The sequence below is a fragment of the Flavobacterium franklandianum genome, assembly GCF_007097365.1.
Classification (GTDB): domain Bacteria; phylum Bacteroidota; class Bacteroidia; order Flavobacteriales; family Flavobacteriaceae; genus Flavobacterium; species Flavobacterium franklandianum.
This window is the reverse complement of sequence record NZ_VJZR01000004.1, coordinates 173,015-230,685: the sequence shown is the minus strand read 5'-3', so window position 1 is coordinate 230,685 and position 57,671 is coordinate 173,015. Positions and strand designations below refer to the sequence as shown.

Here is a 57,671-nt window from a genome sequence, read left to right as displayed (position 1 = left end):
TTTTCCTAATTCTCTATTCAAATTAAGTTGCGCTTGGTCGTAACTTATATACGATGAAGCAATTTTTGCCTGCACTGTTTCTCCATCATTAAACTGAAGATATGCTCCGATTCCTTTTCCTTCTGCAGCTAATTTATTAGCCCATTTTTCTCCTTTTCTATTTTCCCAAGTTCCTTGAGCTTTAAAAGGTTTGTCAAATTGAATTACAAAATAATTCTTTAATTCTTTTACTTGATCAAATCCCTTTCCGTTTTGAACGAAACCCGTAATTCTATGATTTATAACATCAATAGTTACCCCACACATTCCTGTGTATCCGTCTAAAACAAGGAAAGAAGATTTATTTTCTGGGAAAGCAAAACGCATATGAACACCTCTTTCTGTTGGAGACATTTCTGTAGTAATATTGTTTTCGAATTGTACTTTGTAATAATGAGGTTTTGCAATTTCGTTAGCATGACTAAATTTTGCCGCTCTTTTATCTTCATTCAATTCTAGAGCACCTGTTACAGGCATCAACGAAAATACTGCATAATCATTTGACCAAGAACTACATTGATGTGCTTGTTGAAAACCTCTGATAGTTTCTTTAAAATATTGATATTTCCAACCATCACCATTATTTCCGGTTTGTGGAGACCATGTATTCATACCAAATGGCAATGCAGTTGTTGGGTATGTATTTCCTTTTGTAAGTTCGTGTTTCGAATTTGTTCCTTGCAATGTATTGACATACTGAACCAAATCTAAAGCAGTATCTGATGTTTGAGCATGACTTAAAAATTGTACTAAAAGAAAAAATATTAGATATTTATTATACTTCATGATTACTATTTTATTCTTATTTTATTTACCATTTCAGATTCACTTGAATCCCATTACTGTTGTTTTCAAATTTCAATAAATAGGTTTTACTTCCTTCATCCCAACTAGCTGTATACTCTTTCATAATTTGATTTGCATCGTTTTTTAATACTATTCCGCTAGGTTTTGATGGCAAAAGAATTCGCATCGCATTCATCGTATTTGAGGGGCTTTTGGTTAGAAAAGAGTAGCTATTTCTAGTTGTTTTCTCTTCATAAATTCTGGAAGCTGCACACAAAACTTGAGGTTGCTTTTTATTCTCAATTCTATTTAAATCAAAAAGATATGCTTGTTCCCCTGAATTGACTATTTTCCCATGTAAAACCGGTAATTCCGGATCAAAAAGATCAATGACAAGACCTTCTATATGCAAAGGTTCCTTACTGATACTCTCCTCTAAAACTGCGGCAATATCATAAGGACCGCGCTCTAGATAATAGTTGTTTTTGAGCTCTAATTTTCCTATAGTTTTTGTATTATGATACGCTTCGGCAACTATATCGAGAAAAGTTTTGTCATTATTTTTTTCTAAAACCAACTCTTTTGGATTTTCGCGAACGATAAAAACATTTCCTTTTCCGTAAGAATAACTCATTTTTGAAGCTTCTGCCTTAATGCTCATCAACTCAAAAAGATGTTCTGATGGAGCATTGTATTTATTACCGTCTTTATTCCACCATTCCGAAACTTTTTGAAACGGATCATCATCTTTTCCATAATAAATAAGCATTCCACCACCTTTTACCCATTTTGCCAAAACCTCGTGATTTTTAGCTGATAATGGTTTCATATTGGCATAAGACATAATTAGAACTTTTGTGTCTTTTAGACCTGACTTAAGCTCGAGATTCTCCATATGTACCGTCCCAACTGGAATTCCTCTTTTTAACAGCGGCAAAGCCATTCCATAAAAATTAGAAAGCGATGGATCTTGGTAACCTTCATGAATTGGGAAACGCTGAAACATAATAGAATTAGAAAGCAAAACATTGATTCCTTTAGTTCCGTTAATTTCATTTTTAGACACAGGCATATTATTCAATGAATTAATCATTACTTGCATTTGTGTTCCATAAGCTTTAGAAAGCGGTTGTTTTTCTTGCCCTTCTTCCATTTTAAATTTACCTAAATAAATACGTGGAGGCCAAGGCATAACTTCATAATTTGCCACAGTCGGATAGAGCAACTGAGCAGTAAAAGTCGCTTGGTAGTTTTTCTTATAATCTGCCCAAGTCTGGCTTCTGTCCTCGATAGGATCCGTTAAAAAAAACATTTCTCGACCCGTTGGAGCTGTCATTGAAACCATAGAACCATATTCTAAAAAGGCATTTTCGAAAGTCCTTTCTTTAAGTTCACCATTAAAATAAACTCTCTCTCTAGAAGTTCCCGTCCATACTTGCGCAATGTATCCATCCATGTGCGGAAGCTGTGCAAGACTGGCTTCTGGGCTTACTATTTCCCAAGAAGCATAATTTATTAACGAGTGTGTTGGCACATAACATTTTACTTTTTTGCCAATGCTCTTGCTATAAGTATACACATATTCAAATACCTCTTTCAAGGCATTGAAATATAAATTATACTTCAACTTAGACGACAAATAAGTTGCCTCTGGAGATTCGTCTTGCGCTTGCCAAGGAGCGTTATAAAATTTTTGCCATTCGTTTTTAAAAGCATCACTATAACCTGCACGTGCCCAAAATTCAGGCTCTTCAAGATAAATAGCCGTTACACCTGCATCGATAGCCTGTTTGGTTAGGCCTTTTATATAATTTACATATCCAGCTGTTGGTACGGTGTAAGGAACATCATGACCATGCCAGATAATTTCACCGTTTTTCATTTTTTGACCTTCGTCAAAATGTTCTTTGCCGTCGTATTGTCCTTTAAAATAATCTTTGTATTGCCCCCAAGCTATTCCAGTCATAAACTGAATGGTATAGCCTTTATCCTTCCAGCTTTTAGCTCTTTCCTTAAAGTTACCGCCAGCATCATTTATACCGTAAACAATGGCTGCATCTGCTCTTACATCATAAGCAGCATTCCAGGCATCTGATACCTGGAATACTGTTTTTGGATCCTTTTTTTGAGAAAAAATTTGAGATGGCAAAACAGAAAGACTCAAAAGGATTACTATTTTATTATAAATTTTCATGGTTTAGTTTTTATTTTTTCGTTGGATATGCAATTTGCATAGAATGAAAAAAGTATACTAAGAAAAATCTTTTTTATCCTTTTATAATTTTACTTTTATTTTTTAGATGTTTTCCATTTCAATAATTGCATATAATATCCTGCTACCACTGACCTAGCTTTAAAATTCATCATATTTCCTTCTAATGTTTCGTGCCAGTCGCTTACTGGAACTCTGCTATTGGTTTCGTTTGCATATTTCCACATTGGATCTACGATTGCGTCAAAATCTTTTTTATTATCTGCTAAAGTTGCTGTCCACAATACCCAGTCAGATTTTGTATAATTCTCACGACTATCTAATGGCAAACCGTATTTATTTTGTTTTGTTAAATAATAAGCAACTTCCGTTTTTCTAACACTTGAAGGGAAAACATTAAGATCTAATATAGTATCCCATACCAAGTTGTATTTCTGACTCCATGTTCCTGGTTTTCCGAAAGCCAAAGTATAATGATCATTGTCTTTTGCCAATTCCATCCATTTTAATGCCATTTCTTTAGCAGCATTTGTATAGTCAAGCTCCGTTTTTTTATCACCTAACATTCCAGCTAATTTTCCGTATGCTGCTAAAGCTTCAATCGCTTTAACCGAAAGATTAGCGTTTCTAGCTAAATGTCCAGCAAAATCGTCTGTAGACAATTGATTTTCTGGATCGAAACCACTCTTTCTTAAATAAGCAGCCCATTCTGTCAAAGTTGCCCAGTGTTTCTTAGCATAATCTGCATTTCCTTCTTGTTGTGCAATTGCAGCCACTACAATAATTGCATTTCCACCTTCTTCTACTGGCATATCTTCGCCATAAGTTTGTCCAGTTGCAATAGGATAAGTTCCTAAATCGTGTGCTGGGAAAGGTTTTTTCCATTTACCACTTTCGCTGTAGTAGAAAATTCCGTTTAACATTCCTTCCATTAATTTCGGATTGTAAATCAAGAATAAAGGCGCCGATGGATAGGTAAGATCAACCGTATTGATAGAACCATTACTATGGTTTTCTTTAGAAAGGAATAAAATATCACCGTTTGGAGCTTGAGTAATAGAATGAGCAGCAATAGCTTGTCTATAAGACAAAATACACAAATCTGCATATTTTTGTCCACCTGCTTTTATCGCATCTGCTTTTAATTGTGCATCAAAAGCATCGCACTTTTGCAATACTTTTTTGTAATCGCTGTTTGCTTGAGAAAGTTCTTTTTCGATAGTACTTCCATCTTTTTTCCACCAAGGTTTTAGGTTGGTGCCAAAATAATTTACAGCAAATAATTCGTCATAACCTAACATAAATAATTGATCAGCACCTTTGCTTCCAACAGTTCCTAAATCAACAATTGTATTTAATAATAAGCTAAGCCCTTTTTGATTCGCAACAGTCGAAGCAGCTTTTGTAGAATAAAATGGCTCTAAACCTTTGTTAGCAGTAGAAATATATTGCTGAACATTTTTTGAAGATGCTGTAGCAACATAAGCGTAGCCCCAGTCAATACGAACATCATCACCTTTCTTTTGAAGGATAGGCTGTTCTGTAGATCCCGCTTTTAGGATGGCCAAGTTATCTTGATTGTATTTCCATGCTTCAACTTGTTGTGCTGGAGAATCTACTGCAAGAGCACTTGAAACTCCTAAATAAAGTTGCACTTTATGCTCTTTATTATCTTTAGATTTTACTTTTACATTAACATAAGTTACCGGTCTGCTAAGTAATTTTAAATCATCTAAAATAAGTGGAGAAGTAAATGTTATTTTTAGTTCTGTTTTTCCACAATCAAAGGTATATTTTGTACTTGTTGCTTCAAGAGTTACATTTTTCTGAGCTGCTTTATGAATCTTTATGTTTTTCAAAGAAACATCTTCAGTAACTAAACCAGCATCAAGCCATTGTCCTCCACCAGTATTTTCGATATGAATTGCCAATACGTTATTTTTGCTTTTTAGCTTTTGAATAACTGCTTTTTCAATTTCGATAAACTTAAACTCATGTTTCCATCCGCTTACATCATAAATTTTTTCCCCGTTTAGGTACACATGTACATTATCATCATGACGCAATTTTAAGAATAACTTGCTAAAGTTTTTGTCCTCTAAATCGAACGTTCTTCTAAACCAAAGATTGTTTGATTTCCAGACCGTTTTAGCTTTAGATTCACTATCGGTAAAAGGGGCTTTTCCAGATTTCCAGGATGCATCATTAAAATCGGCGTTAAACCAGTTTCCAGAAGGAGCATCCTCAGTATATTTTACAGTGTAATTTTCTTCGTCAGTAGTAGCCAAAACTGTTTTGTAAAGAGTAGATTCTTCACCTAAAAAACGATAAATTTGACCGTCTACTTTTACTAATCCAGTTAATGAATGCTCTGCAGCTGTCCAGTGTTGGGTTGCGCTACCATTAAGCTCGTTTCCTGCAGACCAGATACTTTGATAAGGCGTGTGCGTTACTAAAGGATATGCTGGCGCTCTTAATTTTTGGGCATTGCCAGTATTTATTAAAGCTAGAGTCAAAGCTAGCAACGATACAATTTTTTTTATCATAATCATTTTAGTTGATGTTTTTTGATTAACATTTCGTTTACATGACAAATATACTAAAACGTTTTAGTAAAAAAAAATATAGTTTCATAAATACATTTTTTTTATGCTTTTTTTACATAAACGATTGTTTTTATGAGAAAAATTCACATATTTTAAAAAAAAATAAAAATGAACCAATTTTAAATGAAAAATTTCGTCAGTTCAATAAATTTTTATCAAACTGACGAAATTTCATCATGAAAACTGATTGCCCGAAAGTTCAGTAAATATTACTTAACCAATATTTTTCTGGTAGCAATTTTCTTTCCTTCACTAGTAATTGATACAATATATAATCCAGGGTTTAAACCATTGACATCAATATTACAATCATAACTCTTAGTATTTACACTTTTCACAGTCTTACCTAACATATCAGTAACTATGATATTATTAGTTTTTGAATTATCCATTCCATTGATTATAAAATGATCGTGAACAGGATTAGGATACAAACTAACAACAGTACTGTTATTATCCGGAATTGAAACATTAAGAGTCGCTTCCAAAAACGTAAGTTTAAATTTTTGAAAATTAGAATTCGCATCAAGATCTTTTTGCTTAATATCACCCCCATCAGCTGACATATATTTACCGCTATTTTTATTCATAAAACGATAATCCCCAGAACCAGTTGCAGTTTCAGACATAATCCATAATCCACAAGGTCTACCATTCGGAAACCACATATTTATTCTTGCATTATTATCTGTATTACAACCACCAACTTCAACAAGTAAACCACTCCAAAAAGAAACAATAGTGTATTCACCGGGAGTCACTCCAGTTGCCTGCAAATACCACTTATAGTCAGGTTCGTCATTATTGTTAGGATAAATACCTACACCTGCTCCACCATTAAGTAGGCCAGGTGAATTAGCGATTTCCACATATCTATTTTCACCACCAATTTCTGACACGGGTTGCATTCTATAAAGACCGTTTGTAACTACTGTACCAACTGGTATTGCTACCTCACCGCTTGGCGCATTCACTACCTTACCTATTGTTGCAGGAACACCTAAAACAAGCATCCCATTAGCATCAAAACTAATTTTTTGCGCTTTAGATGATCTCTGATCTCCACAATTTGAACCATTATCATGAGTTGAAGAATAAGAAATCCAATCTTCAGTACCGTCAGGTGACTTAAAAAAACCTATCTGAATTGGATTATAAGAATTCGCAGATGGATTATCTCCAAAAACCGCAGCAGACTCTTTAGTCCAAGAAGCAATATCCAAAGGATTGTCCACTACATTGTTCATATACATTAACCCAATTCTAGATTGGTCACTACCACAGCCAGCAACAGAATATGTTAAAAAGGCTTTGCCGCCATGCACCAACACATTTGTTGGAGCACCATCTCCAATATTTTCCAATTCGCGAGAAGTATATATTTGAGTTCTAGCCCCAGACAATGTCCAAGGATTTGCCATAGCTGAAACATAAATGTTATTTTCATTACTAACACCATCTCTACCTGCACAAAAGAAATAACGATTGCCGTTGATTTCTGCAATTGTAGGAGAGTTAGCCCTAAAATCCGCATTAGGATCAAAAAGTCGCCCTTTATAAGTCCATGCCCCTGTTACAGGATTTGCATCAGAACATTCAATCACATGAGTCGTTACATCATCGACATTCATATTATCAATCTTAGCAGTAAAATAAATATAAAATTTACCATCTAGTTTGTGCATTTCCGCTTCCCAGAAATTACGATTTGGTAAACCAACTCCTCCATCTCCAAAAACCCTTGAAAACTCAGTAGATTTCAATCCCTCTATAGTCGTAGCTCTTCTTAACCTAATCTCTTGATCAAATGTACCCGTAACATAATAATAACCATCAATATAACTAATTTGAGGATCTGCTATATCAGCAATTGGATTTGTAAAAGATTGAGCCATTCCATTATAGAAACAGCACATAATCATCAAGGCAAACAACCTTTTGACGAATAAAGAAGTAGTTTTTTTCATAATTCTATGTATTTAATGTTAATATTGGTTAAATGTTTAGTTTCGCAACGTTTTAATACACGTTGATTAATTTTAGTATGTTCTTTTCTTTAATTCCTTATGTTATAATTTAAATATTTTCTTTGTCCGTTAGTATCAATCGAAGTAGATATTTAATTAAATTTCACTACAGCAAAACAAATGTACTAAAACGTTTTAGTTTAAAAAAATAAATTTCACATATAATAATTTTTTTATATTTATTTCAAACAAATGATTGTTTTTATGCGGAAAATTTATCGAATTCTATTTAAAACACCAAAAACAAAAAATAATATCTAAAAAACATTCTTAAAAATAAATAATTATTCGTTCTACAATAGAAACAATAATCATTTCTAAAAAAAATCGTCTCCCACACCGTTTCTGAAATTTATAATCACATACCCTTCATTTGGTAAAAACAGATTAAACCTCCTTCTTGATTAGATGAAACTCATTTCAAATTTTGATTCAAAAACAAATACTCAAATAATGTTTTGACACAGATTGCTTCAAAAGCTCATATGTTTTCTTTGAACACCTTTAAAGTAGTTTTTAAAACAACAAAGGCTCCCATAAGGAGCTTTGTTGTTATTAATTCTCATTTTATTTTTTAATAAACTTAGCTACATATTTAGCATCACCAACTTGAATATTGATAATATAAACTCCAGAAGTTAAATTACGCACATCTAAATCATTACCTTGATTTTTAAGATTACCTAAAAGCCTGCCTTGCATATCATAAATTGTGATGTCGGCATGTGATAAATTGATTTTCGAAATAATGTGTAAGGTTTGATCAACTGGATTTTTAATAATAATTTCCTTGCTTAATTTTTGTTCATTAATACCCAATGATGCACTGACTATAAAATTTGTTGTAGCTACATCTGATTTAACACCGAGATTATCTGTTGCCACTACTTTAACATTATAAGTACCATTTTCTGTTTCCGTAAAACTGTAACTGTACGGAGCCGTTGTAACTGACGCCAGTAAGGTTGCTCCATTATAGAAATCAACTTTTGCAATTGAACCATCGGGATCACTTGCGGTACAATTTACATCTACCTTAGCACCTGTTAAGTATCTACTATTATTAGATGGAAAAGTAATATTTACAATTGGCATAGCACTGGCATATAATTGAGAAGCAGGAATAACTTCTCGAAATTGTGACGAATGAGACCACTCGAGTTTGCAATCTGCTCCTCCAACCTCTTCAAAATACTCCAACTTTATGTCATATCTCTTACCTGCTTCTAAGGTAATTTTACCCGAATATTCAACCCCCCAATCACCAATCCAAGCATCAATCACCAATTGATTATTAATCCATAATCTTCTACCATTATCACTATTGACAAAGAAAGTGTACTCTCCTGTATATTTCGGTTGAATTTGTCCGGTCCATCTTGCAGAGAATCGATCGGTGTTTACTGCAATATTAGGAGATCCATCTCCCCAATTAAAATTAATTGTTGCGTCTTTTCTACTGAACACAGGAGTTCCAAAATTCATTCCGTTGAAATAATTTCCATACAATCCTTCTCCGCTACCATTATCTCCAATAGTAGAATCAGAAAAAATATAAAAAGTAGCGTCGTCACGATCCAATTGATTCACAATTGCCTCTGAGTAAAGTAAAGAACCTCTATGTCTGATAAATCTACCCGGAAAATTAAAAGATTCGAAGGAAACACGTGAAGAATTTGACAGTCCCGATCTTAAATAGAACGTAGCATCTTCTTTGAAAACTTGACTACCATCATTAGATTGCAACATCATTTGAGCATTAGAATGACGAAGATATTTGTCTGGGGAATTTAATGATTGTAATGAAATTCCAACACCTGCAAGACCAGGCACTACTTTCCAATAAGCATCGTCTAAAGGCTCAATAATATTATCCATATGAGCTTTGCCCTCCTGATGACGGATAAAAATTCCTGCGACATTATAGGCTTCAAAAACAGCATAGCCTGAAGGAGGATGTAAATAGTACATATCATTGTTGTGAGTTGACTCAAGAGCAGTTTTAATTTTTTCAAAGTCTCCCTTAAAAATTTTTCTATCGTAAGTATAATGACCATTAATCTCGGCTTCAACATCTGTCCATTGAGTCAAAACCGCAGCACTCATTCCTTCATAGTCCCTAAGATTCTTAAGAATATTAGCATAATCAACTAAGACATCAGTAAATTCATTATCAGTTTCGACAACTCTGGCCCATGTAGTCCATGCATTATCATCCCACATATTTCCTGGTTTTCTCAACACTACACCTGCAAATTCCCCATTTGCGAGAGCTCTATTATCATCTGGTGAAGGACAACTTGGAGCAGAATAGTAATGATAATCTTTCATATGGCCTACCGTTGAAAATGCTGCGCCGCAGCACCCACTATTTTCATTGACCAACCTGCTAGGATCAAGATTTTCTATAATATTAGATATTCGTACAGAATCAAACATCCCCCATTGTTCATTAAATGGCACCCACATAATTACGGAAGGATAATTCCAGTGTGTTTGGATCATTCTTCTCATTTCAAGTTCATACTGGTCACGCTGAGCTGTAGTATTATTGTGTCCGCTTACTACATCCTGCCAAACAAGCAATCCTAATTTGTCTGCATTATAATACCATCTTGCTGGTTCAACTTTGATATGTTTTCGCACCATATTGTACCCCAAATTTTTCATCCCTTGTAAATCAAAAAGTATTGCCTCTTCGGATGGAGGAGTGTATATACCATCAGGCCAAAATCCTTGATCAAGAGGTCCCATCTGAAATACGGGTTGATTATTAAGAAGCATCTTTGTAATACCCTTAACCTTTCCTAACGAAATCTTCCTCATACCAAAGTAACTTTGAACGTTTTCTATGACATTCTCACCATTTTTCAATACAATATTCAAATCATATAAGAAAGGGGATTCAGGAGACCATAGCTTCTGATTCGGGATTGATATAGTAATTGGAGTGTTTACTGCACCCGAAACAGTATTAACTACTGTGTTTCCATCTTTAGCCAATGCTTCAAAAGTTATTCCGCTACCATTCCCTACTATTGTTACCGTAAGCTGCAATGTTCCATTATCAATATTTGGAACTAGTTTTATATCCTTGATATAAACATTTGGAACTGATTCCATCCAAACGGTCTGCCAGATTCCACCAGTAGGTGTATAAAAAATACCAGCAGGTGGAACATTAAATTGTTCATCCGTTTGTTTTCCCTGAGGCCCAGGGGATCCTTCTGAAGTGTTAGGATCCCATACTTTCACATTCAACTTATAGGTATTTCCAGCGGTAACTTTATCAGTGATATCTATGCTGAAAGGATCGTATCCTCCTTTATGAAGCAAAACACTTTGACCATTAATAAATATTTCTGCCTGAAAATCAACTGCTCCAAAATGAAGTATAGTTCGTTTTCCATTCCATTCCTTAGGTATACCTATATACTTCTCGTAAGTAAATCTGTGCCAATTTTGCTTAACGCCGGACAGAGCAGATTGGATAGGAAAAGGAACAAGAATTCCACTTTTTGAACCACTAAAATTAATATCATTCCCTTCCCATACATCCCAAAGTCCGTTAAGATTTTGCCAGTTTTCCTTCATCATTTGAGGTCTTGGATACTCCTGCAATACACCGGTAGGATCATTTATACCCTCACCCCAAGTTGTCCAGATTGGGTTAGAAGCTTTATTCCAAGATGCTAAGGTGGTGGCAACGATTACTTCATTTGAATAATTAGACGTATTGGCTCCACTAATAGCCATGACCTTGATATAATAAGTAGTCAAGGGAGTTAATTCTTTAAGATCATAAGAGGTTATCCCTGCAGCTACTTGTGCTACTTCAGAGTAAGTACCACTTGCACCTATCTTTAATTGAATACTAAAACCTGTTTCGTCTTGGCTATTATCTTTCCAACTCAAATTGATTTGTGAATTTGAAAATGTTTTAGCAATAAGATTTGAAGGCTCGACAACTGTGACATTAGAATTTGAGTTAGTAATCTCAAATGGACTGTTAACATAAGTATTAAAATTATCTACAGCTATATTTAAACTTGAAACCCTAGCCATTGCAGGAGTGATGCATAGTAAAAATAGGAATATAAGAAATCCTAAATTCCTTATATGTAATTTGGTAATTGTTATCATAATTTAAAAATTATATTTTTTAGGGTTAATTAATTTAAAATAGTTTGACAAAAATGGAATTTCTAAATTCCCGTCATGCTTTTAGCCATCAGTAAAACCGAAAACAGTGATACTTTGGATATTGTTTTTCTTTTTTGTTAGTTGTTTTCATAAAATCAATTTTTGATATTAAAACTTTGCAATTTTTATCTAAATAATGCACTCCATTTTAGAAAGGTATTATTGGTGATTATCCAAATCAATAGAAAAAAAATTTAAAAATTGTTTGTTTAAAATCAAATGTCTTCAAGGCTTATCTCTTAATTATTTCTTCACAAATTGTTTTACAATTTTATTATCATCGATGTCAAAAAAAATAAAATAAACCCCTGATTTTAAAGCCGAAACATCAATACTATTATCTAAGCATTTTTGTTTTAAAACCAAATTTCCTATTAGAGAAAAAATACTTATTTCTATTCCTTTCATGTCTGAGGTTAAAAAAAGGGTGTCCTTTACTGGGTTTGGGTATAAATTTATAGAAGATCCCATTTTGTTTTGTGTTTCTAACGATAACTGTGTTACTGGTATTAATTTCCATTGTCCAGATGTTTGCTTATTATCATCAAATTGTTGAACATTAGCACCGTTTACAATACTTGCTCCCAAAACCTCTAACAATCTACCACTATGTTTTGCAATAATTTTATAATATCCATCTCCTGTCGAAATCAAAAAAAACTGCTGATTTGTTGTAGCATTGTACGGATATTGCTCCAAATTGGCTCCATTAGCTTTGTTGTAATTATTAATATCTAGTGATTGACCACTGTGTTTTACAATGATTTTATACAAACCTTCATCTGTTAAATTGGTGAAAGTGAATTTTTGATTATCTCCCTCACTGGGTGTGTTTTGCGCAATATTGGCACCATTTGACAGGCTTGATCCTGAAACAGACATATTCATACTACTGTTGCGATTTTGCAGATAGTAGGTCTTGTTTCCTAAATCATTATCTAAATTTAACTTCACTTTTAATGAAGTCACTTGATCTTTTAAATTAACTATGGAATTAGTATCACTAGTAATTGTGGTAGATGTACCCGTGAAATTATCATCAGAATAAAGAATTACTTTATAACCAGGATTAACTTTTACGGAGGTAATATCATTGTCGACCATACCTCTAGCAACTAAATCGCTTAAACTATAATCTCCCACCACAAATCCAACTTTATACCCTCCAAAATCTGCCTCTTGAAATACGTTCACAAATCCATTATCAAAATCAATCTTTATGGAACTTATTCTGTCGTTCCAATCATTAAGCCAAGGGGTATTTGAAGTAAAAACTTTTGATGTGCCAGAAAAATTATCGTTTTCAAAAACAGTAATAGTGTACCCATCAGGGATTGTCAATGATGTAATATAGTTATCAAGGGTGCCTCGTGATAAAAGTTGCGCTGATGTATAGTTGCCTGCAGGAAGTTGAGAATAAAACCCACCATAATTAATATCTTGATAAAGATGCACTTTATTTAAACTGGCAATTGATTCGAACAAATGAACACCACTAGTTTGCGTGGATAAATCGATTGTGCCGTTTGGTCTCCGCTCCCAATCTGGACTAATTAAAAAACTAGATTTATCAACAGAATTATCCCATACATAATCACCCGTATGTTTAATTACTTTTAAATAACGTTCCTTTTGTGCTTGGGTAAGATTTCCTACCCTAACAAACTCTGCAAACCATTTTGCAAAAATCCCTTTAAATAAACCTCCATCTCCTTGTCCTTTTTCATTTAAATAAAAAACTCCTCCATCATAAAGTCTATAATTCATCATAAATTCTGACGCCTTGATACCATCATCAACATAAGATTGCTGACCTGTAACAATACTAAGTTCTAAACAAGCACCAATGTACATTCCAGAATTATAAGAAAATTGCCAGCTAGGGTCATAATTATCTGGAGCGTCCCAAATGCCACCTTGAGCATTGAGTACATTCGCTTTCATCCAAGCATGAATGTCTTTTGCCATTTGCAGGTTGACTGGGTCCCCTTCTAATTGATACAATTTGACAGCAATAATAATCGCTGGCGCATTCGCAATAGAATTGTTACAAGGAGATGTGCATCCTTTTTTCCAAGACATAGCATTATTTGCATAACCTGTTTTAATTTCTGACCATATTTGATGAACCGCATCAAGAAACTCAGAATCTTTAGTTGCATTGTAGCAATTAAAACTTGCCAAACAAAGCCATTCTAAGTCATCATAATAATCATTGTGATAGGTTTCATTACCATACAGATTGTATTTTCGGATTCCGCCTATAATATTTTTCATCCTGTCTTTATAAACAGAATTACGTGTTCTTTGATAGGCATCTGCTAATGTTTCAAGAGTATGCGCTGTTACCCAATATCCATATCCATAAGGATTATTATCAGAAGAACTGTTACCCTTAAAATAACTTCCATCTGCTGAGATGAAACTATTAAAAGTTCCATTTTGAATATATTCTGCACGTTGGTCTGTGGTTTGTGCAAATAAGTCACAAGTATATAACAAAAAGAAAACGAACCATTTTAAATTTATCTTTATATATATATATATCATAATTTACTTTACATTATTAAAATTAACAAATAATTGAATAAATGCTTTAAAGAAAGGACAATAATTGATTCTTTCTATTTAGAACATCTTTACTACATCTAGAAATTTTTAAATATTAGTATATAAGATTCTATTTGGAATTGTATTAAAATCAAATATCTTTAAGGTTTTTTTTTAATTACTTCTTCACAAATCGTTTTACAATTTTATTACCATCTTTATCAAAAATCACAAAATAAACTCCTGCTTTAAGATGCGAAACATCCATACTATTATCTATTAATTTATGTTTTGAAACTAAACTTCCTGTCGGAGAAAAAATACTAACATTGATTCCTGTCAAATCTGTAGAAAAGAAAAGTGTGTTTTCTACAGGATTTGGATATATATTTAAAGTGGACACTATTTCTTCTTGTGTTTTTACTGATAACGTTTCTCCAACACCTATTCTTGTAATATTAATCCAGTTGATATTCACACCTCCATTTTCAATTAACAAGCCAAAATTGTATGTTCCTGCACTTATATTCACAGTTTGTGATATCGTTTGCCAATTTTGACCACCACTTGTATTGGGAATATTAATTGAACCCAATTGGATACTACCTGCATTCAAATTTGTAGAAATTTTAGCTCCGTCTATATTACTAGCAACTCGGTATTCAATTAAATAAGAACCAGTAGTTGGGAAATTAATATTGTTATACGTCAACAAGTCCCCAGGATCAGTACTAGTAACATTTAATCCTCCTCCTAAATCGCTTGTAGCTTCTTTTAGAATGCCGTTCATGGTTGAATAATTTTCTGCTTGAATTAATTTAGAGACTGCTGGTATTAATTTCCATTGTCCGCAAGTTTGATTATTATTATCAAATTGCTGAATATTAGCTCCATTTACAGTGCTCGCCTCATCTACTTCTAACAGTCTTCCACTATGTTTAGCCAAAATTTTATAATAACCATCACCAGTAGGTACTAAAATGAATTGTTGGTTTGGAGTAGCATTGTATGGATATTGCTCTAAATTGGCACCATTAGCTTTATTGAAACTATTAATATCTAATGATAGCCCACTATGATTAACAATAATTTTGTATATACCATCTCCTAAATGTGTGAAAGTAAATTTCTGATTATTCCCTGTAGTAACAGTTCCTTGAGCAACATTGGCACCGTTAGAACTACTTGACCCAGTAACCTCCATATTCAAACCACTATTGCGATTTTTCAAATAGTAGGTAGTACCTCCTAAATTGGTGTCTCCATTGAAAAGGACACGGATAGAGCTAGTTTTTTTGTTCCATGTACTATTTAGGCATGAAGTGTCAGAGTTGATAATTATTGAATTTCCAGTAAAATTATCCTCTTGGTATAAAATAGCTTTGTAACCTTCGGCAATTTTTAAGGAAGAAATATCATCATCTTGAACTGACAATGATTTTAAGCGATCCAAATTATAATCACCAAGTTCAAGACCTCTAGAAAACCCCAAAAAATCACAATCTTTATATACTGTTACTATACCTGTATTTGATAAAGGAAAAGGGTCAATAGGAAGACCTTTTGATTCTCTTAATAATTGAAATAAATGATCTGGACGAACCACTTTATAATCTGCACTAAGCGAATTGGCAACGCTCTTAAAATTAGATGGTTTCATATCATTCCAAGGTTGAGCCTGAATAATAATAAACCTAGGTTCATTTCCATTCCATCCAGCTGCTGCTTGTGCAATAAAATCCTGTACATTATTTTCTTGAACGCAGTAATTACACGAAAGAGGAAACCCAGGAAGGGAGTTATTGTATATGCTTAAAGGTCCAGCAGTATTCTGAGCTGTTATTCCTAATAAAGACGGTGCGTGTTTAGCATAGGTTTCACCTACATTTTGGTTAATTCCTCCATTAATTCCATTCCAAACCGTAATGACCTGGAGACCAGCACGACGGTTGTAATTTTCAGTTTTATCGACAAATTCATTTAAACGATTTTGATCTGGCCAATAATTTGGATAGGCATACCCATAACCAGAAGGTCCAGAAATTAAATTGTCATTAACTGTGGCTGTTTCGTGATAATAATTTAATGCTCCAGGCATAGCGTCAACCATAGCTGGCGATACAGTCCAACCGATTGGGACAGAGCCACGATCAGGATTGTTCCAGAGTTTGCGCATCAAATGTTCAACATAAGATAAATTATCACCATCACTTATAATGAATGCTACATAAATTTTATTTTCCAATGCAGGTTTTGGAGGCACTGGTTTTAAATTTATCTTTCTTGGCATTCCACTATGCACAGGTAGATTAGTACAATAATCACTAGGTATAGTTGCAACTCCATATTTAGATGCCCTATCTACTCCTGGGCCTTCTTCAGGCCACCAACCCATATAATTCGAACCTGATGGCATCGATGCAAAAAACTTGTTCAGCAGTTCACTTTCACCAGGTACCAAAGGATCAAGCCATATTGTTGCAACTCCTAAAGACACAACATATTCACGCAATGAAGCTTCATGAAACGTTGGGCTTAATCCCACCAATAAACGGTGATCAAGATCTGGCCAATAGTTATCATAAAGCGATTGATACACTTCTAACTTATTATTAAACTGACCACGTAAATCCATCAATATAGGCAAATTATAGGGTGCAGAAGTTAGTTGAGATAATAAACTTGGAGAAACGATAAGTGCATTTCTACTTGAAGCTAACATTGATGCTAAATTTACAGTATGTAATTCGTCGGGGTCATAAACAATCAGTCCATCTATTTCACTACGATATTTAGAAATTAATGACCATATATCTGAATTCTCTCTCCATTTCAATCCCAATGACTGTAACCAAGTATAAGCACCTTCGGCAAAAGCATTACCGTCATAAGAAAAAATTCGGGGTTGTTTTTTATTTACGATTCCTTTTAGTGAAGCAAATAAGTAATTATAGCGAGAATAATCATAGTTTATCTGAGTTCCGACCCAGTCCACCTTTATACTGGAATTTCCAAGCCAATACACCCGTAATTCCAATGATTGATTAGCAACTGGCATTTTGTAATCAAGCCTAAAACTTGTATATTTTGCTGGTGAAGAAAATTGTTTGCGGGTAATTGTTCGCTTCGCCAATACTTCACCTGTTGTCGCATTTCTAACATCAATTATAGCAACTGCATCGTTATTGATGCTATTATTATTAATCATCATGCTAAATTCCGCAGTATTTAACCCCACAGGAACATTTTTTACATAAGGTCCTTTAACCATGTAATTATTTGGACTATCTATTGCTGATTGGCAAAGCCATCCATCACCACTCACATGACCTATATCATGACTAATTGACAAGCCTTCTGCTTCCCAACGGGTCATTGGCTCAAAGCTTGCCTGTTTTATAACAAACAGATCTTGAGTTTGAGCTGTGGCAGAAAATGTAGGAAGAAGTTGTCCTTGTGGCCAAGTTACTTGAGCTATGACTGGTGTGATGAATAACAAAAAATAGCAGATAAGTAATACTGACTTTTTTAAGTAAGAGTTATTGTTTATCATCATAAGGCAATACTTTATTAATTTTGAATATCATTTTACGGCTGTTTACTCCATCTTGTATTGTAATAATTCCTTTATAAATATGATATAATGTATGTTAATATATAAGGGAAGAGAGGGTGGAGATATCGCTGATTTCTTTCTTATTTAATAAAAGGTTAATTTATATTAAACTTACAAAAAACTCCTGATAGAAAAATAATCAGATAAATATTACACCAAAATAATTATAAAAATAGGACTGAGCCTAAGCGCATTGTGCGACATTGGCTCAGTCCTCATTACTACAACCATGAATTATACTTGCAAGAACATTTTTGACTTTTTTACTATTTTTCTCGTTCTCAGAGAATTATTAATCTGCTCCTTCAAGAGCTATTTTACGAATACGGTGATTCGAACTGTCTCCGATGTAAAAAGCACCTTCTTCCGCATCATAAGCAATTCCTGTTGGTTGGTCAAACCTAGCTTCTTGTCTAAGGTCACCGTCTATATAGCCCCATGGATCAGGATTAATACTTGAGCTTCCTCTTCCTGCAAATGTGGTAACACTACCTGCTGGGGTCAATTTTCGAATATCATGGTTATGCCGTTCTGTAAAATAAAAATCATATTCATCTTGTTTACCAGCATATTCAGCATTTTTCACAAATACACCTTGATAGGGAGTATTCAAACGAACACTAGAGCCAACTCCATCTTGATAACCAGGGGCTTTAAGCTGACCACATACTAGATACGGTTGATTAAATACTTTTTTATCCCAATTATAATCTACACGGAGGATGTAGTGCTGGTTAACAACAACAATATAGGCGTAATTTCCGGAGGGATGTATAAAAATTTTATATTCCCATTGTGGATCATGAACTACGAACAAGGTTTCATAATCTTTAATTCCAAGTCCTGGAGGAGTGAAAGCGTTATTTAAATCGAAACGGAAAAACTGCCCCTTCTCATAACTGTTAAAATACAGTTCTCCATTCACCGGATGAACCGCTGCACCATTACATTGCTTGTATGTAGTCAAGATTATTCTGTCTTGCCAATCTTGGTCTCGGGATAACGCATATGTTGCCCGATCATTTTCTCCGCCACGATCTTCCGCAATAATCATATGTTTACCATCATTGGTAAAATCAATACTTCGTGGTCGGTCAAAATCAGAGCGTTTTTTGGTTACTGTACTATCTGCAAAATTAATCAGATAAAGACCATTATTTTCATCAAATACCATCCATAAATGTTTTGGATTTTGTGGATCAAACTTCATAATTGAAGGTTTCCAAAATCCGCTCGCCATATCATTGAGGTTAGCAGAAAAGAATTTACCATCCTTCCAAGGTTCATCGCCCCGGGCATTTTTGTACCCGATCACGGTAGATACCGTCATCTTGCGCAGATAGTCAAATTTGGTACTCGAAAAACCAATAACCTCTTTATCCACTTCCCCTATTCGCACTTCAATGTCACCACCAATTGCTCCCACAGGTACCAAACAGTAAATCGACTCACCTTTTACACCAATTACGACTGCCTCTTTTCCACCGATAAATACTGAAACTATGCTAGGGTCTGTGCCAAAGTTCGTTCCATAAATAACAAGACGCTGCCCTGCACCACCCAATTTAGGAGAGAAATCAGAAACCACAACGGGTTTCGAAGAGTCAAAGGGCGAATATTTTATATCTGCACTATCATCACTTTGACAACTATAAAAGCCAATACTTGCAAAAGCCAACAGCAAACAAAGAGCATGCAATATCCTTTTATTGTATATTATGTTTAAATACATAGTTTTTTTATTTTAAAATTACAATATATATTTTGGGATTATTTCCCTTTTTTTTCAACCGTATAGTTACGTTACATTCTTACCATTCTATAGATTGGTCTTCATCTGGAATCTGGGTATTTAATCGACGCTCCAAAATCAACGACCCACCAACCTTATAATTAATATTTATATTGGGTACCATAGTATAATCTGAAAATTGATAATCAATATTATTAATCGTTATATACCTGTGTAAAAGGTAGGGGCGAATTTCATCCATTTGTTCATTGATTGTATAACTCGCATCTTTATTTAACTTAAAATGCATATCCGGATTATCAGCATAGAATCTGACTCCACCAGTATTGTCAAATTCTGCATAAACTTTATAGTTGCGTCGATCTTGACGTTCTTCATCTATATTTCCTGCATAGAAGAATATGGTATTTTCATCCACGACATACGATTTTATTTGTGCTTTTACAAGAGGTGTCTCCTTTTCATAACCTGCCATTACCGTCTTCAATGCAGTACCGCTATAAGTACCCGAGTAGTCGTTGAAAGGATTAATGCGCAAAAGTGCTTTTCGGTAATGTTTTCGAGGGTTAGCCACATAATCATAAGACGGGTCAGATTTAATAGTCAAGGGTAACACCCACTTCTCTACCAAATCGATATCCTTTAATGTAAAGTCGATACCCATTAATGAAGTATTCTCACCTGACTTGATCTTCACTTCAGAAGAAAAAGTAAAATATTTACTCTCTAGCTCCTTATAATAAAAATCTTCACGATTTTGAAAGCGCTGATAATTCAGTACATCCAATGTATCGGAGTCTACAGCAATATTTACTGTCATATTTTTAGCGTTTGTCGTAGACCCGCTAACAATTAAAGGCAGCTGGAATGTCGTTTTCTCATCTCCCTTATAGCGAATATAGATATCGCTAACTCCTCCACTTGTTATGGGAGCTTTTAATGACACATAATTTTCAAATTGTTCTTCGGTCCACTCATCATTACATGAGCCACAAATTAAAAGCAGCGTGAGCGAAAGAAAAAGTATAAATGGTTTTTTCATGATGATATATATTTTTATTAATCGTTATAATTCCATCCTGGATTTTGCGTAAGACGGTTATTCCGTTTTAGTTCTGTAAGGCCAATTGGCCAAAACCACATCTTATCCGAAAAGGTAGATTTGAGTGCCCAAACAGCTACAGGCTGGTGAAAAAGATCCCGTTCAGCACTACTCATAAGAATATTACAGCCATATACGGTCAAAGATTCTTCTATAGGTGCATCCATCCATCGGCGCAGGTCATAGTATCGCTGACCTTCTGCCAAAAGTTCAATGAAACGCTCTTGCTTCAATTTTTTTCTTAGCCCTGCCTTGTCATTGTAAACTTCGGCTGGATAGTCAGGTACACCTGCTCGGATACGTACAGGATGAATCCCCTTTTGCATCTCGGTGATCTCGCGAGAGATAGTGTATGATCCTCCGTTCCATGCTGGAATGTTGTACGAACCACTTAATTCATTCAATGCTTCAGCATACATAAGCAATATATCTGCATAGCGAATAGCTGGCTCAGGTTTAAATTTGATATTGCCAAAATTTCCACCCTCATAAGTATCATTTTCATTAATATATTTTTTTACCCCAATACCTGTTCGCAACCAATAAGCATTGGATGAATTAAATCCGTTTCCTCTAGGATCATTACGGTAATAAAACACCTGTTGGTTACGATTACGTTCTTGAGTCTCGTTTTTCAATGTCCACAAACTACCATTGAAAGCTACAGATGCATAAAACCGAGGTTCGCGGTTAGCGTACTGTAAAGAAACATTGGGTCTCAATGGTTTATACTTACCCGCTAAATAATCCGCCGTCTTAACGTAACCAGTTACACGTTCGGAGCCATCCCCACGGCCAATTTCCTTATCTTTACCAGGGATATCCTTACCATCATTCATTGCATAAGCATCGGCCAATTTTTGCGTTAATCCATGAGTATTCCAGCCCGTCGCGGATCGGGGCAACTGATGGGCAACCATTGCCATTATACTTTCTCCGTCTTGATTATTTCCTCTGGTGAAAATCAATTCCGGATTTCCTGAGGCTGTCAAGGTACCATCAAATACATAGGCATATGATTTGGCTGGATCAATATTTGCCCAACCTTCCGGCCATGATTTAGTAGAGAAATTATTATCTGATGGAGGAATAACTGTAGCATCCTGACCTGTTGCTACTATTGGGAATGTATATAAACGGTACACACCAAGTTCCATCACGTCTCTGGCAGCAGCAGCAGCTTTCGCCCATTTTTCCTCTTTGTAATCGGAAGAGAGCAACCGTTTTCCTTTATCATCAACTAATAGTGTTGCAAAACTTGAGTTATTTCCATTCGCCAAAGGACTGGCTGCATAAATCAATGCTTTAGCGCGGGCAGCCAAGGCAGCTCCAACAGTTGGTCTGGCTGAACCGTCCTGACCACGTACCATACCCATTTCCTTCATTTCTTGCGCAGCAAGTAACAATTCACTACTTATAAACTCAGCGCAATCTTCGTAGGTACTACGAGGAACGGCCAGGTCATCGTAACTTTCGGTATAATCTAATCCTTTATCGGGCAACAACGGGATAGGACCGTATTTACGCAATAGTATCCAGTATAGATAAGCTCTTGCAAATCGAGCTTGCCCTCTATAGTCATCAATTTCTTTTGCATTCAACTCTGTATTCATATAAATATTATGAATGAAGGTAGATGCATTACGAATGCCACGGTAACACTGAATCCAAGTTCCCTGTTTGTCATTTTCAGTGTATTGCCCCATTTTGAACAAATTATAGGAAAGTTCATTTTTTGATGGGTCGTAAACATTATCTCTATCTCCGTAATACATATCATCGGCAAAATTAGTTGGCGTTTGCCCCTTACTTGCAACATCAGCATTGACCCCTTTTAGTTCATCAAATACGTTGGCAAGCCATTTTTCTGAATATACTTTACCTTGAAATACCTTTTCTTCTGTGAGACGATCTTTGAAGTATTTGCTAGAATCAAGGTAGTCACTACAAGAAGTAATCAGACCTGTGACGCAAATAAGCAATAAAACAGTATATATTATTTTTTTATTCATCATTTTTCATTTTATAGATTAAGAGAAATTCCGAGTGTATAGGATTTGACAGGAGGATACGCTTCTCCATTAGGTGAGGCTAATTCTGGATCCCAAAGTTTGAACTTAGACCAAGTCACCAAATTACTTCCCACGAAATATAATCGAATATTTTCCATTCTCGCTTTACCAGCTATCCTTTTTGGCAAGCTATAGCCTAAATCTAACGTTTTAAAACGTATGTAACTACCATCCCTAAGCCAGAAATTTGATTCCCTAAAGTTGTTCGAGTTTGGGCCAAAGCTTAGGCGCGGATAGGAAGCGTCAGGATTTTCTGTAGAAGGATCTCCAGAAATATCGGCAGAAATCCAACGGTTATCTCCCATAACACCTTTCATAACTTGCCCCCACTCTCCTTCGCTAAATGCATGTACCGTTTTTCCATAAGTAGAAAAAGTGGATTTACCAGCTCCTTGAAAAAGCACACCAAGACTAAATCCTCGCCAAATGGCAGAAGCACCTATTCCGTAAATTAAGTTAGGGCGTCTGGTTGCTCCTATTGCTACGCGGTCACCGTCATTAACAATTCCATCACCATTTACATCTTTATATTTAAGATCTCCAGGTTGGTAATCTCCAAACATCTGCTTAGGACTGTTTCGAACATCATCATAATCTTTAAACAAACCTAAAGATACCAGTCCTCTTGACTGGTCTATGCGGTAGCCTTCTTGATTCTGATAGCCATAGACATTATTCTCTTCATCTCTTTCAACAATCTCGTTTTTACTATAGGTAATATTACCTCTTGCAGTCATGTTTACTTCTCCAACTTGCTTCGTGTAATTGAAACGTCCATCGAAACCACTTGTTTTTACGATTCCTACATTAGCTCTTGGCGTACTTTCCAATCCGACCATAGCAGGCAAAAAATCCCTTGCCATGTAAATCCCTGTACGTTTCTCGTTAAAGAAATCTAAATTTGCTGAAAAGCCTCTAGCTTCTATGTCAAAACCTAGGTTTTGTTTTGTTGCCACCTCCCAGGTTACATTGGTCGAGGCTACTTGTGAATAAATCATTCCTCCATAATACCTATCAGAGCCATAGTCAGCATATTGATAGCCTCCAGCAGGTATCTCTGAGATTGTATATAAATAAGGGAAACGTTCTCCACCGGCTAACTGATCGTTCCCTGCTTTACCATAAGAATATCTTATTTTAAGCACATTAATCCAATCTAAATGGTTTTTAATAAAACGCTCTTCAGCTATATTCCAAGCACCTGATATAGCAGGAAAAAATCCATATTGTTTCCCAGGAGCAAAGTTCTCTGAACCACTATAACCAAAATTGAAGTTAACAAAATAGCGGTTTTCCCAGTTATAAAGAATCCTTCCAGCCATGTTTTGATTTCTTCTGGCAATACCATTTTTGATATCAGTGCCAAGATTCACTGTCTGTACAAATTCATTACGCGTTAATCGTAAGGCTGCGCCAACAGTATGGCCGCCAAAACCACGGTCATAATTAAGCATCAAATCATAAAATTCGAGTCTATTACCGGATGAATAACTGGCCTGATTCAATTCAATTGGGTCAGAAATATGCGAAAAGACTAAATTCCCGTCTGCATCACGGCCTCGATCAGCTCGCCATTGTTCGGGCCATTTACGGCGTTGTATGTCGTTCGTATTTCCGATATCATAGCCAACTATTCCTCTCATATTAAGACCTTGCGTAATGAAGTTAAAATCCTGCTCAACAGTAAAGTTGGTTTGTACAGTATTTATCCAATTCTCATTATATCCCGTTTGGGTAGCCAAAACCCAAGGATTGGTCTGATTCCCTCCTCCAATTGCCGGCACATAACCATTTGAATAAAGAATAGGTGTACGAATGGGTGTGTAGCCAAATAGTGCGTTCCAAAAATCATTGTCACCAAGTCCTGGGCTGTTCCTTTTACTAAGGGAACCAGCAACACCTATTTTTGCAACTGTTGTTGTAGAGACATTAAAATCCGCATTGATGCGGTAGTTCCAGCGTTTGTAATTTGCATTGGTATTATAATCGTCTTTTAGCGATTTATCAACTGCGTACATACCGCCTTCGTCTATATAACTGCCCGAAACAAAATACCGGGAAGTTGGTCCACCACCACTCATATTTAAATTAGCACGATACGTCATGGCCCCATCTTTTAGTAGTTTGTCTTTCCAATTTACATTCGGATATAAATCGGGATCCAAACCTAAACGTAAAATTTCCAATTCTTCTGGCTTATAAATTGGTCCTTGGTTACGGGTAATACGCGATTCATTTAACAGATTAGCATAAGTTAAACCATCTTCAAAGTCAGGTGTAAAAGTTCTGGAATTGTAAATAAATTCATCTTTAAAATCTATTTTTATTTTGCCGTCACTTCCCCTTTTTGTGGTAATCAGTATCACGCCATTTGCTCCTCTGGAACCATACATAGCCGTTTCCGCACCATCTTTTAATACTGTAATTGTTTTAACATCTTCAATATTCACTTCATTTAAACTACGCTCGATATTATCTATCAAAACCAGAGGGCTGCTACCCCCACCGAAAGTAGATATCCCCCGAATCCAGAATTCAGAAATGTTCTTTCCTGGTTGGCCTGAATTTGCCATGCTCATGACTCCCGCTACATTTCCAGCTAAGGCATTTGACAAACTCGAGGTAGGATTGGATTTCAAATCATCTACATCCACAGTAGTAACCGCACCGGTTAGGGCCAATTTTTTCTGCTTTCCAAAGCCCACTATTACAACATCATCTAGTGTGGCAATATCCGCTTCTAATACAACGTCTATAGTAGTCTTATCTCCAACGGTGATATCAATCATTTTCATTCCAATATAAGAAAACCGTAAAACATTCCCTTTTTTTGCATCAATCAAATATTTTCCGTCAAAATCTGTTACTGTTGCTTTCTTCGTCCCAACTATTACTATACCTACTCCTGGCAATGGAAGTCCATCCACACCTCGAATAGAACCTGTAATTCCTGTTTGTAGGCCAGCGTTTATTGATCCTAAATTAATGAATTTTATATTCTCACCTAACCCCAATTTTGAATTGTTTGGAATTGCATTTGCTGGAGTACCGTATAATACTGGTATTAGTATAAATGCTAATAGTTTTATTTTTAAATTTCTTCTTAAAAAGTATAGAGATACCTCCCTAATCATTGTTTCTAATATTTCATTCATTATGATTTTTTAGCTTTAAATTATATAGATTTAGTTCATATTATTCACTAAAAATTGAAAATCTGTAACTGTTTTCTGTTTTTTAATAAATCATCTTAAAAAAAAATTTTCATTTCATCCCATATTAAGTTTTTTAGTTAGTAATTAATATTTTAGTGTTATTGTTTGTCCTAATGAAACTATTTAGATTAATTCAATAAAGATTTGACATAAGCCAAATACCTTATCTTCGCGAAGTTTCTTTCAGAAAGACTTTCTGTATATTTAACAAGAAGTAGCATTATAATGTAATATCCATTTTTATTTAAATAATAGCTACAGAAAACGATATATAGAATTCCACTGTATTTCATGGTAACTTATCTCCTATAAAAAAGGGTTTTAACTAATTACAGCAACTTTACTATACTTAATTTTTAATGACCTTAAAAAGATTATTGTGCTTCTTCACAAAAACAGTTTCTAAGAAAATTTTTTGTTTCATAATAATGGTTATTGTTAATGGTTCGTTAAAAGATATACAAATATACTAAAACGTTTTAGTAAAAAAAATTTAATTCCACATATCTCTGTTTTTTTTGTTTTTTTTATATAAATCATTATTTTGTTGTAAATAATTCACAAAATCGTTTTGTTAATACCAAAACATTAAACTATTAACATTATACAAAGCTTTCAGAAATTAAAAAAGAATACTGTTTTACAGAAAAAAAAGATAAAATGACTATAAAACTTTATTATAAACAGTTCAAAAAAATCTTAGTCCAAAATATTCAAAAAATTTACAATCTGATTTAAACCTAAAAAAGTGTGCAAAAAAACGTTTTAGAACACCTGATTTTGATTAAATGCCAGAATTGTTAATAATAAAATTTTGCAGTTTGGTTTTTAAATAATTGTTTGACCATAGATACTATTTTAAAAAAAAATGTAATTATTTGTTAGTGTTCAGTTATTCGAGTTTTCAATATAAAGAAATCGTCTTCTTCTGAAATCCATTCCTGATATCCTGCGTTGATTCTGTATTCAAATGAAGTTGCTTTATATGATTTTACCGATTTTAAAAGTTAAGGTTTAGTTTAAAATTCTTTGCTTTTTCGCATTATTTGTTATCCCTCCATTAGCTTTACCTGAACATTAAACTCTTTTAAATAAGCTCGATAATATGCTAGACTTACTTTTCCTGGTCATGTTAAAAGTTGATTTGTATGGAAAAGACACCTCTTCTGGTAGAGTCAAAAGCGGAATATGGCAAAGGTACCAATGCCCTTTATTGGCATGCGTAAAAACTAAAAAAAATTATCGTCAAAATAACCTGCACCAGAGCTATATTCTGTTATTGGGCTTAACTGTACAATTGCATTAAGAGCAGAAGAACCCTGAAAAACCAAACCTGCCCATATATGCATATTAGCTGGAGGGGTATATCCAATTATTTGGTGTCCAGAAAAGGTTGGATTCCAATAAAAGGATTTACTAAAGCTGTATATTTCCCATTGGCAAGGCTTTAGGCAAGTTATTGAGCTTCAGCAGTATAGCTAAAAAAAATGACGCTATAAGCCTTGTAAGAATAATATTCTTTTTAAATTTTATCATTTTATAAAAAATTAAAATCTATATTATTACTACAGCTCTAGTAATTTTGGATTTTTTTGATAAGTATCCCAAAGCAATTCTCCAAATAGAGTATTTGTCCATGCAAACCAAGATCTTGAGAAATTTTTAGGGTCATCTTTATGGAAAGACTCATGCATAAAACCAGTATCTGCATGCGATGCTTTAAGCATTCTAATACACTCTTTTATTTCGTTTTGATCCGAAGTTGTGTAGGCTCTCATAACGAGAGACATAGGCCAGATCATGTCCATCCCACAATGTGGCCCACCAATACCCTCGGCTGCTTTTCCTTTAAAGAAAAATGGATTATCCTCCGAAAAAATAAACTTCCGAGTATTTTGATAAATCGGGTCGTTTACATCGATAGCATCCAAATAAGGTAAACTAAGTAAACTCGGCACATTTGAATCATCCATAAGCAAGTGCCCTCCAAAACCATCCACTTCAAATGCAAAAATGTCACCATATTTAGGATGTTTAACCACGGCGTGTTCTTTAAGAGCTTTTGCAACTTCGTCCCCTAAAGCTCGCAGCTCATTTGCTGTCGTACTGTCTTTTTTTATTTTTTCAAGCATTTCTGCAGCCTGATTCATACTGGTTACAATAAAAAAGTTTGAAGGTACTAGGAATGAAAAAACGGTAGCATCATCACTTGGTCTAAAAGCAGAACAAACAAGACCTACAGGTTTAACTGGATAACCATATCCTTTTAACGGCCTTGTATCTGTAGCAAACTGTGTCGTTCTTTGAAACGTATATGGATTTTTACCATCTTTTTGCTGTTGATCTCTGAAAACCTTAAGTGTCGTTTTAATAACTTTCACCCAATTTTCGTCAAAAGGGGCAACATCTCCAGTATTTTTCCAGTAATTGTAGGCAAGTCTGATGGGATAACAAAGTGAATCTATTTCATATTTTCGCTCGTGAACTCCAGGTTTCATATCGGTATGATCCGTTGTCCACTCTCCTTTTTTGTTAGCGTCATTATAAAATGCATTCGCGTAAGGATCTTTCAGAATATATTCTGTTTGTCTATATATAACCCCTGCAATCAGGTTTTTCAATTTAAGATCTTTACTTGCAAAAGCCAGATACGGCCATACTTGTGCAGAACTGTCTCTTAACCACATAGCGTCAATATCACCCGTGATAACATACGTATCGGGTCTGCCATTTTTTTGAGAATAGGTTACGGTAGTATCAAGTGTGTTAGGAAAACAGTTATTAAACAACCACCCAAGTTCTTTATCTTTTATGTTTTTTTGAAATTCAGCGATTGTTTTTTCAATAAATTCACTTTCAAAATTCCTTTTATCTTTTGCCACCCTCACAATCGGAAAATCTCTGATTACCTTGGTGTTGGCAATTACTATCATAGGATCAATAAGCGCTAAACTACTAAATAGAACAGTGTTCTGGATAAATTTTCTTCTTTGCATTACTGTTATGTTTTAAATTGTTTGTTATCCAATTATTAATTAATGAATACAGAAATATTCTTTATAAATTCCTCTTTAGTTATTTGTTGCCGCTGATAGATTAAATTCAAGTGCTGTCGCATTCATTAATTCAGACTAGCTCAGTCATTTTTTTTTAATAGTTTTTTTCTATTAATTTTTTCTTTATAGTATATCGATTTTGATTACTATTCATTATATCAGAATTTGCTATTTTCAAGTTGAAAGGCTAGAATAAATCCTAATCGTTAAAGGTCAAATTATTAATAATTAAAAGCAAAAGTACTAAAACGTTTTAGTAAAATAAAAATTTTTTTATTAAATTCAAAATTTATATTAAATTAACAAATAAAGCATTATTTTAAAGCATTATTTTAAACATAACTCAATAAAACGATGTTAAAACACTCTAGAGTAGTAATAAAAATTTAATTAAAGCACGTTGGGAATTATATATAATAAAAAAATGCTACAGTTTTCGAATTGGAATAAAAAAAAATCTGATAATCAATTTAAAGATTGACAATCAGATTAGTAAAAATTAAAGATCGTAACTTTCTAAAATCACATCTTTTTACTTAATGAAGATTCACGAATAATTAGCTCAGTTTTCAGTATTATTTTATGGGGCTCTTCAATCATTCCATCCTCTTTCTTCAAAAGAGGTAATAACACTTCCATTAATGCAGTACTTATCTCTACTAAAGGCTGAGAAACAGATGTAATAGTAGGGCTGTAAATTTTGTACATATCATTATCATCAAAGGATACAATTCCAAGATTGTTTATCAAGGATGGGTTATTTTCCTTAAAGACTTCCAGTCCTATTTGTACCAAATAATTGGTCGCAAAAAATACAGCGTCTAAACTTGTTTCCTTATCAAAAAAATCCTTGATACGTTCTTTGCCTTTTCCTTTATAGACTTCATCATATGGAATTTCAAGTGTGATTGGTTTTAAGCCATTTTCATTTACGGCTTTTACATATCCAGAAAGACGACCTTGCATCTGAGTCTGTTCTTGCGCAATAGTAATAAAACCAATATTTTTAAATTGATTGTGGATCAAATGTAATGTTGCATCAAAAGTGGATTTTTCGTTATCTATGACGACACTACTACATTCTAATCCATCAAAAAACCTGTCTAATAACACAACAGGTATATTATCTTTCATTAAAGTCTCAATAGTGTCTTTTATACCTGGCGACGGCACAATAACAAACCCGTCAACTTGGCGAAAATTAAATAAACTAATGAGTTCATTAGATTTCGCATCATCATTTTCATTACTGCAAAAAATAACTTTATATCCTAAATCGTAGGCGATATCTTCAAAGATTCTAGCTATTTTTGAAAAAAAATTATTTGAAATATCTTCAACCATAAAAATCAAAATTTTTGATTTCCCAGTTCGAAGACTCTGTGCAATTTGATTAGGTCTGTAATTTATTAATTTTGCATAATCTAAAACCTTTTTTGTCGTTTCTTTCGAAATATGTTTTTCTTTTGCCTTGCCATTTAAAACAAAAGATACAGTAGTTACAGATATTTTTAATTCGTCTGCTATATTTCTAATAGAAACAGGTTTTTTATTCATTTGAGAACCATTTTTAATTTTAAATCATAAATTGTGGTTCAAATATAGTGAAATTAATATTGTAGTTTTTAATTTAGTGAATTACGCATGATTACAAAGATCCTTTTGCTTGGAGATAATGACATCATAGGAACAGTTCAAATAATATTAGCACTATTAAATTATAAAAAGGAAAACAAGTGCCAACATTACATATCGTTGAAAACATAAATATGATTTTAGATTATCTGACTTTTACACCTCAATAACATTTGATAAATCTATATTTCTATGCGTTCAAAAAAAAACATCTATTCCTCTCATAAAAGATATATTTTTTAGTAACTTTTCTCTTCAAAATAATCAGCTAACAATTTTAAATCTTCTAATAAAAGGTTCGTGTTTTATACCAAGGGTTCGTTCACCAAACAGATTAGATTCATGAAAACACATTTGGTTTGTTTTTATTTTAGTATAAATTATCAAGTCCTAATTTGCAAAATAACAAGTGACTTACCTCTAATAAATTACCAGTTTATTATGTTGTTTAGGCATTTGATCGCTCAAACACTTACTATATCCTTTTGATCTCCATAATTTTTTCCTCAAAAACCTCTTTATGATTTGACTTACTTTTTATTCTGGTTTTGTAAGAATATATTGTAGTAACAGAGAGTTCTAAAAAATCAGCAATTTGATTGGAATCTTGAATGCCTAATCTATGAAGCGCAAAAATTCGGAGTTCTGTATTCAAAATTTCTCCTTTTTTGATTATGGTTCTATTTTCTTCTGGAAAAAACATATTAAACTCGGATACAAAAGTGGGAAACAATTTTATGAAAATTTCGTCAAATTGACGAAAAAGTTTTTCTCTTTCTTCCCTTGGATTATATCTTTTTAGACTAGCAACAACTTCCTCTGTTTTCTTGGCTATTATTTTATGAAGCGTACTTTTTTGGATATGATCCATTTTATTAATAAGTTCAGATGTGGCTTTTATAAAATAAGTTATATACTCTTCTTTGATGATATTGGCCTCACCTAGGCATGTGTTCATTTCCTGCATTTGGCTGTAGGAGGTAGTCATTGCCTTTCTGGATCTATTTCTTTCTTTCAATTGTTTGAAAATAATTACAATAAAAAAAATAATTATAAGACTTAATACTGTAAGTAATAATACAATATTTTGCAACATATCATTTTTATCTTTTATTTTATTGAGTTGGGCTTTTTCGATAATAGGCAATATTGATGATATTTCAATTTTCCTATGTCTTGCATCATAAAAGGTAGCATCATCCATTGCTAAAATGATGTATTCATTGGCTTTGTCCAAATAGCCCAGTTTAAAGAGTTCATTTGCCAAATTACGCAATGCCACGGTTTCTTTGGTGGCATTTTTCACATCTGCTATCGCAGCAAGTATCAGATACTGAATTGCTTTTTCTGTATCTCCTCTTTCGGAATAAATATATCCCAGACTCGAAGTGGCAATTCCATAATATTCTGGAGGAAGTTTAAAATTATTTATCCAATAATTAAATGCAAATTCGGCTCCTTTCCAATCTTCTTGTTTCAATCGTTTTAGACTTTCGGTTGCCCAATATTTATTTGTGTTTTTTTTAATTAGACCTAATGCTTTTTCTAAATAAAGATTCCCTTTTTGAATATAATTAATATCATACCGATCATCTTTATTGTAGTCCGCTAAATCATAATAGGCTCGGGCATTAATCGAATAATAATCGAATTTGTTATCAATATCTAGTTTATCTGTATTAATAATCGCGAGAGTATCTATAGCTTCTTTGAATAAACCTGATGAAAGTAGGACAAAGCCTTCTTTGATGCGAACTTTTGATAACAATTGTGGGTCTTTTAAAATAATTGCTTTTTGTTTTGCTTTTTCTAAGTAATAATAAGCGGAGTCATATTTAAACGATTGGTATTCGTTAAACAACTGCAAATACGTTTTGCAAAGATTTATATTGTCTTGGCTTAAAGTAAATTTATTGACGTTTATTTTGAAGCTTTTTATTCTTGTATATTTCTGTTGAATGTAAAACTCTTTTTTTTCCAGAATTTTATCTAAATCCTTAAGGGTAGGATTTATTTCATTCGCGAAGAGAGCAATATTGGCAAGGAAAATAAAATAAATAAATATTCTACTCATGGGATGATTTTTTTGGGTTTGAACCTTTCTTTTCAACAAGAACAATTTGGTGGCATATAGCGATTAAAGATAAAGTTTTTAAAACACTATTCTTTATAATGCTATAACTTAAAAAACACAGTTAATTATTTGCTAAGGAACAACAACTTTTTTTATTATAAAATTAAATAATAATACTATTTATATGATATGAGAAAAAATAACGCCAAAAAAATTCAATATTATTATTATTTTGGGCTTTTTAACAGATTTAAATACTGTATTCTCTCTTGATTTTATATTTGCAAATACAAGTTTATCGTATTGATTATTAGATTTTTATACACATAATGACATTTATAAAACCTTGATTTTTTTCCTATCTTTTTTTTTACATTTCATTTTCTGTTAATTTCGTTTAATCCTTTTATGGGATATCTAAACTAATTAAAAAAACCAAATTTATGAAATGTAAAAGTATTTTTTTTTTAGCCATCATGAGTTTACTAGCCTTTGGCTGTAATGAAATTGATGATGGTAGCTATGCAGAACCAATCACACTTTATGAAAAAGTGAACGGAGATTGGAGTCTAATGAATTTGAAAATGGTTGATGAATTTGCAAAAACAAATAAAATCAAACCCGATGAGCAAAACTTGAGTACTCTATTTAATTATGCAGACTTTAAGATTAATTTTAGTGTTAATGAAAAAATGAATCCAACCAGTTACGAAGTTACCGGAAATGTTCCTCCATTATTTCCTCCAAAGGGCTTTTGGAAACTGAGTTCAGCTTTTCAACCAACGGATTCAAGCCCTTTGAAAATTTACTTGTATAATGATGAAGCCAAAACGAAATCAATTGGTGAATTTAGAGTAACATCGGTTCCAAACAGCAATGGAGAAATGGAGATCCAACTCGTTAGAATTTCTGGTGGAGCTGCATTTATCTCTTATGTATTCAAATTAAATACCATTAAATAACTAAATGATATGAAAAAAATTATATTTACCCTTTTAATGATATTTTTGCTGGCTCCAAATTTCATGCAGGCTCAACCTATAGAAGCTGGAGATATTAGTAGTATTAAATCCTACCCTGTTATTTATGCCTATAATGAACAGGTTACTTGGACTTTTGATCTTTCGGCTACCACATTTTCACCAGGAGAAGATCTTTACATCTGGATTTGGTCTCCATCCGAACCCGATGCAGGAAATTGGACGAACTCATCTGATTTTGCCAAATTAAAATATGAAGGAGACATGAGATGGAGTTTTACACTGACTCCTACCCTATATTTTTCGAAAACTCCTGCTGAAATAGCTGCTAGTGCAGGTTTTTGGTTCCGCCTTAAAGATAAAACAGGAACCAAACAATCTGGTGTAGGTAATGTTGCATACACCGATTTTTCTGCTTTCTATACCGCTAATCAAATGATCAAATCGTATCCAGAAAAACCACTTGTCGACCAGGGAGTAAGCATCCTATTCAATTCAAATTTAGTACCCGGATTTGTCGGTGTGCCAAGTGTGCATTTTCATAGTGGCATAAATAACTGGAATGTATTGCAAGAATATCAGGCTTGGCTTCCAGATATTTCAGCAAAAACGCAGTTGAAAGATTTAGGGAATGGTTTTTATAAAATGGATCTTATTCCATCACAATATTATGGAACACCTGCTGGATATGTAATGGAAAATATTGTTTTTCTAATGGTTGCAAAAGATTGGGCTGCAACATCGCCGGATCAAATTATCTATGCAGGTGAATTTGTTCCACCACCACCTCCAGAATTTTCCTATTTTCCTTTGCAAATCAGTCAAAAAGATTTCTTGGGTCTAATTAGAAAAAACAACGAACGCGGAATAAACAAACTTACGTATACAGTAACAGCTGGCACTAAAGTTATTACTGGAGTATTTTCAGGAAATACAGCGGAGATTAAAGGATTCATCAATCTTGTGTCTGAACTAAATGGAATTCCAAACTTAAAAGAAATCCATGTTGTAGTTAAAGACAATACCAATAGAACGATTTCGGATACTGTAATAACACTTAAAGTACTCGATTAATTATTCACTATAAACAAAAAATAAATTCTAATGAATAGTAAAAATAAAAAAACTGACCCGTTGCAAAATAGGTCTACCAAATTGGTCATTTTGATAACATTCATGCTTTTTCTTTCCATAGGAATGTATGCTCAAGAAAAAAAAGTGAAAGGTACCGTTTATGATAAAACTGGCGAAGCATTACCAGGTGTTTCAATACTTGAAATAGGCACTAAAAATTCTACTTTAACAGATTTCAGTGGAAAATTTGTTTTAGAAATGTCAAAAGAAGGTACAATTCAAATTTCTTATATGGGATACATAACACAAAGTATTCCTGTAAACGCTTCGACAGTACCATCTATTACCGTTTCTTTAAAGGATGATACATTCTTGTTGGAAGCAGTAGTAGTTTCTGTGGGTTATGGTACCGTAAAAAAATCAGATCTTACGGGGGCTATTACATCAATTTCTTCAAAAGATTTGGTAAAAGGGGTTATAACTTCTACCGAGCAAGCATTACAGGGAAAAGTTGCCGGTTTAGCAATTGTACAAGGTTCTGGTGATCCAAGTTCTGGCTCGACTATGCGCATTAGAGGAGGAACATCGTTAACAGCTAGCAATAATCCATTGGTGGTTGTTGATGGTGTTGCAGGAGTTGACATCAATGTGATACAACCTTCGGACATAAAATCGATTGATGTTTTAAAAGATGCTTCGGCAACTGCTATTTATGGTTCAAGAGGAGCTAATGGTGTAATCATAATTACAACAAAAGCAGGCACAAAAACAAGTACCGTTGTTTATAATGGTTTTACGGGCGTTGGTTTTACTACCAATCATGTTGATATGCTTTCGGCCAATCAATGGAGAGGATATGTACGTGATAATCAACTTACAAATGCCGTAGATTATGGAGCTACTACCAATTGGCAAAAAGAATTAGAGCAAACTGCTTATACTTCTTCACACACTTTGAGTCTATCTTCCAGTAATGAAATGAATGGAATAAGATCCTCTGTCTCTTATCTCGACAATGAAGGAGTTATAAAAGAATCTGGTTTGAAAAGACTAAGCGGTAATATTAGCGGCCATCAATATGCTTTAAATAAAGCCATCAAATTTGATACTGGTATATTCGCCACTTTCGATAAGTGGAATCCTATTGATTATAGAATTTTTCAACGTGCTTATAATTTAAATCCTACCATTCCGGTTTATAATCAAAATGGAGAATTTACTTCAATAGGAGGGACAATTTATGAAAATCCAGTTGAAATATTAACAAATAGAACTGCTAATAACAAAAGAACAAGGCTTTTAGGATATTTTAAAACTGAAGCTAACTTTCTTACTGATTTCAATGCAGTCCTTAATGTATCATCGGAATATAATGGAACGCAAACCAATACCTACAAACCTACGTATGCCGTTATGGAAGGCACAACTCAAGTTGGGTATGCACAAAAAACATACGGAGAATATATCACCTCACAAGCTGAAGCTTATTTAAACTATACTAAAGTTTTGGGCAAAAACAACATTGGCGTTATGGGTGGATATTCGTATTTGGAAAACACTTATGAAGGTTTTGGTGCGCAAAGACAAGGTTTTGTAACCGATTTATTTGGCTACAATAATTTGGGTGCAGGTTCTGATTATCAATTAGGAGATGTGTATTCGTACAAAGGAAAATCAAACTTGATTTCTCTTTTTGCCAGAGCAAATTATTCCTATGACAGCAGATACATGATTACAGGTACAATACGAAGAGATGGTTCCAGCCGTTTTGGCGAAAACAATAAATGGGGAGTTTTTCCATCTGCGGCAGTAGCTTGGAATATTACCAATGAACCATTTATGAAATCAACCGAAAAATGGTTGTCAAATTTAAAATTTAGAGTTAGTTATGGGGTTACAGGAAATCAAGATGGAATTGGTGAATACAAATCATTGTCACTTCTTGGTGTAGGAAATGATAGTTATTATGACCCAGTTACCGATAGCTGGAGTTTGGCCTATTCTCCAAAGCAAAATGCAAACCCTGATTTAAAATGGGAATCAACTGCACAAACCAATATTGGTGTCGATTTTAGTCTTTTCAAAAGACTAACAGGTTCTATCGATGTGTATTCTAAACTTACAAGTGATTTATTGTACACTTATGAAGTGCCACAGCCTCCTTATTTGGTTGGAACAATGCTCGCAAATGTTGGAGAATTGTCTAATAAAGGGTATGAAATTGCCTTGAATGCTAGTATTGTAGATACTAAGGATTTTACAATAGATGCCAATCTTACATTTTCTCAAAACAAACAAAAAATTGAAAAGTTATCGAATGCTAATTATGAAACTGATATAATCCTTTCTGGCTCATTACATGGACTTCCTGGTATGTCAGGTCAATATTCTCAAATCATAGCCGAAGGGTATCCAGTAGGTACGTTTTGGGGTTACGAATCCTCAGGTTTAGATGAAAATGGCGAATTTATCCTTGCCGATGAAAAATCAGCTTTAGGAGATATTCAACCTGATTTTAATCTTGGTCTTGGTGTGAACATGACCTATAAAAACTTTGATTTTCAAGCTTCTGGTTATGGAATGTTTGGACAAAAAGTATTAAATGCAACCAACATGATTCTTTACGATCCTTTGAGAATGCCATCAAATAATGTACCTGATGATTTCTTGAACAGCGGCATTGAATCTCCTCCTACTTATTCTAGTCATTGGATAGAAGATGCTTCTTTTTTCAGAGTTCAAAATCTTACCTTAGGGTACACAGTTCCCATGAAAAACAAAGACACTAGTTTAAGATTATTCGTAATTGGTCAAAACCTTTTTGTTTTTACAAAATACTCCGGAGTAGATCCAGAAATAGGTTTGAATGCATATGATGGGCAAGATCAAACGGGATTAGCGAGTCCTGGAATTGATAAATTTAATAATTATCCAAGACCAACTACGGTTTCGTTAGGGCTATTTTTTACATTAAAAAACTAAGTGATTACTAACCATAAAATAAAAAAAATGAAAGTCAAAATAACAGGAGGTTTACTCTTAATCATACTTTTAACTTTTTCATGTTCCGATCTAAGTGAGCAAGTCTATAATCAAGTCCCAGACGGAAATTTCGGTAATACCGAAAAAGAAATAAATGCCCTCGTTGGTGGTGCCTACTCTTCATTAAGAGGATTTAGCGATCCCATTTCAAATTCATTTCCAACCAGTGAATATGTATTCTTTTTGAACGAAATTACTTCCGATGAAGCTACCATTCCCACCAGAGGTTCAAACTGGTATGATGGAGGACAATATCAAGATGCACATAAACATGTCATAAAACCAAGAAATGGAATGGTATTATCTGCATGGCGTTATTGTTATACAGGAATTGCTAAAGTAAATTCCATTATTTATCAAATAGATAAATCAAACTTAAGTGAAGCATCAAAAAAACCAATCTATGCAGAGCTAAAATCAATAAGAGCCTACTATTACTATTTGCTTTTGGATATGTTTGGTAATGTGCCAATTGTTACTAGTTTTGATGACCTTAGTTTGCCTACTAATTCTACACGCAAACAAGTGTATGATTTTGTAGAAAAAGAATTAGTGGAGGCTTTACCTTACTTGTCAACAAACATTGTGTATTCAAAACTCACCAAAAATGTGGCCTATTCTTTACTGGCTAGATTATACTTGAATTCCGAAGCCTTTGTTGGTATAGCACGTTGGCAGGATTGTATCTATATGTGTCAAAAAATATCTGGTTATTCATTAACGCAAGATTATTTCGCCAATTTTGCTATAAAAAATCAAACTTCTAGTGAAATCATTTTTGCTATTCCTTATGATTCAAAAGCAGGGACATTAGGAAACTATATGTCATCTATGTCTGCTCATTATTTACACAAATTTACGCTTTCGGCTACTGGAGATTATCCTTGGAGTGCCAATGGTATGAGTGCCCAACCTGGCGTTTACTCTTCTTTCTCAGATACTGACAAAAGAAGAGGTACAATGTTGGTAGGTGATCAAATTAATTTGGCCACAGGTTCTGTAATCATAATGGATAGCGGTGAACCTCTTACTTACACTGAAAACATTACAAGTTTAGCAGATGCTAAAGAAAATGAGGGAATACGATTAAACAAATATGAAGCCAAAGCAGGTGACCAATGGGAACGTGATAACGACTTCGTTTTAATTCGTTATGCCGAAATTTTGATGATGCAGGCAGAATGTTATGTGCGTATGGGCTCACCTGATTTAGCAACACCATTTGTGCAACAAGTCACTTCACGTGCAGGAACAGCAATGCCAGCAACAATCAATCTTGATTTTATTGATAAAGAGTTACTTCGTGAATTTATTTTTGAAGGACGAAGAAGAACCGATAATATCCGATTTGGCACTTATTTCCTACCAAGGTGGGAAAAAGGAGCGGATGCCAGCCATAATACACGCCTTTTTCCAATACCAACTTCGGTATTAGTTACCAATAAAAACTTAGAGCAAAATCCTGGATACCCAGACAACTAAGTGATTCAGTGTCAGCCTTCCTTGTTGGTTAGTCTCGGAAGGCTGACATATTTTAACACTAAAAAACAAACAAATGAAAAAGTTTATGACAGTATTTATAGCTATGATCTACATGGTGCTCTTAACAAATTGTAGTAACGACGGAAAAAAACCAGATACTCTAGTAACTGAAAATTTGGCGCCTGTAGCAGTTGAAAAAACCAATAAAACCAAAATCTATATGCATTATATGACTTGGTTTGAAACCAATGAAAGTAGTCCTGATCACAAATGGGGATACCATTGGACTATGGCCAACAAAAATCCAAATACGATTAATGCAAATGGCCAAAGAGATATAGCCTCTCATTACTATCCTCTCATCGGACCTTATCATTCTGGTGACAAAGAGGTCATAGAAAATCATTTGTTATTGATGAAATATGCGGGAATTGATGGTCTTTTAATCGATTGGTACGGTACTTACAATGTAAATGACTATGCGATGATAAAGGAAAATACGGAACAACTCATTGCCATGCTGGACAAAGTAGGACTCGAATATGCAATTGTTTATGAAGATCGCTTTTTGGGCAATATTGTTCAGGCAGGATTAGCTCCAACAACTGTAAGTGCAGCAAAAACAGATTTTAGTTATTTGCAAAGCAACTATTTTAAAGATGCCAATTATATAAAAATAAACGACAAGCCACTTTTGTTGAATTTTGGACCAATTACGTTAACAACTCCTGCCGAATGGACAAGTGCATTGAGTAATCTTAGTCCAAAACCAACCTTTTTAACCCTGTGGAACGAGTCAGCGGATGCAGGTGTCAATGCTTCTGGAGAATATGCTTGGGTTTATAAAAACAGCACATATCTAACTGATTTTTACAAAAATAATCTTCCAAAACTCTCTGTTGCTATGGGAAGTGCTTATCCTGGATTCAATGATTATTATGCACAAGGCGGTGGCGGTACAAGTATTGGATGGACCATTGATCACAAAAATGGCGCTACTCTTGACGAAACGCTTGCATTGAGCAAAACAGCCAATGTTAATTATTTGCAACTCATTACTTGGAACGATTTTGGAGAAGGAACTATGTTTGAACCTACAAAAGAATTTGGATACAGCTATATTGAGAAAGTAAAAGCTTTTGCTGGAGTTCAAAAAACAGGCTCAGTATTTGCAGAGATTAGCAAGCTTTACAATCTAAGAAAAGAGAAGAAAGGCGATGCTGCAATTCAAAAAAAATTGGATACTGTTTTCGGTTATTTTGTTTCCATGCAACCTGAAAAAGCAGTACAACTATTAAAAGAAATATAATAATAAATCTTATTTTCTTATATGATTAGCTTTTAAAAGATATTAAATCAAGTCCCTCCTTTTATACACAATTCCAGATTGAAAAAGAACTAAATTGAGGCAATTTTCACCCACATGTTGTTACTGTAAAGCCACGAAGGCATCAAAGATTTAATTCATAAATTCTTGTTTAAATTAATTGTACGGTTTGTTTAAATTTTTAATACTTCGAAACTATTTGCCTTTGTGCGTCTTTGCTTTACTATTTTAATTCAAAAAACAAAAAAATAATTTTTAAATAATGAGAAACCATCTTCATGCAATATTTTTATTTATTTGCATTGTTCCCTTTTTGGCACAAGCGCAAGAAATAAATTCACCCAATAAAAATCTCGTCCTTAAATTTGAGCTTGCCGCAAATGGCGTGCCGTCTTACCAATTATACTATAAAGGAAAATACGTAATAAAGCCTAGCACTTTAGGATTGGAGATAAAAGACGCTCCTTCGTTTATGGATGGTTTTTCAATTACTAATTCTGAACAAAAATCGGTGGATGAGTTCTGGAATCCAGTTATGGGTGAAGAAAAAACCATTCGCAACAATTACAACGAGTTGGTAGTTACCTTGGCGCAGGCTAAAAACAAGAACCGTTACATCCGTATTCGCTTTCGTCTGTTCAACGACGGATTGGGTTTTCGATATGAATTCCCAAAACAGGATGATTTAAAATATTTTGTCATCAAAGAAGAACACACCGAATTCCAATTGGCAGGCAACCACAAAATATTTTGGATTCCGGGAGATTATGATACCAATGAATATGCCTACACCACTTCAAAAATCTCCGAGATTCCGTCTCGGATGAAAAAAGCAACAGTTGTCATCAATGCACAACAACCCATCAAAGAAATAGCAGTGCAAACCCCGTCAATGATGAAATCCAATGATGGATTGTACATCAACATTCACGAAGCGGCTTTGATTAATTATCCCGCAATGTCTTTACAAGTTGATGCTGCAACTTTAAAAATGACCAGTCATCTTACTCCAGATGCACTGGGTAACAAAGGCTATATGCAAACCGATACCCAAACACCTTGGAGAACTATTGTCGTGAGCGATAAAGCAACTGAAATTCTGGCTTCCAAATTAATTCTAAACCTCAACGAACCTTCAGCCTACAAAGATGTTTCTTGGATAAAACCTGTGAAATATATTGGGATTTGGTGGGAATATTTCGTGGCTGGTAAAAGCACTTGGGCTTACGGAAAAGAAAATAATGTAAAACTTTCTGATGATTTCACTAAGTTAACTCCAAATGGAAGACACGGGGCAACCACAGAGCATGCCAAAAAATATATTGATTTTGCTTCTGCAAATGGTTTTGACGCTATCCTTATTGAAGGTTGGAACGTTGGTTGGGAAGACTGGGTAGGCAACTGGAAAGAAGAAGTTTTTGATTTTGTTACTGCCTATCCTGATTTTGACGTCAAAGCTGTTCATGAATATGCTGCCGCAAAAAAAGTAAAAATCATCATGCACCACGAAACTTCGGGAGCAGCCACGAATTACGAACGCCGTTTGGATCGTGCTTTTGAGTTTATGAATGCCAATGGATATGATGCAGTAAAAACAGGTTACGTGGGACAGATTATTCCACGTGGTGAGCATCATGATGGGCAATGGATGGTCAACCATTACATACACGTAGCCGAACGCGCTGCCGATTATAAAATTATGGTTGATAGCCACGAAGCCGTTCGTCCGACTGGTTTAAATCGTACCTATCCTAACTGGATTGCTCAGGAATCTGCTAGAGGAAATGAGTTTGAAGCTATGGCTGGATTGAATCCTGATCATACGACAATTTTGCCATTTACTCGTTTGATGGGTGGACCAATGGATTTTACCCCAGGTATTTTCCAGACGGATCTTACCTATTACAAAACTGGTGGGAATCAACGAGTGAATACTACTTTGATAAAACAATTAGCATATTATGTAACGATGTACAGTCCGCTGCAAATGGCGGCAGACATTCCTGATAATTACAATCGTTTTCCAGATGCTTTTCAGTTCATTAAAGACGTGGCTGTAGACTGGGATAATAGTTACATCTTGGAAGCTGAACCTGGTGATTACATTACCATTGCACGTAAAGCCAAAGAAAAAGTTGCTTGGTTTGTGGGTGGAATTACCGATGAAAATGGAAGAACGGCAACTATCGCTTTTGATTTTTTGCCTACTGGCAAAAAATACATCGCCACAATTTATGCCGATGCTAAAGATGCCAGTTGGAACGTAAAACCACAGAACTATACTGTTTCTAAAGTTATCGTAACTTCAAAAAGTATATTAAAACAATATCTTGCTCCTGGAGGAGGTGTTGCAATTAGCATCAAAGAAGCAACCGATTCAAAAATGAAAGGTTTGAAGAAAATATAAATTAAACAGCATCGTTTTGTAAATTTGAGATACTTTCCCCCGCGGTTGGATTTATTATGCATGTTTTTATGAGTGCAGACCATCATTTACAACGTTGATTCTTGAAATCTACGTTTCCAATAAAGTAATATTCTGCACTCATAAAAATAAATTTAACGATAGAGTATGGATCTAAAAAGAACATTTTTGGATTAGTCCTAAAAGGAAAATTCGGATTAAGAAGAAAGAAAGAAAGAAAGAAAGAAAGAAAATTAAGCTCCAGTTTCAAGAAAGTAAAGTTCAGGCCTCCAGTTTTTATAAAAAAACTCCACATCGCAATTTCATAACAACTTCTGATTTTATATTCAGGCCAGTGGCAAAGGATATTTGGAGTAGTATTTTCTTTAAAAAAAACTTGACTTTCTTGAAACCTCCAATGATAAGATGACTTTCTTTTTTTCCTTTTTTGTCTTTTGAAAAAATTTTATTAATATGATGGTCAACTATGAGCAAAATTTTAAAACAATAAACTTATTTTTATCTATATCTACACAAAGAATCTGACTTTTTTTATTTTAAAAAAACTAGTTGTTTAGTTTTATATTTAATTAGTAGCTCATTTTAAACAATATAAGTGGACTATTTATCTTCAAAGAACTTATTAAAATTGACCATTTCTTCAAATCATAACTCAAAAACATCAATTCATAAAAAGAAAAAAAAACTATATTCTGATCAAATTATGAAGTGGATTTAAAAAATAAAATCCCTTAATTTTATTTAAATTTGAGAATTTAAAAAGACTTTTTATACCAGATTCCACATAGCCAATTCCTTAAAAACATTCACGAAATGGTTTGTAAATTGTCTCGTCATGGTCAAAAAAATAAAATACTTACTAATAGCAGTTTATTGTGTTTTATTACTGTTTGATTTGGTCTTTTATTTAAACAATATCACGTATTTTTCTTTGTTATCGTATCCAAATCAAAATAGCACTAAAAACTCCTGCAATAGGCAAACCACTGAAATCCTGTACGATATTCGTCAATACAATGTCAACCATAATTGAGAAATTTATCAAAGCGCTCAATGCTCTTGTCTTTGGGATGATGATTAATAAACCACCCAAAACTTCATAAGTTTCAATGTAAATTAACCATTTTAAATCTTATTCCAAATATTCATTTTTGCCTAAACTTATCTCCTAACTCCGATAAAAAACACTATTGTTTCACTAATATTTTTCATCCCCTAAACACTTTAAATCGTTTAGAGTTTTTGCTTTTATAACACTTCTATTAAAAGTATCTCTCCAACCCAAATCCGTGAATATTACAACTCCTTTTTAAAATTATATAATGCTTTCTGAAACGTACCAGACTACTTTTGAATAACTTATAGATTATTTTTTATGCCTCTTAATCGACGTTTAAAAAATAATTAAAACAAAAAGCCATGACTCTAAAAAAAATCTTGGGAACGCATTTAAAAACTATTCTTAAAGCGCAGTATTATTTTCAAATAACGATTCAATATACGGCTAGTCAAATAGTGGTGTATTTATAAATTGATGACCATACTTTTTATAAAAAAAATCATTTAATAGTATTCTTTCTGATTTGACAAGTTGACAAAATGGCATCAAGAACATAGGGGTTTTTCAACTTTCCGTCTATGGCCAACGAAAAGGTACACGAGCTTGATACCCATTAATCAGAAGAAGCTGTTTAAGTCAAATAAAACTCGGTCGATAATAAAAATTAGTGATTTTTAATATTCTTAAAAAACTTTAAATAAAATTATGGAGATACAAACTTTCAAAAATCACATTCGCTATTATACGCCGCATCATTTTGTATATTATCCTATCATACTGACTTTCATAGTCTTTAGTATTTATTTTGCATTCGCCACCGAAGACAAATTGATTTGGGCATTTATCAGTGCTCTTTTTATTGCAATGTTTTGTTTGGCTTATATGCTGCGCCAACATTATGCGTTGACTTTGCAAAACCGTATCGTTCGGTTAGAACTTAGGTACCGCTATTTTGCCCTAACTTGGAAAAGATTCGAGGTTATTGAAAAGCAATTAAAGGAAGACCAATTATTTGCCTTACGATTCGCTCCCGATGAAGAACTTAAGGAACTTATTGAAAAAACTATGCAGGAAAATCTTTCCGGAACCCAAATAAAAAAAGCAATTGTACATTGGAAAGGCGATTACGAAAGGGTTTGAAAAAATAATTGTCATTACCTCCTTAAATTTTGTTTCTTTGTCGCTGCATCTTTAAAACCCATAAATGTCAGATTATTTCCTTGACGTCGAATACAACAAACTCACTTATGGTGAAAAAGAAGTCAATTTAAAGGAATTTGAATGCTGTACTTTTAACGGTTGTGATTTCACGAAATGCAATTTTATTGGAGTCATTTTTATCGATTGTACCTTCAACGATTGTCTTTTTAGCGGAGCCAAAATCAATCACGTTGCCCTGAGAAGTGTGTTTTTTAACCGTTGCAAAATAGAGGATGTCAATTTTTCGATGTGCGACAAACTCATCTTTGAAGTTCATTTCAAGGAATGTGTCTTGGATTTTTCTAAATTTTATACCCTGAAAATAAAAGCAACTTCTTTTGTCGATTGCAGTATGGTTGCCGTCGATTTTATGAGCGCCGATTTAACCGAAGTAGTTTTCGACAACTGTGATTTATACCGCTCTGAATTTGGCAAAGCCAATGCGAATAAGGCTAATTTTAAAACCAGTTACAATTACTCCATTGACCCTACAAAAACTAAGATTAAGAAAGCCCTGTTTTCTCTAGCGGAAATCAAAGGTTTGCTTTTTAAACACGATATTGTTGTGACTTAAAAATAATTCCATTGGACACTTAATTATTTCTACTTAAGTAATTTATGTTTATTTTTAGATCCAATACTAAAATAATTTAGTACTTTTATTAGTCTAAAATTACTTTCCCAAATCTTTTCTGCATAAATAAAATTTTTCTTCCAAAAAATAACGTTTACATACTATATAAAATATGATATATATCATATTTGAAACAATTATTTATTTTGAAATTTGATACACTAATCTAATTTAAATCAAAGAGATATGGCAAATTTTGATATTAAACACATTAAAAATGTGGTTTTAGTGGGACATACCGGAAGCGGCAAGACGACTCTAATTGAGTCGATGTTATTTGAAGCTGGGACAATCAATCGAAGAGGTTCCATCCTAGAGAAAAATACAGTCGCCGATTATTCGGATATTGAACACGAAAAAGGTAAATCTTTTTTTTCTAAATTAGTAAATACAAAATGGAGAGGCTACAAAATAAATTTGCTGGACACGCCCGGTTACGATGATTTCGCTGGAGAAATTATTGGAGCAATGCGCGTTGCCGATTGTGGTTTAATGCTTTTGAACTCTTCGATGGGTGTTGAAGTAGGAACCGACATTATTTGGGAGTATGCCAATGATTATAAATTACCCATTTTGTTAGCCGTAAACCAATTAGACAATGAAAAATCAGACTTCGACAAAACCATTCAAGATGCCAAAGATCATTTTGGACAAAGTGTGGTTGTGGTTCAATATCCTTTAAACCAGGGTCTAGAATTTGACGCTATTGTCGATGTTTTGAATATGGTGCTGTACAAATATCCAAAAAATGGTGGAAAACCCGAAAAACTGCCCATTCCGGAAACTGAAATCGAAAAAGCGAATCGTTTGCATCAGGAATTAATAGAAACAATCGCAGGAAACGACGAAACCTTAATGGAATTATATTTCGAAAAAGGAGAGTTGAATGAAAATGAAATGAAATTAGGTTTGCATCACTCCTTGATAAAACACGAAATCTTCCCTGTCTTTTGTGTATCAGCCAAGAAAAATATGGGAAGTGGTCGCATCATGGGATTCATTGATAATGTGTGTCCATCGGCTTATGAAATGCCCAAACAAAAAACCATCGACGGAAAAGAAATTGAATGCAGCGAAAAAGGTCCAACTGCCATATTTATTTATAAAAACCTCTCAGAGCCTCATATTGGCGATTTAAGTTTCTTCAAGGTACTTTCGGGAAAAATCAAAGTGGGAGACGAATTAACCAACGAAAATACGGGTCAAATCGAACGCATCAATCAATTGTATGAAGTGGAAGGAAGCAAACGAACTGCTGTAAATGAATTGACCGCTGGAGATATTGGTGCGACTTTAAAATTGAAAGACACACACATCAATAACACGCTTCACGAAAAAGGAAAACACATTGAAATTACGCCAATTGTTTTTCCAAATTCTACTTATTCGATTGCTGTGGAAGGCACCAAAAAGGGCGAAGAAGAAAAATTATCCATGGCTTTGCACCAATTGGTCGAAGAAGATCCAACCATTAGAATTGAAGTTTCACCTGAATTGAATCAGACTATTATTCATTGTCATGGTGAGTTGCATTTAGCCATCATTAAATGGAAACTAGAAAAACAATATAAACTCTCTGTGGAATTCCGAAATCCGAAAATACCGTATCGCGAAACGATTCAAAAAAGTGCCGAAGTCACCTATCGTCACAAAAAACAATCGGGTGGTTCCGGACAATTTGCCGAAATAGCAATGAAAATCGAACCTTGGTACGAAGGAATGGATGAACCCAAAGGATATAATATTAGAGGAAAAGAAGAAATTGATTTACATTGGGGTGGAAAATTAATTTATTACAACTGCATTGTTGGTGGAGCAATTGATACCCGTTTTCATACATCAATTTTGAAAGGAATTATGGAGAAAATGAATAGTGGTCCATTAACTGGTTCTTATGTTAGAGATATAAGAGTTGTTGTTTTTGATGGAAAAATGCACTCTGTAGACAGTAACGATTCAGCTTTTAGAACAGCTGGAATGATGGCGTTCAAAGAAAACTTTGTAAAAGCCGACCCACAGTTATTAGAGCCTTATTATCGCGTTCAAATTCAAGCTCCAGAAGAACTTACTGGCGCCATTATGAGTAATATTCAAACTCATAGAGCCGCTGTTGAAAGTATGGATGGCGAAGGTCAATTTACTCTGATTACGGCTTATCTTCCATTTGCAGAAATACAGGAATTTGGTAGTGATTTGCGTTCCATCACTCAGGGAAGAGCTCGATTTACTATGAAATTTGATCATTATGAATCGGTTTCTTTTGATATGCAGAAAAAATTAGTTTCTGAATTTAAAAAAGAAGAAGAACTGGTATAAATGCATTTCAATAAATTTGTCTAAACTTTTGGGTTCAGTGTAAATTTGGGAAACTTTTTGTTTCTTGTGACCTTAAATATAGACTAAATCGAAAAATAAAAATCTTTTGTTGCTATTTTTGGGAATTGAGGTTAATAAAAATACCCCCAAATAGTGTCTAATTTTTTGGGGGCAGTTACACTATTGTTCAGGGCTTTTGTTCTCCTAGAAAATAATACTATTTCCAACCTCCTCCTAAGTCTCTATAGACGTGAACAGTGGCATTGAGTTGGGCTTTTTTGGTTTCTACCAATTCGAGTTTATTTTCCAAGGCATCTCGTTGAGTCATTAAGACTTCAAAATAATCTACACGCGCCGATTTAAATAAATCACCAGCCACATCAATTGAGCGATTCAATGCAGCTACTTGTTGCGATTTTAGCTCATAGCTTTTTTCCAGATTATTGATTCTGGAAAGTTGGCTCGAAACTTCTAGATATGCATTCAAGATGGTACGTTCGTAGTTGTACAAAGCTTGCAATTGTCTTGCATTGGCAGAACTGTACTCGGCTTTGATGGCATTTCTATTAATGACCGGCGCGACCAAATCTCCCGCCAAGGAATACAACAAAGATTCTGGCAACGTAAACAAATACGAAGGTTTGAACGCATTGAATCCTACCGCTGCAGAAATATCAAGTGACGGATAAAACTCGGCACGAGCAACTTTCACATCCAGTTTTGCCGCTTCGAGTTCCAATTCTGCTTGTTTGATGTCAGGACGATTCGCTAACATTTGCGAAGGAATCCCAGAATGAATTACCGCAGGAATCAAACTTACAAAATTGGTTTTATCTCTCGTAATTTCCTGTGGATATTGCCCCAGAAGGAAGTTGATTTTATTCTCCGTTTCTTTGATGTTTTGCAGAATATCAAACTCCATACTTTTTGAAGCCAAAACCTCGGCTTGAAACTTTTGTACTGCCAATTCAGTAGCTCTAGCGGCTTCTTTCTGAATTTTTACGATTTCCAAAGCGTTACTTTGCAAGGCTATATTCTGTTTTACGATATCCAATTGGCTATCCAAAGCCAGCAATTCGTAATAAGAATCAGCCACCTCGGCAATAAGATTCGTAATCACGAAATTCTTTCCTTCAACAGTCGATAAATAACGACTTACAGCCGCTTTCTTCGAATTGCGTAGTTTTTTCCAAATATCTACTTCCCAACTGGCAAAAGCCGCCAACTTGAAATCAGCCAACGGATCGGGCATTTCTTTGCCGGGCATTATCTCAGTAGAAGCATCTCCAGCACCTTGACTAGTGTAGCGCCCCACTTTTTCGATTCCTGCGCCAACTCCAACTCCAACGCTTGGTAAAAGTGCGCCTTTTCGAACACGAATATCGTTTTTGGCGATTTCTATTTCTTGCAAAGTAATCTGCAATTCTTGATTGTTTTTCAAGGCCGTATCAATCAAACTCACCAAATTTGGATCTTTGAAATAGGTTCTCCACAGTGTACTGGACATATTGGTCGTATCGGTACTCTTTTCAAATGATTCAGGAACAGATTTTGTTGCTGTCAAAGGTGTTAGAGCTGGAGTACAACTAGCTACCGCCAAGCAAATACTTAGCGTAACACTATATTTAAATAACTTTTTATTTAGCATGATGATCATCAAATTCTTCGGTTAATGGATTTTCTTTTTGATTTTTAACATAGGTAAATCTTTCGGCTATTTTACCGAAAATATAATACAATCCTGGTATCACAAAGACACCACAAATGGTTCCTATCAACATACCTCCAGCTGCAGCAGTTCCAATAGTTCGGTTACCAATTTTACCTGGTCCTGTAGCCATAGCAAGTGGCAATAAGCCTGCAATAAAAGCAAAAGAGGTCATCAAAATAGCACGAAATCTTGCTTTGGCGCCTTCTATTGCAGCTTCAAAAACTGATTTTCCTGCCGCATGCTTTTGTATGGCAAATTCTACAATCAACACGGCATTTTTTCCGAGTAAACCAATGAGCATTACCATAGCAACTTGAGCATAAATATTATTTTCTAATCCTGTCAGTTTTAACATAAGGAAAGCGCCAAAAATACCTGCTGGCAAAGAAAGGATTACCGAAAATGGTAAAATAAAACTTTCGTATTGAGCGGCCAAAACCAAGTACACAAATGCTAAACAAATTAAGAATACCCATATTGCCTGATTGCCTTGAGCAACCTCATCGGCAGAGATACCTGCCCAATCGATATCATATCCTCTAGGTAATTTTTCGACAGCAACATCTTGAATTACTTTAATGGCAGTTCCACTGCTATATCCCGGAGCAGCAGAACCACTAATTTCTGTAGAAGTGTACATATTATGCCTTGTAATTTCAGATAGACCATACACCTTTTCTAATTTCATAAAAGCTGAAAAAGGCACCATTTCATCCCGATTGTTTTTTACATAGAGTTTTAAAATATCATTGGGTTGTGAGCGATATTCTGGTGCAGCTTGAACGATTACTTTATAATTAATTCCGAATTTAATGAAACTAATCTCGTAGTTACTTCCAACAAGAGTAGACAAAGTATTCATCGCATTTTCGATAGATACTCCTTTTTGTTGTGCAAGATCATTGTCCACCTTCATCATGTACTGCGGAAAACTAGCACTATAGAAACTAAATACATTGGACAATTCAGGACGCTTGTTCAATTCTTTTACGAAATCAGTATTGATTGATTCCATTTTTTTGTAATCGCCCGAACCCGTTTTATCCAATAAGCGAAGTTCAAATCCTCCTGCTGCTCCATATCCAGGTACGGCTGGTGGTTGAAAAAATTCGATATTGGCTCCCGGAATGTCTTTCGACTTTTCTTCTAATGCTGTCATTATCTCCTGAACTGATTGTTTTCTGTCGCTCCAATCCTTAAGATTTATCAAACAAGTTCCTGCATTAGATCCTGTTCCTTCGGTCAAAATTTCATAACCCGCCAATGAAGAAACTGATTTTACTCCTTCTACACCTTCGGCAATTTTTTGTAATTTATCTGCAATATCATTAGTTCGTTCTAAAGATGAACCAGGAGGAGTTTGAATAATGGCATAAAACATTCCTTGATCCTCATTTGGAATAAATCCTGATGGAACGGTACTACTGATAAGCCAAGTTCCAGCACAAAAAACTAAAAGGACTATAAAAGTAACTGACTGTCTGTTCACTATTTTTCCTAATAGATTTTCATATTTAGTTTGTGTCAGGTTAAACCAATCGTTAAAACCATCTACGAATTTATTTATAGGTGTTTTCTTTTTAGGTTTTCCGTGATTGTTTTTCAACATCATCGCACAGAGCGCTGGTGTTAATGTCAATGCCACGACGCCTGAAAGAACAATTGAAGTTACCATTGTAATCGAAAATTGTCTATAAAACATTCCGACTGGACCAGACATAAATGTAACAGGAATAAATACTGCTACCATCAAAAAGGTAATGGCAATAATAGCTCCCGAAATTTCGTGCATTACTTTTTTAGTTGCTTTAAGAGCCGAAATAGGTTCTTCTTCCATTTTGGCATGAACAGCTTCAATAACTACAATCGCATTATCGACGACTATCCCAATGGCCAAAACCAAAGCAAATAAAGTAATTAAATTAAGTGAAATATCGAAGAATTGCATGAAAACAAAAGTTCCTATCAATGAGACTGGTACTGCTACAGCGGTAATGATTGTAGAACGCCAATCTCCTAAGAAGAGAAACACCACCAATCCTACTAAAAGAAACGCTTCAATTAATGTGTGAATTACCTTTTCGATAGAAGCATCCAAGAATTTCGAAACATCATACGAAATTTCATAATCCATTCCTTTTGGGAATTTCTTTTTAATGGTTTCTAATTTGGTCTTGATATCAGCAATAACTTGATTAGCATTACTGCCAAAAGATTGTTTTAGTACGATTGCAGCAGATGGTTTTCCATTCAAATTGGAATAAATATCATACATCGAGCTACCAAATTCCACTTTGGCAATATCTTTTAAACGCAAAAGTTCGCCATTGCTGTTGGATCGTACTACAATATTTTCATATTGCTCTTTGGTGGTAAAACGGCCAGAGTATTTCAATACATATTCAAACGCTTGTGAACGTTTACCTGAGGCTTCACCTGTTTTTCCCGGCGAGGCTTCTAAACTTTGACTTGATAAAGCTTCCATTAACTCATCGGCTGAAATTTTATAAGCCAACATACGATCTGGTTTCAACCAAATACGCATTGCATATTCTCGTGTTCCTAAAATATCCCCAGATCCAATACCATTTACCCTTTTTAATTCTGATAAAACATTGATATCGGCATAATTGTATAAGAACTTCATGTCGGTATTTTTATCCGTACTAAAAAGGTTCACATACATCAACATACTCGGTACTTCTCGGGTAATCTTTACCCCTTCTCTTACTACCAATGGTGGCAATTTATTGGTAACCGAAGCGACGCGATTTTGAACATTAATGGCAGCTTGATTGGGATCAGTACCTAAGTTAAACACAACTTGTATACTCGCTTCACCATCATTTCCTGCATCAGAGGTCATATATTTCATTCCTGGAACTCCATTCAAAGCTCTTTCTAATGGAATAACAACCGATTTGATCATCAATTCCCCGTTAGAACCAGGATAATCTGCAGTAATATTGACCATTGGTGGCGATATGGTCGGAAATTGGGTTATTGGCAAATTCATTACCGCTAACACCCCTAAAAAGACTATGATAAGCGATATTACTATCGACATAACAGGTCTTTGTATAAATTTATCAAACATTGATTTATTTTTTAATGATTAAACAAAATGGAGTTTCATATTCTAAATAGTAAACCGTTACTGAACACTGTAAACTAAATACTATTAGCTTACTATTACTCCGCTTTTAATCGTAAATTATTAATTACTTTTTGAGGCGCTACGAAATCATAATTAATTTTGTCGTTATCTTTTACCTTCTGAATGCCTTCAAATAGAATTTTATCGCTTGCAGTAATTCCACTTTTTATGACATACAAATCTGGAATTTCTCCTGAAACTGTAATCTCTCTAGAACTTACTTTATTGCTTTTATCCACAACAAAAACATACTTTTTATCTTGAATTTCATAGGTTGCTTTTTGAGGAATCACGATCGCGTTTCTCAAGGGAACAACCATTTGCACTTGTCCCGTTTCACCGTTTCGAAGCAATTTATCTGAATTGGCAAATCTTGCCCTAAAAGCGATATTTCCGGTTTCGTTATCAAATTCACTTTCGATAACTTCTACTTTTCCTTTGTATTTAAATAAGTCGCCATTGGCTAAAACCAGATTCACATTGTTGTCGGCACGATCTTTTAAATCCGTCTCATATTGAATATATTCTGGTTCAGAAACGTTGAAATAAGCAAACATTTGACTATTGTCTGAAAGGCTCGTCAATAATTCCCCTTCGTCTATAAGACTTCCTAATTTTTTAGGAATTCGGTCGATGATTCCATCAAAGGGCGCTCTAATTTCAGTGAATGACAAATGAAGTTTTGCTAGTGCTACTTCTGCTCGTGCTTGATCTAACCTGGCCTGAGCAACAACTTGCTCATTTTTGGAAACTATGTTTTTATCTGCTAACGTCTTAGCATTCTGAAATTCAACTTCAGCGGCTTTGGTTTCGGCTTGTGCTTTCAACAATTCAGCTTGATACAATCCAGGCATGATTCGAAATAACACTTGCCCTGCCTTTACAAATTGACCTTCATCAACATAAATATTTTGTAAATAGCCTTTTTCCTGAGCCCGAATTTCAACGTTTCTCACTGATTTGATTTGGGAAACATATTGCTTGGTAAACGAAGTATCAATGGATATAGGATTAGTAACCGTAAATTTTTCAACTTCTTTTTTTTCTTGTTTTTTTGATGTACAGCTTGTTATACACGTCAAGGCTATCAAGCCCGCGAACACGATTATTTTCTTCATGATATAAAAATGGTTTTAATAGATAATGCTTGGAATGAGGAATTCCTTTGAAAAAAAAACACAATCAGTTGCCAGCGTTAATTATGAACCTTAAATAAAGATAAAATGAAATAAATAGCCTCGATTAAAGATACAAAATCACATCTTTGGGAACTGATGTGCGGTAAATATCAAATTCTGAAATCTCCTATTACAAGATAAATAGGATTGGAATGAACACTAAAAGGTTCGGAAATTTTAAAATTATCGGAGCGATTTTTAAAAAAAAATGGGTCAGCGAAAGTCAAATACCAATTGTTTAAGAATCCGTTGGTATTTGCTAATAAATGATTAGAATTTCCTTCTTCTTGATTTTCATTGGTATGGAACTCCTCGTCAAAATCAATATCAATTACTACATTTATGGTACTATGTCGATTTGATTTTTTGTGTTTAATTTGTTCATGTTTTACACCATATTCAGAAAAAGTAGCTCTTGCAGCACTTTGATGCGTATTTGCAAATAAATGATTTCCTCCAAGTGCAAGAAGAAAAAGTAAGAATATGTAATAAATATTTGCTTTCATATTTTTTGCGAAGTTAATGACAAACTAACATCAACAAAGTAATTTTAACTTTTTTTTTATAAGTTAGATTTATATATTACCTAAAATTGAAATTTTATTAACGGCAGTTTGCACATTTTTATTTGATAAATAATGAATTTCCTAACAAACTTTTCAACCAGATTCCAACGACTAAAGCAATGATTAACAGGATTGAGAATAAATAGAAAATAGTAATTTCTGTGCTTAAACCCAGCAATAATGGTCCTGCAAAAGCTGCGGCAGACCAAGCCGTTAAGATGTAACCCAAAACTTGTCCGTAATTTTCAGTTCCATAAATACTTTTTACAAACGAAGGCATTGTAGCAAAACCAGCTCCGTAACCCGCAATAATCACATAAGTCAAGATTTGAAAAGATGTATTATTGGTCGAAAAACTAGGAATTAAAGTGAAGCAAATAGCATTTATTCCAATAAAAAGCATAAAAGTAGTCCAACACCCAATTTTATCCGAAATACTGGACCAAAACAAACGCCCAATCCCATTAAACAACCCGATGATGGCTACAAACATTGTCGCCTGTGCAGTACTCATTCCTACCACTTCTTGCCCTAAAACAGCCGCTTTGGAGATAATGGCAATTCCGCCACAAACGTTTAAGAACAACAATAACCAAAGTGCCATAAAACGTTTGTCTGTTAGGATTTCTTTTGGAGTTAAATCGATATGAGTGTGGTGTGGTGTGCTCGTACTTTCAGGATTTGCCAAATATAATGCGCTCAACAACATGCAAATTCCGTAGCCAATTCCAAGTGTGGCAAAAGCGCCTGATAATCCCATAGAAGCAATTAAAGGCCCAATTAAAAAAGAAGCCAATAAGGAACCTAAAGCAAAAGACATAATGATAATTCCGGAAGCCAATCCCGGTTTGTCAGGAAACCATTTTACGACGGTATAAACTGGAACAACATATCCAAATCCTAAACCAATTCCTTGTAAAACACCAAATGTTAGGTAAAACAAGTAGATATTACCCATATTTACAGCCAAAGCACTTCCTAATAATCCTAAGGTTAAAAATAATGTTGCTAGCAATCCTGCTTTGGTTGGCCCCACTTTTTGAGCCAATTTGCACATAAAAGCTGCCGTTAATCCTAAGAAACAAATGGCTAAACTAAACCCTGTTTTGGTATCGTGAGCATCCCAATTCAATTCATTAGATAAAGGTTCGATCCATTTGCTATACGCATAAATAGACCCGATGGACAGCTGCATAATCATTCCTGCCAACACGATTAAATATTTATTCTTTTTCATTCTTCTAATTCTTAATGCGGTAAAATCTGAATTTATTTTATGGTAACGTTATCTAAATACGAGCTGAAAATAGCTTTGGCATTTTCTAAGGCTTCTGTTGTAGGCGAAGGTGTATCGGCTAACTCATATTTCATATTCATCAACTCCCATTTGTGTTTTCCCAATTGGTGAAAAGGGATAATTTCTACTCTTTCAACTGTTTTATAACCCGAAAAATGTTTGGCCCATTCGTGTAAATATTCCTCTTGATCCGTCCATCCCGGAACAAAAACATAACGCAACCACATTGGTTTGCCTGTGCTTTCGCGGTGTTCGGCAATTTTTAATGTAGTGGTATTGTTTAAACTAGTGAGTTTTTTGTGCCATTCTGGATTGATGTGTTTGACATCCAATAGCAGCAAATCAGTTCTTTCTAAAAGTTCTTTAGTGTGATCGTCTAAAACGCGTCCATTCGAATCCAAACACGTATTGATTCCGTTTTCGTGCAAACGATCAAATAAGTGAATTAATTTGGTTCTTTGCAACAAAGGTTCACCACCAGAAACGGTTACTCCACCTTGTTTACCAAAATAAGATTTTTGTTTTAATGCTTTCGAAACCAATTCGTCAATTGTGACCAATGTTCCTCCGTGAATGTCTATAGAATCTGGATTTTGACAATACAAACATCGAAATTGACAACCTTGAACAAATACCACCATCCGAATTCCGGGACCATCGTGGGTTCCAAAAGTTTCTAAAGAATGAATCCTTAAAATATCATTATCCGAATCGTTTAATAAATGGGCGTCTTGTTCTAGGAAGTACATAGGTGTTTGTTATTAAAATTGGTTCTACTGTGTTTTTTATGAAAAGCTAAAACATTATATTAATCCAGCCAACCAGTATAGCTCACAAACAAATAAACCATTAAGATCATTAAGAAAATTAAGATTTAGTGCGCTTAATGAACCTTAAAATCTTAATGGTTTGAAAATAAGCTAAATGTTCACAATTTTCCCAGAAGAACCTTAAAATTAAATTCTATTTCTTTAAGTAAAAATTTAAAAAAATAGAATTTATAAAAATACATTATAATTTGAAATTACATAGTACTGTGGAAAGTTCTGCTGATAACTTCTAATTGGTGTGCTTTGGACAAACGTACAAAATTAACAGCGTAACCCGAAACACGGATAGTCAATTGAGGATAATTCTCAGGATGATTGTAGGCGTCCAACAAGGTTTCTTTGTTTAGAATATTCACATTCAAGTGGTGTGCATTTCTTCCAAAATAAGCATCCAATGTAGTGGTCAAATTACTAACTTGCTCTTCTAAATTGTTTCCTAATGATTT

Annotated in this window: 30 protein-coding genes (2 of these 30 running past the window's edge); 9 read left to right on the top strand and 21 right to left on the bottom strand. The window is 34.3% G+C overall.

What is annotated here, in order from left to right; all coding sequences use genetic code 11:
* The 14 genes from FNW17_RS07260 to FNW17_RS07195 all read right to left on the bottom strand — a co-directional run.
* A protein-coding gene (locus FNW17_RS07260; RefSeq protein WP_143390232.1) for a GH92 family glycosyl hydrolase crosses the window boundary here: on the bottom strand, nucleotides 1–825 show its 5' portion. 1,461 nt of this gene lie to the left of the window's left edge; the window shows 825 of its 2,286 coding nt (coding positions 1–825); its start codon is at nucleotides 823–825; the stop codon falls past the left edge of the window.
* Nucleotides 826–850: 25 nt separating this feature from the next.
* On the bottom strand, nucleotides 851–3,019 hold the full coding sequence (locus tag FNW17_RS07255) for a hypothetical protein (RefSeq protein ID WP_144071291.1): 2,169 nt from the start codon (nucleotides 3,017–3,019) through the stop codon (nucleotides 851–853).
* A gap of 95 nt (nucleotides 3,020–3,114) precedes the next feature.
* Nucleotides 3,115–5,583, bottom strand: a complete 2,469-nt coding sequence (locus tag FNW17_RS07250; protein ID WP_218043860.1) for a glutaminase family protein — start codon at nucleotides 5,581–5,583, stop codon at nucleotides 3,115–3,117.
* Nucleotides 5,584–5,852: 269 nt separating this feature from the next.
* Entirely contained in the window at nucleotides 5,853–7,610 is a 1,758-nt protein-coding gene (locus FNW17_RS07245; protein ID WP_143390235.1) for a family 43 glycosylhydrolase, read from the bottom strand.
* 627 nt (nucleotides 7,611–8,237) lie between these two features.
* Nucleotides 8,238–11,735, bottom strand: a complete 3,498-nt coding sequence (locus FNW17_RS07240) for an AbfB domain-containing protein (protein ID WP_262710841.1) — start codon at nucleotides 11,733–11,735, stop codon at nucleotides 8,238–8,240.
* 381 nt (nucleotides 11,736–12,116) lie between these two features.
* Nucleotides 12,117–14,423: an RICIN domain-containing protein gene (locus tag FNW17_RS07235; protein ID WP_144071288.1), complete on the bottom strand. Its 2,307-nt coding sequence runs from the start codon at nucleotides 14,421–14,423 to the stop codon at nucleotides 12,117–12,119.
* Between the two features lie 178 nt (nucleotides 14,424–14,601).
* Nucleotides 14,602–17,922 carry an RICIN domain-containing protein gene (locus FNW17_RS16425; protein ID WP_218043859.1) on the bottom strand — a complete coding sequence of 1,107 codons (3,321 nt, stop codon included), beginning with the start codon at nucleotides 17,920–17,922 and terminating at the stop codon, nucleotides 14,602–14,604.
* 409 nt (nucleotides 17,923–18,331) lie between these two features.
* Nucleotides 18,332–19,771 carry an IPT/TIG domain-containing protein gene (locus tag FNW17_RS07225; RefSeq protein ID WP_143390238.1) on the bottom strand — a complete coding sequence of 480 codons (1,440 nt, stop codon included), beginning with the start codon at nucleotides 19,769–19,771 and terminating at the stop codon, nucleotides 18,332–18,334.
* Between the two features lie 79 nt (nucleotides 19,772–19,850).
* Nucleotides 19,851–20,834 carry a DUF4973 domain-containing protein gene (locus FNW17_RS07220; protein WP_144071287.1) on the bottom strand — a complete coding sequence of 328 codons (984 nt, stop codon included), beginning with the start codon at nucleotides 20,832–20,834 and terminating at the stop codon, nucleotides 19,851–19,853.
* Nucleotides 20,835–20,851: 17 nt separating this feature from the next.
* The gene (locus FNW17_RS07215) at nucleotides 20,852–22,909 is read right to left on the bottom strand and encodes a RagB/SusD family nutrient uptake outer membrane protein (protein ID WP_235892954.1); all 2,058 of its coding nucleotides are present in this window, start codon (nucleotides 22,907–22,909) and stop codon (nucleotides 20,852–20,854) included.
* Nucleotides 22,910–22,917: 8 nt separating this feature from the next.
* Complete coding sequence (locus FNW17_RS07210) at nucleotides 22,918–26,121, bottom strand: SusC/RagA family TonB-linked outer membrane protein (RefSeq protein WP_144071286.1); 3,204 nt, start codon at nucleotides 26,119–26,121, stop codon at nucleotides 22,918–22,920.
* A 1,625-nt stretch (nucleotides 26,122–27,746) separates the two neighbouring features.
* The gene (locus tag FNW17_RS07205; protein WP_143390242.1) at nucleotides 27,747–29,177 is read right to left on the bottom strand and encodes a glycoside hydrolase family 125 protein; all 1,431 of its coding nucleotides are present in this window, start codon (nucleotides 29,175–29,177) and stop codon (nucleotides 27,747–27,749) included.
* A 582-nt stretch (nucleotides 29,178–29,759) separates the two neighbouring features.
* Nucleotides 29,760–30,794, bottom strand: coding sequence for a LacI family DNA-binding transcriptional regulator (locus FNW17_RS07200; RefSeq protein WP_143390243.1), 1,035 nt, complete (start codon nucleotides 30,792–30,794; stop codon nucleotides 29,760–29,762).
* 553 nt (nucleotides 30,795–31,347) lie between these two features.
* Nucleotides 31,348–32,946, bottom strand: a complete 1,599-nt coding sequence (locus FNW17_RS07195; RefSeq protein WP_144071285.1) for a DUF6377 domain-containing protein — start codon at nucleotides 32,944–32,946, stop codon at nucleotides 31,348–31,350.
* 443 nt (nucleotides 32,947–33,389) lie between these two features.
* On the opposite strand from FNW17_RS07195, the gene FNW17_RS07190 reads away from it, so the two are divergent.
* The 9 genes from FNW17_RS07190 to FNW17_RS07150 all read left to right on the top strand — a co-directional run bounded on the left by FNW17_RS07190 (nucleotide 33,390) and on the right by FNW17_RS07150 (nucleotide 48,486).
* Nucleotides 33,390–33,908 (top strand): DUF5004 domain-containing protein, encoded by a 519-nt coding sequence (locus FNW17_RS07190; RefSeq protein ID WP_144071284.1) that lies wholly within the window; start codon nucleotides 33,390–33,392, stop codon nucleotides 33,906–33,908.
* Nucleotides 33,909–33,917: 9 nt separating this feature from the next.
* Nucleotides 33,918–35,000, top strand: a complete 1,083-nt coding sequence (locus FNW17_RS07185; protein ID WP_144071283.1) for a hypothetical protein — start codon at nucleotides 33,918–33,920, stop codon at nucleotides 34,998–35,000.
* Between the two features lie 30 nt (nucleotides 35,001–35,030).
* Nucleotides 35,031–37,982 (top strand): SusC/RagA family TonB-linked outer membrane protein, encoded by a 2,952-nt coding sequence (locus FNW17_RS07180; protein WP_144071282.1) that lies wholly within the window; start codon nucleotides 35,031–35,033, stop codon nucleotides 37,980–37,982.
* A 27-nt stretch (nucleotides 37,983–38,009) separates the two neighbouring features.
* Complete coding sequence (locus tag FNW17_RS07175) at nucleotides 38,010–39,524, top strand: RagB/SusD family nutrient uptake outer membrane protein (RefSeq protein ID WP_144071281.1); 1,515 nt, start codon at nucleotides 38,010–38,012, stop codon at nucleotides 39,522–39,524.
* 73 nt (nucleotides 39,525–39,597) lie between these two features.
* On the top strand, nucleotides 39,598–40,833 hold the full coding sequence (locus FNW17_RS07170) for a glycoside hydrolase family 71/99-like protein (protein ID WP_144071280.1): 1,236 nt from the start codon (nucleotides 39,598–39,600) through the stop codon (nucleotides 40,831–40,833).
* A gap of 280 nt (nucleotides 40,834–41,113) precedes the next feature.
* Entirely contained in the window at nucleotides 41,114–43,258 is a 2,145-nt protein-coding gene (locus FNW17_RS07165; protein ID WP_144071279.1) for a glycoside hydrolase family 97 protein, read from the top strand.
* A gap of 1,783 nt (nucleotides 43,259–45,041) precedes the next feature.
* Nucleotides 45,042–45,476 carry a DUF6526 family protein gene (locus tag FNW17_RS07160; protein ID WP_144071278.1) on the top strand — a complete coding sequence of 145 codons (435 nt, stop codon included), beginning with the start codon at nucleotides 45,042–45,044 and terminating at the stop codon, nucleotides 45,474–45,476.
* A gap of 64 nt (nucleotides 45,477–45,540) precedes the next feature.
* A complete protein-coding gene (locus FNW17_RS07155; RefSeq protein WP_144071277.1) occupies nucleotides 45,541–46,110 on the top strand; it encodes a pentapeptide repeat-containing protein in 570 nt (189 codons plus the stop codon).
* A gap of 246 nt (nucleotides 46,111–46,356) precedes the next feature.
* On the top strand, nucleotides 46,357–48,486 hold the full coding sequence (locus FNW17_RS07150; protein ID WP_144071276.1) for an elongation factor G: 2,130 nt from the start codon (nucleotides 46,357–46,359) through the stop codon (nucleotides 48,484–48,486).
* Between the two features lie 217 nt (nucleotides 48,487–48,703).
* On the opposite strand, the gene FNW17_RS07145 is transcribed toward FNW17_RS07150, so the two are convergent.
* From FNW17_RS07145 to pflB, 7 genes are all read right to left on the bottom strand, one after another.
* A complete protein-coding gene (locus FNW17_RS07145) occupies nucleotides 48,704–50,134 on the bottom strand; it encodes a TolC family protein (RefSeq protein ID WP_144071275.1) in 1,431 nt (476 codons plus the stop codon).
* Nucleotides 50,124–53,294, bottom strand: coding sequence for an efflux RND transporter permease subunit (locus tag FNW17_RS07140; RefSeq protein WP_144071274.1), 3,171 nt, complete (start codon nucleotides 53,292–53,294; stop codon nucleotides 50,124–50,126). Before FNW17_RS07140 ends, FNW17_RS07145 begins: the two co-directional genes overlap by 11 nt.
* A 95-nt stretch (nucleotides 53,295–53,389) precedes the next feature.
* Nucleotides 53,390–54,472 (bottom strand): efflux RND transporter periplasmic adaptor subunit, encoded by a 1,083-nt coding sequence (locus FNW17_RS07135; RefSeq protein WP_144071273.1) that lies wholly within the window; start codon nucleotides 54,470–54,472, stop codon nucleotides 53,390–53,392.
* Nucleotides 54,473–54,642: 170 nt separating this feature from the next.
* Nucleotides 54,643–55,038: a hypothetical protein gene (locus tag FNW17_RS07130; RefSeq protein ID WP_144071272.1), complete on the bottom strand. Its 396-nt coding sequence runs from the start codon at nucleotides 55,036–55,038 to the stop codon at nucleotides 54,643–54,645.
* Between the two features lie 118 nt (nucleotides 55,039–55,156).
* Nucleotides 55,157–56,335, bottom strand: a complete 1,179-nt coding sequence (locus FNW17_RS07125; protein WP_144071271.1) for an L-lactate MFS transporter — start codon at nucleotides 56,333–56,335, stop codon at nucleotides 55,157–55,159.
* A gap of 32 nt (nucleotides 56,336–56,367) precedes the next feature.
* Nucleotides 56,368–57,144 carry a pyruvate formate-lyase-activating protein gene (gene pflA, locus FNW17_RS07120; protein ID WP_144071270.1) on the bottom strand — a complete coding sequence of 259 codons (777 nt, stop codon included), beginning with the start codon at nucleotides 57,142–57,144 and terminating at the stop codon, nucleotides 56,368–56,370.
* 275 nt (nucleotides 57,145–57,419) lie between these two features.
* Nucleotides 57,420–57,671: the final stretch of a formate C-acetyltransferase gene (gene pflB / locus FNW17_RS07115; protein WP_143390946.1), read on the bottom strand. It continues 1,983 nt past the right edge of the window; 252 of the gene's 2,235 nt are visible here — the last part of the coding sequence; the start codon falls outside the window, past its right edge; its stop codon occupies nucleotides 57,420–57,422.

What these genes read in the sequence shown, in the direction of transcription:
- FNW17_RS07255 (WP_144071291.1), bottom strand. Translation starts at nt 3,019, where the DNA reads ATGAAAATTTATAATAAAATAGTAATCCTTTTGAGTCTTTCTGTTTTG.
- FNW17_RS07250 (WP_218043860.1), bottom strand. Translation starts at nt 5,583, where the DNA reads ATGATAAAAAAAATTGTATCGTTGCTAGCTTTGACTCTAGCTTTAATA.
- FNW17_RS07245 (WP_143390235.1), bottom strand. Translation starts at nt 7,610, where the DNA reads ATGAAAAAAACTACTTCTTTATTCGTCAAAAGGTTGTTTGCCTTGATG.
- FNW17_RS07240 (WP_262710841.1), bottom strand. Translation starts at nt 11,735, where the DNA reads ATGGCTAGGGTTTCAAGTTTAAATATAGCTGTAGATAATTTTAATACT.
- FNW17_RS07235 (WP_144071288.1), bottom strand. Translation starts at nt 14,423, where the DNA reads ATGATATATATATATATAAAGATAAATTTAAAATGGTTCGTTTTCTTT.
- FNW17_RS07225 (WP_143390238.1), bottom strand. Translation starts at nt 19,771, where the DNA reads ATGTATTTAAACATAATATACAATAAAAGGATATTGCATGCTCTTTGT.
- FNW17_RS07220 (WP_144071287.1), bottom strand. Translation starts at nt 20,834, where the DNA reads ATGAAAAAACCATTTATACTTTTTCTTTCGCTCACGCTGCTTTTAATT.
- FNW17_RS07215 (WP_235892954.1), bottom strand. Translation starts at nt 22,909, where the DNA reads ATGATGAATAAAAAAATAATATATACTGTTTTATTGCTTATTTGCGTC.
- FNW17_RS07210 (WP_144071286.1), bottom strand. Translation starts at nt 26,121, where the DNA reads ATGAATGAAATATTAGAAACAATGATTAGGGAGGTATCTCTATACTTT.
- FNW17_RS07205 (WP_143390242.1), bottom strand. Translation starts at nt 29,177, where the DNA reads ATGCAAAGAAGAAAATTTATCCAGAACACTGTTCTATTTAGTAGTTTA.
- FNW17_RS07200 (WP_143390243.1), bottom strand. Translation starts at nt 30,794, where the DNA reads ATGAATAAAAAACCTGTTTCTATTAGAAATATAGCAGACGAATTAAAA.
- FNW17_RS07195 (WP_144071285.1), bottom strand. Translation starts at nt 32,946, where the DNA reads ATGAGTAGAATATTTATTTATTTTATTTTCCTTGCCAATATTGCTCTC.
- FNW17_RS07190 (WP_144071284.1), top strand. Translation starts at nt 33,390, where the DNA reads ATGAAATGTAAAAGTATTTTTTTTTTAGCCATCATGAGTTTACTAGCC.
- FNW17_RS07185 (WP_144071283.1), top strand. Translation starts at nt 33,918, where the DNA reads ATGAAAAAAATTATATTTACCCTTTTAATGATATTTTTGCTGGCTCCA.
- FNW17_RS07180 (WP_144071282.1), top strand. Translation starts at nt 35,031, where the DNA reads ATGAATAGTAAAAATAAAAAAACTGACCCGTTGCAAAATAGGTCTACC.
- FNW17_RS07175 (WP_144071281.1), top strand. Translation starts at nt 38,010, where the DNA reads ATGAAAGTCAAAATAACAGGAGGTTTACTCTTAATCATACTTTTAACT.
- FNW17_RS07170 (WP_144071280.1), top strand. Translation starts at nt 39,598, where the DNA reads ATGAAAAAGTTTATGACAGTATTTATAGCTATGATCTACATGGTGCTC.
- FNW17_RS07165 (WP_144071279.1), top strand. Translation starts at nt 41,114, where the DNA reads ATGAGAAACCATCTTCATGCAATATTTTTATTTATTTGCATTGTTCCC.
- FNW17_RS07160 (WP_144071278.1), top strand. Translation starts at nt 45,042, where the DNA reads ATGGAGATACAAACTTTCAAAAATCACATTCGCTATTATACGCCGCAT.
- FNW17_RS07155 (WP_144071277.1), top strand. Translation starts at nt 45,541, where the DNA reads ATGTCAGATTATTTCCTTGACGTCGAATACAACAAACTCACTTATGGT.
- FNW17_RS07150 (WP_144071276.1), top strand. Translation starts at nt 46,357, where the DNA reads ATGGCAAATTTTGATATTAAACACATTAAAAATGTGGTTTTAGTGGGA.
- FNW17_RS07145 (WP_144071275.1), bottom strand. Translation starts at nt 50,134, where the DNA reads ATGCTAAATAAAAAGTTATTTAAATATAGTGTTACGCTAAGTATTTGC.
- FNW17_RS07140 (WP_144071274.1), bottom strand. Translation starts at nt 53,294, where the DNA reads ATGTTTGATAAATTTATACAAAGACCTGTTATGTCGATAGTAATATCG.
- FNW17_RS07135 (WP_144071273.1), bottom strand. Translation starts at nt 54,472, where the DNA reads ATGAAGAAAATAATCGTGTTCGCGGGCTTGATAGCCTTGACGTGTATA.
- FNW17_RS07130 (WP_144071272.1), bottom strand. Translation starts at nt 55,038, where the DNA reads ATGAAAGCAAATATTTATTACATATTCTTACTTTTTCTTCTTGCACTT.
- FNW17_RS07125 (WP_144071271.1), bottom strand. Translation starts at nt 56,335, where the DNA reads ATGAAAAAGAATAAATATTTAATCGTGTTGGCAGGAATGATTATGCAG.
- pflA (WP_144071270.1), bottom strand. Translation starts at nt 57,144, where the DNA reads ATGTACTTCCTAGAACAAGACGCCCATTTATTAAACGATTCGGATAAT.